Source organism: Rhizobium sp. RCC_161_2 (assembly GCF_041355235.1).
In the GTDB taxonomy this organism is placed as follows: domain Bacteria; phylum Pseudomonadota; class Alphaproteobacteria; order Rhizobiales; family Rhizobiaceae; genus Rhizobium.
In genome coordinates this window covers 1-53,789 of sequence record NZ_JBFUPL010000008.1, presented here as the reverse complement: position 1 = coordinate 53,789, position 53,789 = coordinate 1, and the positions used below count along the sequence as shown (strand labels likewise).

Below are 53,789 nucleotides of genomic sequence, written 5' to 3'. Positions count from 1 at the left end.
TCTCGGTCTGATCGCCATTCTCTGTATCGCCGTCGGCGCCGGTGCGTCCGGCGCGCTGAACATGTGGTACGACGCCGATATCGACGCGATCATGACCCGCACGGCGAAACGCCCGATCCCGGCTGGCCGCGTGGCGCCTTCCGAGGCGCTGGCTTTCGGCCTGGTATTGTCGGGCTTCTCGGTGACGATCCTCGGCCTTGCCGTCAACTGGCTGTCGGCCGCGATCCTCGCCTTCACCATTTTCTTCTATGCGGTCATCTATACGATGTGGCTGAAGCGCTCGACGCCGCAGAACATCGTCATTGGCGGTGCTGCCGGCGCTTTCCCGCCCGTCATCGGCTGGGCCTGTGTGACCGGCACCGTGCCGATCGAGAGCGTCGTGCTTTTCCTGATCATCTTCCTCTGGACGCCGGCGCATTTCTGGGCGCTGGCGCTGTTCAAGATGGGGGACTACGAGGCCGTCGGCGTGCCGATGCTGCCGAACGTGGCGGGCGTGCCCACCACGAAGAACCAGATCGTCGCCTATGCCGTGCTGACCGCGATCATCGGCGTCGTCCCGTCCTTCATGGGCTTTGCGAGCTTCGGCTACGGTATCGTTGCCGCCATTCTCGGTGCGATCTTCGTCCACTGTTCCATCTCTGTCTGGCGGATGCCCGATGGCGACGTGAAGATGGTGCCGGCGAAGAAGCTCTTCGCGTTTTCGATCTTCTATCTTTTCGCAATCTTTTCGGCGCTCTTGATCGACAGGCTCGTTGCCGTGCTGATGTCGGGCGGTGTGGGAGGATGGCTGTGATCGAACTCGTCAAGCTTACGGATAAGCAAAAGAAATCGCGGCGAGGGCGCAATATCGCGCTCGGCCTGGTGCTCGCCGGCCTGGTGATCCTGTTCTACGCGATCACCATCATCAAGGTCGGCACCGGACACGTTTGAGGAGGCGTGATGGAGGAGGGGACAACGAACAAGGCGAGAACGGCAGGCCGCAACAACGGCCTGGTGGTCGCCATGTGCCTGAGCTTCGTCGTCGGCATGAGCGCCATGTGCGCCGCCGCCGTGCCGCTCTACCGCATCTTCTGCGAGGTCACGGGCTTCAACGGCACGACGCAGCGCGTCGACCAGGCATCCAGCGTCATTCTCGACAGGCCGATCAAGGTTACCTTCGACGCCAATGTCGCTCCGGGTGTGCCCTGGGACTTCAAGCCGATGCAGAAGGAAGTCAATCCGAAGATCGGCGAGACGATCGAGATCAAGTTTGTGGCGGAGAACAAGTCCGACCAGCCGACGCGCGGACAGGCCATTTTCAACGTCTCGCCGGTGGAAGCAGGCGCCTATTTCAACAAGGTGCAGTGCTTCTGCTTCAACGAGACCGATCTGGCGCCGGGGGAAAGGCGCGAGATGCCGGTGGTCTTCTACGTCGATCCGGAGATTACCAAGGCGGAAGAGACGAAGACGATCACGGCGCTGACATTGTCCTACACCTTCTACCCACGCGATGGTGCAAAGCCGGTTGCGTCGAACGAGGGCGCGGCGACGCAGGCGGCGCAAAAGAAACTTTGATGGAGAGTGCTTTTCGGCTTGGCCGGGAGCAATATGGGAAAAAGTCATTCGGGGATTGCTGACATGGCAGAGGCGCATCAGAAGAAACACGACTACCACATCATCGACCCGAGCCCGTGGCCGCTACTGGCAGCCATCGGGGCCTTCATCATCACCTTCGGTGGCGTCGGCTTCATGCGCTATCTCAATGGCGGCTCGCTGCACCTGTTCGGCCTCGATTGGGCGCATCCCTGGCTGTTCTTCATCGGCCTGGCGCTGATCCTCTACGTCATGTACGGCTGGTGGTCGGACACGGTGAAGGAAGCGCATGAGGGCGCGCATACCCGCGTCGTCTCGCTGCATCTGCGCTACGGCATGATCATGTTCATCGCCTCCGAGGTGATGTTCTTCGTCGCCTGGTTCTGGGCCTATTTCGATGTCAGCCTCTTCCCGAACGAGGCGATCCAGGCATCGCGTACGGCCTTTCTCGGCGGGCAATTCCCGCCCAAGGGCGTCGAAGTCCTCGATCCCTGGCATCTGCCGATCTACAACACCATCATCCTGCTGCTGTCGGGCACGACGGTCACCTGGGCGCACCATGCGCTGCTGCACAACGACCGCAAGAGCATGATCCAGGGCCTGACGCTCACCGTTCTGCTCGGCGCATTGTTCTCCTGCGTGCAGGCCTATGAATATGCGCATGCACCCTTCGAGTTCAAAAACTCGATCTACGGCGCGACCTTCTTCATGGCGACCGGCTTCCATGGCTTCCATGTGTTGATCGGCACCATCTTCCTGCTGGTCTGCCTGATCCGCGCGATCAAGGGTGACTTCACGCCGAAGCAGCATTTCGGCTTCGAGGCGGCCGCCTGGTACTGGCACTTCGTCGACGTCGTCTGGCTGTTCCTGTTCTTCTGCATCTACATCTGGGGCAGCTGGGGCGCACCGATCGCCGCCGGTTAAGCGGCAGCCCGGCGTCTCGACGTTCAAAAGCGATGCAATGCTTGCCGCCGCAAAGTCTGGCCTAGTCCGGAACCTCTGCGGCGGCATTTTTTTGACCCGGCATCGCAACATCATGGTCGCCCTCCACCTCCAGGATCGCCTGTCCGCGCATAAGGGATCGCTCCGTTGCCCATTTGGATTTGCAGGACATGTGGCGCGCATACCGCGTTAAGCGCCGTCCCGCCTCCGAATTGTTCCATTTGTGAGGATGAACGACAGTTCGTCGCCGCAGGCGGCCAGGAGTGGATCGCCCGGGAAGCACTAATCTCCACCCATGCGAACGAATGGAGCGAGCTGGAACCGAACTTGGTTGCCATCGGTGTTTCTCCAGCCATCGGCATCGGCCAGCGTGCGCTTCTGGTGCTTACTCCGCATGGAAATGTGCTGTGGGATTGTACTCCCATTCTGGACGAGAAGACGCGGAGCCGCATTCTGGCGCTCGGCGGCATCAAGGCCATCTGCTTGTCTCACCCGCATTTTTATACCGGCATGGTGGAATGGAGCGAAGCGCTGGGCGGCGTGCCGATCCTGTTGCCCGAGGCCGATCTTGCTCATGTCACGCGTCCGAGCGAGCATATCCAGCCTTGGCGGGGAGACCATCGGGAGGTGCTGCCCGGCATAATTCTTCACCGGCTCGGCGGGCATTTCGAGGGAAGCAGCGTTCTGGAATGGCAGGCCGGCGCGGACGGAAATGGCGCGCTGCTCGTCGGCGACACCATGCAAGTGGTTCCGGCGAAGGGATGGGTTTCCTTCATGTATTCCTTCCCCAACCTGATACCTCTACCGGCGCGTGAAGTAAGGCGTATCGCAAGTCGCGTTGCGGACATACGCTTTGATCGCATCTACGGCGCCTGGAGCGACAAGTTCATCGCGAGCAAGGCAAAGGACGGTGTCGCCCGCTCAGCGGAACGGTATATTCGGCTGCTCGAATCATAGCCGTTGGGCGCGAAAGTCGCAGCCGAGGCGGCATGTCGCATTGCGACGCGGGGCTGAGCGCGCCATGTTAAAACATGAGCGATTTGCAGCTAGACGATATTTTGAAAGAGCTTTCAGCGCGCGAGCCTATCTTCGACAGTCGGGAGTTCGGAACATCGCGGGCCGATCTCGAACGCATGACCGATGAGGCGTTCTGGGAGATCGGCGCGAGCGGCAAGATCTATCAGCGCAGCTATGTGATCGAGACACTGCTAAAACGCTACGACAAGGCGCCAGAGCCTCATGGTTGGCCCTGCCGGGACTTCACGATAACGCCTTTGGCGGACAAGCTTTTTCTTCTCTCATATACTCTGGAAGAGCCGGGACGCATAACGCGTCGCTCGACCATCTGGCGCCGAACGGATGAAGGCTGGAAGATCGTCTTTCATCAAGGAACGCCACTCAGTTGATCCCTGTTTCTGTTTGCCGAACGGTCTGGCCTCCAACATCTGCCGCAAGCCGCTCAAATGCTGTCGGCCGCGAAACGCCCCGCTCTATGAGCCGCTTGATCTCCTCGGCGCAGGCCTCAGCGCTCCTGACCGAAGTATCGACCTCCAGATCGTAGATCCACGGTCGGTGCACCTCTTCCTGCCAGGCAAGCACCGGTGCCGGGATCGGCTCGTCGGCGGAAACACCGACATAGGTGCCGCGCCGTTCGGGGCCTTCCGCCAGACGCCGTTGCATGATGATCTCGATCGGGCAGCGCACACCGATGAAAAGGACGGGCAGGCCGGCCAGTTGCCGGGCGCAATCCGCGAGGATGCCCAGCGGACGCGAATGCGCGTCGTGATGGCCGAACTCCGCGACGACGTTCAGTCCCAGCCGGCTATGGGCGGCAATAGAGGCATAGAGCGCGGCATAAAAGCGCGGGACAAGCGGTTCGAGATCCGGTCGTTCGCCGCCGGGGCGCAGGCCGATGCCTGGCCGGTAGCGTTGCGGCGTGGCGTGCCTGACATAGGTGTCGACGCCGAGATTCATCCAGGGACCGTCGAAACCGGCCTGAATAGCCGCGGCAATACTGGATTTTCCGGATCGCGGCGCACCGTTCAGAATGATGATCTGGCCGGTGTCGTGCTCTCGATTGAGTTCCATGGGCCTCCTCCGTGGCGTTTCTATTATAGCATGCTCGCGTGTGCACTCAGCTTTTGGATTGGACGGGCAGCCGCATCGCGGTTACTGATGACGAAAGGGGCGAGAGGTGGAGCTCGTCCGGGATGATGGACCGATCGAGACCAGACCTTGAACTCAGAGCAAGACAAAACCCCGGATGGGGCAAGCAGCGACAGCGCCCTGTTTCCGCCTGTCGATCCCTTCAAGGTCGGCATTCAGGGATGTTGCCCGCGTTGCGGAAATGGCAAGCTCTTCGATGGGCTTTTGTCGCTGAAACCGCGCTGTGCCGCCTGCGATCTCGACTATGCCTTTGCCGATGCCGGCGACGGGCCGGCGGTCTTTGTCATCCTCATCGTCGGCTTTATCGTTATCGGTGCGGTCCTGTGGCTGCAGGCCAATTACGGACCACCGATCTGGGTGCATATCCTGCTGTTTGCGCCGCTGACCATCATCCTGTCGCTTCTGTCGCTGCGCTGGTGCAAGGGCATTTTGATTGCCCTGCAATATCGCAACAAAGCCAGCGAAGGGCGTCTTCATCGTGACTGAGGCCGCTATGCCCGCTCGCCGCGCTAACCCATTCTGGCAGGTCGGCAAGGTGCTGATCCTGCTTGTGGCGCTTGGCATCCTGCTGGCGCTCGGCACCTGGCAGGTCGAGCGGCTGCACTGGAAGGAAGGTTTGCTTGCCGATATCGCCGAGCGTCAATCGGCGCCTGCCGTGCCGCTGTCGGCGATCGAGACCATGGCCGCGTCCGGCGGCGATATCGAATATCGCGTCGTCACGGCGACGGGCCATTATCTCAACGATAAGGAACGGCATTTCTTCACGACCTATGAAGGCGATGCCGGTTATCATGTCTATACGCCCTTGCAGCTTGCCGACGGGCGCTACCTCTTCGTCAACCGGGGCTTCGTGCCCGATGTCGACAAGGCGCCGGAAAAGCGCATGCAGGGGCAGCTGACGGGCGAGCAGACCGTCACCGGCCTTGCCCGGGCCAAGCTCGCCGGCCAGCCCTCCGGCATCCCGGACAATGATCTCGCCAAGGATATCTTCTACTGGAAGGACCTCGACGCCATGGCGGCGAGCGACGGGCTGCCGAAAGACAAGGTGCTGCCCTTCTTCGTCGATGCCGGCAAGGCGCCGAACCCCGGCGGCCTGCCGATCGGCGGCGTCACCATCGTCGACCTGCCCAACAGCCATCTGCAATATGCCGTCACATGGTATGGCCTGGCGGCGGCGCTCACCGCCATCGTCGCGATCTCCTGGTGGCGCAAACATCATCCGGGCGCGCCTCAGCAATAGAGACATGCAATAGAATAGCTTCATTTCGATGGGATATTGGGCTAGAGCAAGCGGCAAGGCGAACCTATCTATTGCTTTGCCATCGTCCCGGATTTCGGAAGAGACATGAACATAGCAGTTTCCAAACCTGACCTGACCATCCGGCTCTGCGGCCCGCGCGGCTTCTGCGCCGGCGTCGACCGCGCCATCCAGATCGTCGTGCTGGCGCTGAAATCCTATGGCGCGCCGGTCTATGTCCGCCACGAGATCGTGCATAATCGCTATGTGGTCGAAGGGCTGGAAGCCAAGGGCGCCATCTTCGTCGAGGAGCTGGACGAGATCCCGGCGGAGCATCGTGCCCAGCCGGTGGTTTTTTCCGCCCATGGCGTGCCGAAGGCCGTGCCGGAAGATGCGGACGCCCGCAATCTCTTCTATCTCGACGCCACATGCCCGCTGGTTTCCAAGGTGCACAAGCAGGCCATGCGCCACAATCGCCTCGGCCGCCACGTCGTTCTCATCGGCCATGCCGGCCATCCGGAAGTGATCGGCACCATGGGCCAGCTTCCCGAAGGCACGGTGTCGCTGATCGAGACGGTCGAGGATGTCGATGTCTATGAGCCCGCCGATCCCGACAATCTCGGCTACGTCACACAGACGACGCTCTCGGTCGACGATACCGCCGGCGTCATCGCGCGGCTGCAGGAGCGTTTCCCGAACCTGACGGCTCCATCGGCCGATTCGATCTGTTACGCCACCACCAACCGCCAGGAAGTCGTGAAGCAGGCGGCTCCCGGCTGCGATCTCTTCATCGTTGTCGGCGCTCCGAATTCGTCCAATTCCAAGCGTCTGGTCGAAGTGGCGCTGCGGGCAGGGGCGACGAAGTCCGTGCTGGTGCAGCGCGCTTCCGAGATCGATTGGGACGACATCGGCGATATCAAGACCGTCGGCCTGTCCGCCGGTGCATCTGCGCCAGAGGTTATCGTCAACGAGATCATCGAAGCCTTCCGCGCCCGCTATAATGCGGTGGTGGAGCTGGCCGAGACGGTCAAGGAGACCGAGAATTTCCTCGTCAATCGCGAGCTGCGCAACATCGAACTGACGACGGCCGACATGGCTTTCGTCAACGGCGATTGAAGAATGGCCACCTCGTCCTTCGAGGCCTTGCCGCTTGCGCTGACGCTGCATCGGCAAGGCACCTCAGGATGAGTTGGAGAAAGTTTCGCCACCAGGCACCATAGATCAGCCCTCATGGTGAGGAGGCCCGTAGGGCCATCTGGAACCACGGGGCGGGTGGCTGCCGGTGGCCAGCGCGTATCTAACAGGGAATAATTCGTGGCCGTTTATACCGATATTACCGAAGACGATCTGAAGTGGTTCCTGACGGAATATGATGTCGGCACATTGCTCTCCTATAAGGGCATTGCCGAGGGCGTTGAAAACTCCAATTTCCTGCTGCACACCTCGCGCGATCCGCTGATCCTGACGCTCTATGAAAAGCGCGTGGAAAAGAACGACCTGCCGTTCTTCTTGGGCCTGATGCAGCATCTGTCGAGCCGTGGCCTTTCCTGCCCGCTGCCGCTGCCGCGCAGGGATGGCGAACTGCTCGGCCACCTCTCCGGCCGCCCGGCGGCGCTGATCTCCTTCCTCGAGGGCATGTGGCTGCGCAAGCCCGAGGCGAAGCATTGCCGCGAAGTCGGCAGGGCGCTGGCCGCCATGCATGTCGCCGGCGAAGGTTTCGATATCAAGCGGCCGAACGCGCTGTCGCTGGCCGGCTGGCAGGGGCTTTGGGAAAAGTCCGAGGCCCGCGCCGATGAGGTCGAGCCCGGCCTGCAGGACGAAATCCGCGGCGAGCTCGAATTTCTCGGCCGCCATTGGCCGAAGGACCTGCCGGATGGCGTCATCCACGCCGATCTCTTCCCGGACAACGTCTTCTTCCTCGGCGACGAGCTGTCCGGCCTGATCGACTTCTATTTCGCCTGCAACGATCAGCTCGCCTACGACGTCTCGATCTGCCTCAACGCCTGGTGCTTCGAGAAGGACGGCGCCTATAACATCACCAAGGGCATGGCGCTGCTGGAAGGCTACCAGAGCGTCCGTCCGCTGAGCGAGGCCGAAATCGCCGCCCTGCCGACGCTGTCGCGCGGCTCGGCGCTGCGCTTCTTCCTGACCCGCCTCTACGACTGGCTGACGACGCCCGCCGGCGCCATGGTCACCAAGAAGGACCCGCTCGAATATCTGCGCAAGCTGCGCTTCCACCGCCAGATCGCTTCATCAGCCGAATACGGGCTGAAGGCATGAAACAGGTCGATATTTTTACCGACGGCGCTTGCTCCGGCAATCCCGGCCCAGGCGGCTGGGGTGCTGTGCTGCGCTATGGCGATAAGGAAAAGGAATTGTTCGGCGGCGAGGCCGAGACGACCAACAACCGCATGGAGCTGATGGCGGCGATCTCGTCGCTGAACGCGCTGAAGAGCCCCTGCGAGGTCAACCTCTATACCGATTCCAAATATGTGATGGACGGCATCTCCAAGTGGATTTTCGGCTGGAAGAAAAACGGCTGGAAAACCGCCGACAAGAAGCCGGTGAAAAACGCCGAACTCTGGCAAGCGCTCGAAGAAGCCCGCAATCGGCATCAGGTGACGCTGCACTGGGTCAAGGGCCATGCCGGACATCCGGAGAACGAGCGGGCGGATGAGCTGGCGCGTAAGGGGATGGAGCCGTTTAAGCGGAAGTAGGGGTGGGTGTTGGTGGGCTACAACGCTTGATGGCCGCTTTGCGCCCTCATCTCGGTCATACAGGCCGTTTTCGCGCTTGCCTGAAAGCAGAAATCCGTGTTGGTGCCAGCATCAATACTACATCTGATTATAGCTGTCATATTCCTTCAACAACTCGGTCTGCTGCTTTGCAAGCTGTCGTATTTGCGCACGGTCCATGCGTTCTAAGTTCGCTCTTGGAGCAACAATGACTTGATCGGGCTTGGCGTCCACGTCCAACCACCAGCTCTCCTCATCATTTACAAGACCAGCTATGCTTTGGCTAAGCCCTGTCCCACGGTCGTTGGTACATGTGTGAGAAGCCTTCACGTATCGCATAGCGAAAAAGTCGCGGTAGTATGACACCGACAAGTCAGGAGAGGAAAAGTACTGGAACAGTTCCATGATGCTAGATTCTGCCCTAGAAAATTTGGTTGTCTGATCTCCAGTTGACCAAATAGCAGCGACAGTGAACGCCAGACGCAATCTTCGAGATTCCGCAGCGATCCTCCCAGCAAGCTCGGCCTGAAATATCGAGGGATCAATGTCCTCTCGGGCGGTAGCAATGATGGATGTTCCGTCGCCCTGTGCGGCATACGAATAGGCCTTGATCTTATTGGGATAGAAAAGCTCACATATGCTGCCAGCCTGCTGCACCAACTCTTGGAAGCTGCGATTTCGGTCTCCAGCAGTCAGTTGTTCTTTGACAAGTACCGTCTGCCACGCTGCAGTAGCAGCAGCAATAATAGATACCGCCAAGGCGGCAACCGCGATTATGTTCGAATATGCATTTGATTGCGCATTCTGATTAAGGGGCCGTACTCGAGCCTTACTTGGCTGTCGAAATTTATGCTTTCTGAATTTGTACATCTCAGTACTGGCCCGCCAACGAATCATGAAGAACAGATGAATATAAATTCAATGTACCGTCTGTCTCGGGGAAGAACATGTCGCAAGCCCTGAGTAATCTTATGAAGCAACTTTCGCTTGCCGATCAGTTAATAGAAATTCATGGAAATTGCAGAATGGACGTGGGAGGCGCCACGAGCAAGATGCGCTACATCGAGCGGGAGTAGTACTAACTATAGCGGCGTGGCAAGCCTACATCGAAAAGTTGGTCGGCGAGGCACTGGACATCATCGATGGGGAAATGCGCTCACCGCAATTAGACAGTCCACAGTGGGCGATCCACACATTCCAGCTTAGACGTACCGCTATCCTGAATGCAGTTAAGAAGTTTAATACCCCGGACGACGACAAGGTCAGAGACTTGCTTCTGGAGGCATTCGGTTTCAACCGGTGGGCTAGCTGGGAGTGGCGAGTGGGGCCAAGGCAAGGGACGGTAGCCGAGACACGGCGCCGGACAAATACGTGGGTCCTAGTTAGGCACTCAATAGCCCATGGGTTCAATCTTCCTAGCGACATCGATTGGCTTCAAGGAGGTAACGGGCAAGCGCGCCTTACGCTTGGGCTGCTTATGGAATGCCGAAAGCATTTCGTCTTCCTGGCAGCGAAGACAGATGCGGCATTTGCTGCCCATCTGACAGCCGCTCACAGTATAGCTAGCCCTTGGTAATCAATAGCGATTGAGGAACGCCCACATGTCGATTGAGTTTCCCTTGGCGATTTTGAAGTCTCTTTGGACCCGGCGAACGGATGGGGTCTGGGCAATATCCGACATGAAGGGACTAACGCTGCGATCGGAGTCTGGACACGATGATCGCTATTTTCTTTTGCGCGGTGACCTCGAATTGATGACCAATCGTCCAAATGGCAAGTTCGCGGACGTTCTATCTCTTTTCGGCGCCACCGACTATTTGATGCAGCAGAGCATCGTACCCGTCGTGGCTTGGCTTGAAGGGGAAACAGCGATCAGATGTATAGGTACCGCATCGATTATTAGTTGTACTGGTTATGTGATCACGGCAGGACACGTCCTGCTTGACCCGCTAGAATCCGGGTATGGCGCCACGCGTAACGGAGGAAAGGTCGAACATCGCGAGGACCTGAACTTCGGCCTTATGATTCCTTACATGGCACCAGCGGGCGGCATCTACTTCGCGAAGGCATTTCGGTTCTTTCCCTTCGAGAAAATGTGGGCGTGGGGCGAATGGAAACAAAGTCCACTGCTTCATGAAGATGATCGCTGGGAATATCTAACTGATGTAGCCGTTTGTAAAATTCCAGAAATGCCGAACGGGCAAGCACATCAACCATTGAACATGTCGCTCAATCCGTTCGTTCCGGGCGAAGAAGCATACTCGCTAGGTTATGCAGAAATGCCGGACATTCAAATCAACCCAGAGACAGGTGGTATCTCGGATAGTGCTTTTCGACTGAACACCTATGTTACTGCTGGAAACATCCTCAACACTTTTCCACAAAATCACGTTGCTAGAGAGGTTTCAACACCCGGCCCTTGTTTCGACTTCAATGCGCGTGTTCCTGGAAAAATGAGCGGCGCACCAGTCTTCGGAGCGCAGGGAGCCGTAATTCGAGGTGTCGTCAGCCGTAGCTTTTCGGGCGAAGAGCACGCTTTTGGTTCAATGCTCGGCCCAGCCATGGAACTTCCCCTACACGAACCAGAGCTTAGAGGGCGCTCGCTACGTACATTGCTTGAACACGGCAATGAGGGCATGACGCTGGTTCATGGAGTGGGCCTTTAATAAGCCAGCGTTCGCTTTTTTTGAAGGGTGTTCCAGATGCGACTTATGGCTGCAAAAACGACCAGCTTGACGCCTCAAATATCGAATTGTGGAGGGAAATTTCAATTTTCCTCCAGGCCAACCACTTTGTTGGCGACCTAATCTGGCGGTTGGCTCGCTCTCGTCCGGTTCTGACTTCGTAGAAATTGAAGCCGACCGTCGGTTCTCGGCCCCAAAGCAGTCATGATAGCGATTGCCTTTGAAAATCCCAAACACCACCCCACCCCATCTTGCCCCATCCTCCATTCCCTCTATGCTGCCCCCAACATCCAGGGAGGCTGTATCCATGATCCTGCATTGCGTTTTCTTGCGGCTGAAATCCGCCATGACACAGGATGAAAAGAAAGCGCTTTTCGAATCCGTGGCCGCCTTGCAGCAGGTCATTCCCGGCATCGTCGATATTAAATACGGACCGAATGTCTCGCCTGAGGGGCTGCATGGCGGTTTTGTCGATGGGTTTGCGGTGACGTTTGAAAGTGCCGAGGCGCGGGATGTCTATCTGGTGCATCCAGAGCATGTCGCCGTTGGCGAGCGCATCGTCTCGTCGACCGATGGCGGCCTTGCCGGGCTGCTGGTCTTCGATCTTAATCTCTGATTAGAACAGACCGCGGGGAGAGTGCCCGCGGCCATATGCAAGGCAATAGCATATGAACTGAAATCGTAGCCGCCTTCTTCTCCCCAACGGGGAGAAGGTGCCCGACAGGGTGGATGAGGGGGCGAGGAGCAAAGCGACGAGAGCCTTGAGCGGCAAGCGAAAGGCAATCCTTCCTATGCCGCGCCACCCCCTCATCCGACCCTTCGGGCCACCTTCTCCCCGCTGGGGAGAAGGAGTTTTCGGTGCTCATCCGCCCCATATGCGATGGCCCTACGGCCTTATCCGTCCGGCTGCCTCAGCTCGATTTCGCCATCGCGGCGGCGAGTTGGTCTACGTTATAACGGAACATTTTTTCATATGTCGGAGCCGGGCCATTGGCCTTGGAGAGGGATTCGACATAGAGCTCGCCGCCCGGCTCGGCGCCGGTGGCCTTGGCAACCTGCTTGACCAGGCGCGGATCGTTGGAGTTTTCGAAGAAATAGGTCTTCACATGCTCGGTCTTGATCTGCTCGATCAGCTTGGCGACGGCGGCGGCCGAGGCTTCGGTTTCCGTCGAGACGCCAAGCGGCGACAGGAAGCTGACATTGTATTCGCGGCCGAAATAGCCGAAGGCGTCGTGGCTGGTGAGCACCTTGCGGCGGTCGTCCGCGATCTTGTCGAACTTGCCGTGGGCATAGGCGTCCAGTTCGGTCAGTGTCTTGGTGTAGCGCTCGGCATTGGCCTTGAAATCTGCGGCGTCGGCCGGGTCGGCTGCGGACAGTGCCTTTTCGATGTTGGCGACCCAGATCTTCACATTGACCGGGCTGTTCCACACATGCGGATCGGTGATCGTCTTGCCGTCATCAACCATGGTGCGGGCGTTGATGCCTTCCGAAGCCACGACCGGCGTGCCCTTGTAGCCCGACGCGCTGATCAGCCTGTCCATCCAGCCTTCCAGGCCTTCGCCGCTGACGAAGGTGACCTTCGCGGCGTTGAGCTTCTTGGCGTCGGCCGGCGACGGCTCGAATTCATGGGGGTCGCCGTTCGGGCCGACGAGGCTCGACACCTTCACATGGTCGCCGCCGACCTGCTTGACGACGTCGGCAAGCACGGTGAAGGAGGCGACGACGTTCAGCGTTTCGGCGGAGGCCGGGGCCGCAACGCCGAAGGCGACGAAGGCAGCCGCCGCGGTGGAGAGAAGCAGTCTGTGTTTGCTCATGAATGTCTCCTTGATCAAGATTAGCCCCTGAGATGGGGACGGGGGATGAACCGGCGGGCGATGCCCGACGGTGCGAAGAGAATGGAAAAGCCGTAGATGATGCTCGCCGTGATGATGATGGTCGGGCCGGAGGCGAATTCGAGATGGTAGGAGGCGATGAGGCCGATATAGCCCGAGGCCGCCGCCGTTGCCGTTGCGATCGCCATCATCGCCGGCAGGCTGCGCGACCAGAGCTGCGCGATCGCCGCCGGCAGCATCATCAGCCCCACGGCCATCAGCGTGCCGAGCGCCTGGAAGCTGGCGACGAGATTGAGCACGACGAGCAGCAGGAAGAGGAAATGATAGACCGGCCCGCGCCCGCCGACGGCGCGCAGAAAACCGGGATCGAAGCACTCCATCACCAGCGGCCGATAGATGACCGCGAGCATCAGCAGCGTTACCGTGGTGATCGCGCCGATCTGATAGAGGGCAGGGGCGTCGATGGCGAGGATGGTGCCGAAAAGCACATGCAGCAGATCGATATTGGAGCCGCGCAGAGAGACGATGAGCACGCCGAGCGCCAGCGAGGTCAGATAGAAGCTGGCGAAACTCGCATCCTCCTGCAGCACCGTCATGCGGCTGACAAGCCCGGAGAGCAGCGCCACCGACAGGCCCGCCACCAGCCCGCCAAGCCCCATCGCCGTCAACGACAGCGACCCGGCGATCAGATAGCCGATGGCCGCCCCCGGCAGCACCGCATGGCTCATCGCATCGCCCATCAGGCTCATGCGCCGCAGCATCAGGAAGACGCCGATCGGGCCGGAGCCGAGGCCGAGGCACAGGCAGGCGATGAGCGCGCGCCGCATGAAGCCGTAATCGGCAAAGGGCGCCAGGAAAATATCATAGGCCGTCATTCGGCCGGCTCCCGCTTCGCCAGTTGGTGGCCGGCATGATCCGGCTCGGGCGAGCAGCTTTCGGCGTCTTCGTCCCAGCTTTCGGCCATGGCTCGCGCCCGGATGAGGTTGGCGGGGCTCATCACATCCTGGGTCCGACCCCAGCCGACCAGCTCGCGGGCGATCAGCAGCGTCTCGGGGAAATGCGCCCGCACCTGATCAAAATCATGCAGCACGGCAATGACCGTGCGCCCGTCGCCATGCCAGCGCAGCACGATATCGAGCAGATCACGCGTCGTGCGCTGGTCGATAGCGGTGAAGGGTTCGTCGAGCAGGATGACGCGGGCGTCCTGCAGCAGCAGCCGGGCGAAAAGCACCCGCTGGAACTGCCCGGCCGAGAGCGAACCGATATGCCGGCGCTCGAAGCCGGAAAGGCCAACGGCCGCCAGCGCATCACGCGCCCGCTCGGCGTCCTCGCGCGAGAAACGGCCAAAAGCGCCGGAATTCTTCCAGGCGCCGAGCATGATCGTATCGGCAACCGAGATCGGAAAGCGGCGGTTGATGTCGGCCGCCTGCGGCAGATAGCCGAAATCATTGCGCGTCAGCTGGCCACGATCGATCGAGCCCTCAGCGACTCGAAGCTCGCCGATGATCGCCTTCAAAAGCGTCGACTTGCCCGCCCCATTCGGCCCGGCAATCGCCGTCAGGCTGCCCGCCTGGAACGCGCCGGAGACATGATGCACGGCCGGATGGCGCTCATAGGTGACGGTGAGATTGTCAAGGCGGATCAGAGCACTCATGCCAGGGCCACCGCCCAGCCGATGACCGCCCAGAGAGCCGCAACGCCGACCGCGACAAAGACCAGGCGCGTCAAGACGGAGCGCCCGATCAGGGAGGCGGTGAAGGGATCGTTGCTGAAGGGCATGCGGCGTTCTCTTAATGTAATAACGTTACGTGTTGTAATGGGGAGAATGCGGCGGAAAAGAGGCGGGGTATGGATTGATGGGTGTTGAGCACTGGCAATTGGCGCCCTGTGCCAATAATGCTATAAATGGCGCATTATCTGTTATTGGTCGGGCTGACCAGGTCCAAAGGAGAGAAGCTCATGAATGTCTCTATCGGCGAACGCTGGGAAAAATTCGTAGAAAAGACGGTGGAAGAGGGACGTTACAGCTCGGCCAGCGAGGTCGTGCGCGAAGGTCTGCGGCTCGTGGAGGAGCGTGAAGCGAAAATTGCATCGCTGCGGCGGACTCTGGAGGCGTCGATTGCCCGGGGTGGCGATATATCAGACGAAGAACTTGGTGCCGCTTTGGAAGCTAAGGCTGCTGAACTGGCCAAGGAAGGCTATTGAGTGGCTCGGCTTCGTTATACAGCCGATGCTCAAAACGATATCCTCGATATTCTCGAATTTATAGCGCGCCAAAGTGGCAGTCAGAAAGTCGCTTTGAAATTCACTGGGCAGCTGCGTCGCAAGTGCGCGGATCTTGCGGCTTTGCCAGCTCAAATGGGCCGCATGCGACCGGAACTGAGAGACGATATGCGCAGCTTTGCATTTCGTGGCTACGTAATCTTCTTCCGCTATGTCGATGATGTTTTCGAGGTTTTGAATGTGCTCGAAGGACATCGCGATTTCGACACCCATTTTAACGAAGAGGAATGAAGCGGGACGCCTCTGAGGCGCCCCGCTTCTTCTATCTGGATAATCCTTAAAGCTGCTCGATCATCGCGGCCGCCGCCGAAACCGTGGCCTGGCCGGGGCTTTCCTCGATGTTGAGCGACTTGACCACGCCGTTTTCCACCAGCATGGAGTAGCGCTTGGAGCGCACGCCGAGGCCGCCGGCGGAGAGGTCGACGTCAAGGCCGACGGCCTTGGCGAAGGAGCCGTCCCAGTCGGCGAGGAAGTGGATCTTGCCCATTCCGCCGGAGGATTGCGCCCAGGCGCCCATGACGTGCCAGTCGTTGACGGAGATCACGGCGATATCGTCGACGCCCTTGGCGAGGATGGCGTCACGATTTTCCAGGTAGCCCGGCAGGTGGTTCAGCGAGCAAGTGGGCGTGAAGGCGCCGGGAACGGCGAAAAGCACGACGCGCTTGCCGGCAAAAAGCTGGTCCGTGGTGATCTCGACCGGGCCGTCGGCGGTCTTTTCCTTGAAGGTGGCGGCAGGCAGCTTGTCGCCGATAGCGATGGTCATGGCTCTCTCCTTGGGTCGCGATTGTGGGGCGGCGAGACTGCCGCTCCGAATTTGGATGTCGGGCCAAACTATAGATCCGGCCTATTCGAACGCAAGCGTGGTTTCCATGGCGCGTGCGCCGTCGATGACGAGAATGCCCCAGTTCTTGCCCTTGACGTCATAATTTTTCGGCAGTTTGCCGATGGCGATATCGGTCGCAAAGGTCTTGCCGTCGCGCTTGCCATTGGCCTGTTTGAAAAAGACGTAACCGGCCGGCCCGCTCACATAGATCAGCGGCGCCTCTCCGGTTGTCTCGGGCAATGTCAGACGCAGCGAAAGTGTCTTCGCATCGGCCGAAAGACCATGGTTTTCGACGGCAAAGTCCGGGCCGGTGGCCTGCGGCAGCGACGCGTCGGCCGCATCGAGCAAAGCCTGTTCATGCGGCGTGGACTGACCGGTGGGCGACAGGGGCAGTGAAAGCGCGGCCTGGAACGGAATGCAGATATCCTTGCAGAGGCCGATGAAGGCCGTGAGCTCAAGCTTTGCCGGTTGCTTGCCCTCGACACGGAAATCCAGTGGAAATGTCACCGGCGCATCATAGCCGATCTCCTGGATCGCGCCGACGCTGATCGGCTTCGGCACGGGAAACCCCATCTTCGTAAGCGTCACGCCACCGTCCGGTACCGGACTGACTTGCGGTGGAATTCCACTCTCGCCAGGCTCGCGCCAATAGGTGATCCAGCCGGGCGCCGGCTCGATCTGTAACGCGGCGCGAATATGACCTTGCGCGTCCGGCGCCAGCGCCACCAGTCGCATGCGGCCGCCCTGATTGTCGGCCCAGTCGCTCATGGCAGCATGGGCCGGGGAAGAGGCCAGTATCGCCGCCGCGAGCACGCCCATCGGCATTCCCAGCAGACAGGTTAAAGAGAGTTTTTTCGACATGAAGCAAGGGTTTACCGGATGGCGCTCCGCTGTGCCAGAACGGCGGAGAAAAGAAATGATCATTTTCAGTTGATTGATTTATGACATTGCCCCATCTTTCTTCTGAGGGGCGCAGTTGCGGGCTGCAGTCAGGAGGCGCGATGTCCCTATCGACGTTGAAGAATAGACGCGAAAGAGGTTTGCTCGACGGCCAGTTCCTGATTGCCATGCCCGGCATGGAAGATCGGAATTTCAACCGTACGGTGATCTATATCTGTGCTCATTCCGATGCCGGCGCCATGGGCTTCGTCATCAACCGTGCGCAGAACCTGACCTTTACCGACGTGCTGCTGCATCTGGATATGATCAAGGACGATGATGCCATTGTCCTGCCACCGGTCGCGCGGGATTTCCCGATCCAGACCGGCGGGCCGGTCGAAAGCGGCCGGGGCTTCGTCCTTCATTCCGACGACTATCTGAGCGACGGCAGCATCCCGGTCAGCGATGACATCAGCCTGACGGCGACGCTGGATATCGTGCGCGCCATTTCCAAGGGAAGCGGGCCGAAGCGGGCCACCATGCTGCTCGGCTATGCCGGCTGGGGGGCGGGCCAGTTGGAAGCGGAGATCGGCAGCAACGGCTGGCTGAATTGCCCGGCCAATGAAGAGTTGATTTTCGACCGCAGCCTTGACGATAAATATGAGCGCGCTCTGGCTCTGATGGGCATCAACGCCGCCATGTTGTCGCCGCATGCGGGGCACGCGTAATCTATTCACACGGAACGAAACACTGCCCGTGACGTTTCCTCCTGACAGCACCGGCAACTCCGCTGGTGCCGAATGAGGAGGTGCTCGACATGGGCAGCATGAGTGACAAGATTTCCGGCAAGGTCAATGAAGTCGCCGGCAAGGCCAAGCAGGCCGTCGGCAAGGCCACCGATGACAAGCGGATGCGCGCCGAAGGCGCAGCCCAGGAAACCAAGGGCAAGGTGCAATCGGCTGTCGGCAAGGCCAAGGATAAGGTCAAGGGCGCGGTCGACCGGATGTAATCCGTCTGGCGATTAAGCAACAGCTTATTAATCGCCGCGCTATTTGATAGACTGCTGCATAAGCGGCAAAGCAAGAGCCTGTCACGACATCGCGGCAGGCTCTTCTATGTCCGTCACGGCTTAATTACGGGGGCTTTCCATGCGGCTTTTTGCCTGCGACCATTGCGGCCAGCCGGTGCATTTCGATAACAGGCAATGCATACGCTGTGGCCATCAGCTCGGCTTTGTTCCCGAGCTTCTGGCGATCTATGCGCTGGAGGCCGGCGATGGAGAGAATTGGCGCGTGGTTGCCGAGCCGGATCGCATGGTGCGTTTCTGTGCCAATGCCGAGCTCGATATCTGCAACTGGCTTGTGGATGCGGCGGATCCGGAACCTTTCTGCCTGGCGTGTCGCCATAATCGGTTGGTACCGAACACCGATACGCAACAGGGTATCGATCGCTGGCGGCGGATCGGCCAGGCTGAGCGGCATCTGTTCTATTCGCTCTTGCGCTGGAACCTGCCGCATCCCGATCGCAAACAGGATCCGCAGGGCGGACTGGTCTTCGACTTCCTTGAGGATAAGGTGCAGGCCGGCTATGTCGTGCCGGCGAGGACCGGCCATGAGGAAGGGCTGATCGCCATCCGCGCCGCCGAGGCCGATGACGTGACGCGCGAGCAGGCGCGCACCTCGATGAACGAGCCTTACCGCACGCTGCTCGGCCACTTCCGCCACGAGACCGGCCATTTCATCTGGAACAAGCTGATCCGAGACCGCAATCAGTTCGACGCCTTCCGCGCCGTCTTCGGCGACGAGCGGGTGGATTACGGCGCGGCCCTGCAGCAGCATTATGACAGCGGCCCACCGCCGAACTGGCAGGACAATTTCATTAGCGCCTATGCCAGCGCTCATCCCTGGGAAGATTTCGCCGAATGTTTCGCGCACTATCTCCATATCGTCGACACGCTGGAGACCGCCCGCTCTTTCGGCCTGGCAGTTGATCCCTTCGGCTATCACGAGATGGCGGCCGAGGTAGATTTCAATCCCTATCGGGCCGAAAGCGCCGAACAACTGGTCAGCGCCTGGATCCCCTTGAGCGTCGCCATCAATGCCATCCAGCGCAGCATGGGCCAGCCGGATGCCTATCCCTTTATCCTGTCGTCGCCGGTGGTGACGAAGCTGGAATATATCCGGCAGGTGATTGGTTGGGCGTAAGTACAATATCCTGTTAGGATAGGAGGCGGCCGCAAATTCGGGGCCCTATCTCGCCCTTGGCGGGCGAGAAAGCAATTTCACTGGTTTAGGAATTGCGACACCGAGGTCTTAGCATATTTGAGACTAAGCGCAATTTCTAAGCCATTGAAATTGCCAGAGCGGGGGTCACGTTCTTGCTTAAATCATTCCAAGGATTAAGTGCGTCCCTACCTACCCCCGCCCTTGCAAAAATCTAGCACTTAGCCTTCCGGCTAAATGCTGATTTTGCTTTCCCGCCCGCAAGGGGCGGGATAGACCGGCCCCTAAGCCCGCTTCGTCAGCGGAAAGCGTTCCTTCAGCAACCGCAACACCGAGTCCGTGCCCATCGGCGGACCGAAGATGAAGCTCTGGCCGTAGGCGCAGCCCATCTTGGCGAGTTCGAGCGCATCCTCTTCCGATTCGATGCCTTCGGCGACGACACCCATGTTGAGTTCGCGCGCCATGGAGATGACGGAGCGCAGAAGTATGGCTTTCTTGTCGCTTTCGTCGCTGACCATCGTCTTGTCGAGCTTGATCGTGTCGAAGGGGAAGCGGGTGAGATAGGCGAGCGAGGAATAGCCGGTGCCAAAATCGTCGAGCGCCAGGCCGATACCGGCGTCACGCAGCTTGCCGAGCACCAGGCGGGCCTGTTCCGGGTTCTCCATCACCTGCGATTCCGTCAATTCGAGCTTGATGCGGTGCGGCTCGCAATGGGTCTTGGCGAGCAGGGCGCGGATATCGTCGTAGAGCTCGTTGTTGAGAAGCTGCACGCTGGAGAGGTTGATGGAGACGAACAGCGGCAGGTCGCCGGTCTGGCGCTGCCACGCCATCAGGTCGTTGGTCGCCTGTTCCAGCGCGAACATGCCGAGCGGGCCGATGATATCGGATGCCTCAGCGATCGGGATGAACTCCGATGGCGGAATATTGCCGCGCTTGGGATGTTCCCAGCGCATCAGCGCCTCGAAACCGGCGACTTCGGCGTCTTCCAGTCGAACGATCGGCTGGTAGACCAGCGACAGTTCCTTGCGCTCGACGGCGCGACGCAGGTCCGTTTCAAGCTGCAGGCGGTCGGTGCCAAAGCTGCGGAAGGCCGGTTGGAAAGGTTCGACGCGATTGCCGCCAGCGCGCTTGGCCCGATACATGGCAAGCTCCGCGTCGCTCAACAGGCCGGAGGCGTTTTCCTGCTGGTCGACCCAGGATGTCAGGCCAATCGATGCCGTCAGAATGATCTCGCGATTGGCGAAGTTGATCGGCACCATGATCGCCTTGCTGATCGCATCGGCGAAATCGGCAACCTTGGCCGGATCGCGCTCGGACACCAGGATAAGGCCGAACTGGTCGCCGGAGAGCCGTGCAAGCGTATCCTGCGGCTTCATCAGGCGGCGCAGGCGCCGGGTCAGGGCAATCAGGATATTATCGCCCGCCGCAACGCCGAGCGTATCGTTGACCAGCTTGTAGCGGTCGATGTCGATCACCATCACCGTCGGGCGAAGCTGATGGCCTTCCGGCGCCAAAGTGAGAACGGCCTGCAGGCGGTCGAGGAAGACCTGGCGGTTCGGCAGGCCGGTCAGATTGTCGTGCAGCGCGTCATGCAGCAGCCGCTCGATCGAATTCTTCTGCTCGGTGACGTCGACGATGGTGCCGACGCAGCGGATAATTTCGCCGTTCGAGCCGAGCACCGGCCGGGCGCGGATCGACAGCCAATGGAAATGCCCGTCTTCGGCGCGAATGCGGAATTCATGGTTCAGCCGACCGCGGCGATGTTCGAGAAGCACGTCGAGCGTTGCGCGAAAACGGTCGCGATCGTCTGGATGCAGTCGTGGCAGCCAGTTACGCGCCGCGCCATGCATGGTGCCAGGCGACAGGCCGAGCTTCGTCGAGATATCCGGGGTTGTTACGACGCGGTCGCGCGCGACGTCCCAGTCCCAGACGGTATCGCCGGAGCCGGTGAGCGCCAGCGATTGCCGCTCGAGATCCGAGAACAGGCCTTGCTGGAACGCGCCGCCGGCAAAGGCATGCTGCATCACCGTGAAGCCGATCAGGAGTACGATCAGCACGAGGCCGCCGCCGAGCGCTGGCTGGATGATGTCGTTGTCGAGCTTGCCGGTGATCGTCATCCAGCCGCCGAACAGCCAGACCAGGATCAGAGCCCAGGCGGGAACCAGCAGAATGGCGCGGTCGTAGCGGCTGAAACCGAGATAGATGATCAGCAACAGGCCCGCCGTCGCCGTCAGCGCCAGCGACAGGCGCGCGATGCCCGATGCGATCGACGGATCGTAGATCGCCACGCCGAAGAGCAAGGCGAGGCCGAGAATCCAGGCGAGCGTCACGTAGCCGAGATGGGCATGCCAGCGATTGAGGTTCAGATAGGTGAACAGGAAGATCACCAGACTCGATGCGAGCGCCACCTCCGCACAGGCGCGCCATATTCGCTGATCGCTGGAGGTAATGCTGATGAGTTTGCCGAGGAAGCCGAAGTCGACACAGATATAGCCGAGCACCGCCCACGCAAGTGCGGCCGTCGCCGGCAGCATTGAGGTGCCCTTGACGACGAAGAGAATGGTCAGGAACACTGCCAGCAGGCCGGCAATGCCGAGCACGATGCCGCGATAGAGCGTGAAGGCGTTGACCGTATCCTTGTAGGCGTTCGGCTCCCAGAGATAGAGCTGCGGCAGGTTCGGCGAGGAAAGCTCTGCAACGAAGGTGACGACAGCGCCCGGGTTCAGCGTGATGCGGAAGACATCGGCCTCGTCGCTCGGCTGCCTGTCCAGCGCAAAGCCTTCGCTCGGCGTGATCGCGACGATGCGTTGCGAGCCGAGGTCCGGCCAGAACATCTTCGAATTTACGAGGCGGAAGTGGGGGGCGACGATGACGCGCTCAAGCTGCTCTTCCGAGACATTGGCGAGCGCGAAGACGGCCCAGTCGCCCTGATGGTTGGGTGAAGAGGAGCGTACCTCGATTCGGCGACGAATACCGTCGGCGCCGGCGGCTGTGGAGACCTGAAAGGCCTCGCCCTGGTTGGTGTAGATCTCCGTCGTCGCGGTGAGGTCCAGCGCGGTGTCGTCGCGCGAAATCTTCACAGGCTCGGCAGCCTGCGCCATGCCGGCCAGGAAAAACAGAATAGTAGCCGCAAGGGCCGCGAGGATCGCGAACGGCCATTTCGTCACCGGCAGGGATGGCTTGAGCGCTGTGGTCATCGCTTGACGGAGTTTCCGTTCAAGTCGGTGTCGGACACCAACCGGGAAAACATCACGTGATCACGCCACTGACCGTTGATTTTGAGATAACCGCGCAAATGACCTTCCCGTTGGAAACCGGCCTTTTCCAAAAGCCGTATGCTACGCTCGTTATCCGGAATACAGGCTGCTTCAATACGGTGCAACTCGAGTCCGGAAAAGATATAGGGTATAACCAACCGAAGTGCGGCGAACATATGGCCCTGACCGGAATGACGTTCGCCCATCCAATATCCGATCATGCAGCTTTGCGCGGCACCCCGGCGAATATAACCGATCGTGATACCGCCAAGTAACGTACTGTTTTCCTTGAGGAAAACGAAAAGCGGAATGGCCTGGCCGGAGCTATATTCCTGTTTTCCCCGGATGACTCGGGCCCGATAAGCGCCCTCTGTGAGCTCATCGTGGCGCCAGGTCGGCTCCCAGGGCTCCAGAAAACGGCGGCTCTCGGCTCTCAGCCTGTGCCATTGGTTAAAATCGGAATAACGCGGCAGGCGCAGCACATAGGTCGCGTCTTCAAGTTCAACCGCGTCCGGATGACGTGACAGAAACCGAAAGACCGATTTTTGCATTCCGCCCAATACTCCCCCGAGAATTGACCCGATCGGCAAGCGAAGCGGGCCTTAGCCGCTCGCGCTTTTGGAGGCGGGGGTCGATGAAGACAGCGACGTGACGATGTCTTCCATCGGCGCCAACTGTTCCAACGGTCCAATTGCCGACAGCGTTGGTACAGTATCGAAGAACAGGCGCCCCGCAAGATCCGTAAGGCGGTCGATGGTAATGCCCTGCAAACGCTCGAGCATCTCCTGGTTCGGGATCGGCCTACCGTAAAGCATCATCTGCCGTGCGATCTGGCCGGCGCGCGCGGCCGGGCTTTCCTGCCCCATCAGCAACTGCGCGCGGATCTGGGCGCGGGCGCGCTCGATTTCCTGCTGCTCGATTTTATGAGAGGCTTTGTGCAGTTCGTCGACGATAACCGGTACCAGTTCAGGCAGGTTTTCGCCGCCGGTCGCGGCATGGATGCCAAAAATACCGGTGTCGGAAAAGCCCCAATGGAAAGCATAGACGGAATAGCAGAGGCCACGGAGCTCTCGCACTTCCTGGAACAGCCGCGAGGACATTCCGCCGCCGAGAACATTGGCAAGGATCTGCGAACAGTAGAAGTCGCGCGTGTGGTAGGCGCGGCCCTCGAAGCCGAGCAGGATCTGCGCGTCCATCAGGTCGCGCGTCTCACGGATGTTGCCGCCGATATAGCGGGCCGGCTCGATGATGGGCGTTGTCGACGGCTTGGTCGGCAGGCTGGAAAAACGCTCCTCGACCTGGCGCACGAAACTGTCGTGGTCCACGGCACCGGCGGCCACCACGAACATGCGGTCGGTCGTGTAGTTGCGGTCGAGATAGCCGCGAATCTGTGCGGGCGAGAAGGAAACGACGGTTTCCGGCGTGCCAAGGATGGCGCGTCCGAGCGTCTGGCCGCGATAGGCGACTTCGGAGAACTTGTCGAAGACCACGTCGTCGGGCGTGTCGTTCGCCGCGTTGATCTCCTGCAGAATGACCTGCTTTTCGCGGGCCAGTTCCTCTTCGTCGAAGGCGGACTCGGTCAGAATATCGGCAAGGATATCGACGGCGAGCGGCACATCATCCCGTAGCACGCGGGCATAATAGGAGGTCGTCTCGGTGGAGGTGGCGGCGTTGACTTCGCCGCCGACATTCTCGATTTCCTCGGCAATCTGCCGCGCTGAACGACGACCCGTGCCCTTGAACGCCATGTGTTCGAGCAGATGCGCGATGCCGTGCTCCGCCTCGGTTTCATTACGCGAACCCGATTTGATCCAAACGCCAAGCGCCACGCTTTCCAGATGTGGCATCGTTTGGGTCGCTACTGTCAACCCGGACGCAAGCCGGGTGCACTCCACTGTCATCGCTTGTCTTTCTGCGTCTGTCATTCCCCGGCCCGGGCATGCTTGCCGATGAAAGTTTCAACGGCCTTCAGTTCGGGATCGAGGATGTCGAAACGCTCCTCCCTGTTCATCAGTCCAGCAAGCCACGTCGGAAGCGCCGGGTCAATACCACATGCCGATTTTACTGCGGCGGGGAATTTTGCCGGATGCGCGGTGGCAAGCGTCACCATGGGACTCGTTGGTTTCTCATTCTTTTCCGCCACGAAGACGCCGACGGCGGTGTGCGGATCGATGAGATAGCCGGTGTCGTCGAGTGTTTTGCGGATCGTAGCGGCCACCTGCTTTTCGCTGGCGCGGCCGGCGCGGAAGTCTTTCTTGATGAACTTCAGCGCGTCTTCGCCGATCGAGAAACCGTTCGATTGTTTCAGGCTTTCCATTGCGGCGCGCACTTTGGATGCATCGCGGGCATATGCTTCGAACAGCAGCCGTTCGAAGTTGGAGGAGATCTGGATATCCATCGACGGCGCCGTGGTCGACTTGACCGCGCGCATCTCATAGCGCCCGGTCTTCAGCATGCGGGCGAGGATGTCGTTTTCATTGGTGGCGATCACCAGCCGGTCGATCGGCAGGCCCATGCGCTTGGCGACGTAGCCAGCGAAAATATCACCGAAATTACCCGTAGGCACGGTGAAGGAAATCTTCCGGTCCGGCCCGCCGAGCGCGACGGCGGTGGTGAAGTAATAGACCACCTGCGCCATGATGCGTGCCCAGTTGATCGAATTGACGCCGGACAGCCTGACGCCGTCGCGGAAGGCTGTGTCGTTGAACATGGCTTTGACCAGGTTCTGGCAATCGTCGAAATTGCCGTTGATCGCCAGCGCATGCACGTTGGCGGCCGTCGAAGTCGTCATCTGCCGCTGCTGCACCGGCGAGACCTTGCCGTTGGGGAAGAGGATGAAGATGTCAGTACGCTCGCGCCCGGCAAAAGCGTCGATGGCAGCGCCGCCCGTGTCACCCGAGGTCGCGCCGACGATGGTCGCCCTTTGCCCGCGCTTTTCCAGCGCATAGTCCATCAGCCGTGCGAGCAACTGCATGGCGACATCCTTGAAGGCGAGCGTCGTGCCGTGGAACAGCTCCATGACGAAGCTGTTCGGCCCGGTCTGCACCAGCGGCGCCACTGCCGGATGCCGGAAGGTGGCGTAGGCCTCGTCGATCATGCCGCGGAAGACATCATCGGGAATTTCACCGTTGGTGAAGGGCGACAGCACCGCGAAGGCCACTTCCTGATAGCTCTTGCCGCGGAAAGCGCGAATCTCTTTTTTCGTCAGGGTCGGCCATTGCCGTGGCACATAGAGCCCGCCATCCCGAGCAAGGCCAGCCAGAAGAGCATCGCAGAAGCCAAGGGCAGGGGCTTCCCCCCGTGTTGAGATATAGTCCACGGTCTAGAATTCCTTTGGTCGCAAAATTGCCGAAGTGGTGGGATGAGAGAGTAGAAGAACGAAGCGATGGCCGTCCGTCTTTTTGCGTCGGATCAGCCGCGTGGTTTTCGCGTTTGCGCAATGTCCGCCCGGCCGCTTCCGGCGGGCGGCGGTTTACGCCAATCTGTCGACGTCGAAAAGTGAGCCAAAACGGTGCCTACCCAATCGATTTTTCGCTGCGTCGCTGGTATAGACCATCGCCAAGTGTCATAAAAGGCCCGTCGAACAGGCTGCAGGCCGATAATGTAAATTATATGCAGAGGGTGGAATAATAGTGTTTGGCAGGGTTTCGCGTCGTCTTTTCTCCGCTTCGCTTCTGGCATTGCTGGCAGGTTGCAGTTCTCTTGGTTTTGGCGGCGGCGGTGATAAGCAGCCCGTTACGGACGTGACGGTGGCGCCGCAAGCGGGTGCCAGCAGCCCCGCTCAGCCGGTCACCGGCGGTCAGGCCTATATCGCCGGAAAATGCCCGCAAGTCGTGATCCGCGACGAGGCGTCCACCTATCGTACCTACGCCAAGGGCGCCAAGGACGATCCGAACCAGTTGACTTACCAGGCATCGCTCGCCCAGGCGACGCGCCAGTGCACGAGCGACGGCACCAGCCTCGGCATCAACATCGCCGCGCAGGGCCGTCTTGTTGCCGGCCCGCAGGGCGGCCCGGGCAAGGTGACCTTGCCGGTCCATGTCGCCGTCATGGATAACAACACGGCGCTCTACGACAAGACGATCAACTTCGTCGCCGAAATCCCGCCAGGCGAGACCACCACGCAGTTTCTCTTCACCGCGAACGACATTCAGGTTGTTGGCGGCTCCGGCGGCTTCACCATTGTCCAACTGAGCTTCGATCAGGGGCCGCAGAAGCCTGTGAAGGCCGAGAAGTCGGCACGCAGAAAGCACGCCGCCATTAACTGAGGATTTAGGTCGTGGGCAATAGGTTGAACCTATTGCCTATCGCCTTACAAAACGCCGTCCCATTCAGCCAAAGCCATCACCACGCCCGGAAGGTCAATCATCCGGGCGATGACCGTTTCGGCGCCCGCATCCGTCAGCTTGTCGGCATGCGAAGGGTAGGTGTGCGAAGCGCCGGTGAAGCCGATGACGCGCATGCCGGCGGCGCGCGCCGCCTGGACGCCGTGAACGGAATCTTCGACGACGATGGTGTTGGCCGGCGAGACATTCATTTGCTTGGCGCCGTACAGGAAAATATCCGGCTTCGGCTTGACGCGGTCGGCGCCGAGATCCTTGGCGGAATAGATGTGCGGCGCGAACAGCTCCTTGTAGCCGACCTTGGTGAGCATCATGTCAAGGCGGGCGGAGCTGGAGTTTGAGCAGATGCAGCGCGGCATCGGCAGGCGCGACAGGGCAAGCGGTACGCCCGGGATGGCTTTGACGTCATTGGCAAGCCTGACGTCCAGCAGCTTCTCGGACTTGTCGAGGAGGGATGCGGAGAGCGGTATGCTCGCCTCACGCTCGACCTGAAACAGAATGTTCTGCCAGGTCATGCCGGCGAAGCGCTCGCCCATTTCCTCGGTGCTGATCGGATAGCCGGCGTCCGTCAGCAGCTTGGATTCAACCTCCGCCGCGATGATTTCCGAATCGACCAGAACGCCGTCGCAGTCGAAGATGATGAGGTCGAAGCCATTGCTCATGAGGATATTCTGCCTTTGAAGAGGGCGCTGGATCGGGCATGACCTTGTCCGAAAACCGTCTCGCGGCCTTCAGGGCATGCTCTGAAATGGGATCGAGCGGCTTTACACGATACGCCGGCAAAGCTCAACCGTTTGGCGGGCATGGCTGGACTGCGCTGGCGGAAAGGGTCCTTGGGCGCTCGACAATCGGTAATCGCGCCTTTAAGGATCAGCCATGGCCAAAGAGCGCGACGACACGATTGCCAGCCGTATCAGCCGGGTGCTTGCCGACCGCATCATCCGCGGCGAGATCGCGCCCGATGCGCGGCTGCGGCAGGATCACATCGCCGAGGAGTTCGGCGCCAGCCATGTGCCGGTGCGTGAGGCGTTCCGGCGGCTGGAGGCGCAGGGGCTGGCGATCAGCGAGCCCCGCCGAGGCGTCCGCGTCGCCTCTTTCGATCTCAAGGAAGTCCGTGAAGTCGCCGAGATGCGGGCGGCGCTCGAAAGCCTGGCGCTGAAGCACGCGGCGCAGCATCTGACGCCCGCCATTCTCGATGCCGCCGAGGAGGCGACACGCGAAGGGGACGCTGCTGCCGATGTCCGCGCCTGGGAAGAGGCGAACCGCCGTTTCCACCGCCTGATCCTTGCCCCCTGCGGCATGGCGCGATTGCTCGCCTCGATCGATGATCTGCACGCCGCCAGCGCCCGTTTCCTCTTTTCCGCCTGGCAATCGGGATGGGAAAAACGCACCGACCATGACCATCGCGCCATCCTTTCCGCCCTGCGTCAGGGACGGACGGAAGAGGCTGCATCCATCCTGCAGAAGCATGTGCAGTGGATCGGCCGGGCGCCTGTGCGGACACCGTCCGGGGTAACGCGCGAAGCGTTTGCGATTGTCGGATAGCTCTCTCGCATAAATTATAGATAATTTCAGCGGTGCTCTTTCGTTTGCCTTTGTGGCGGAAGGGAGGATTGCGCCCAGCTGCCTCTTGCCTTGCGCCCCAATCTTCTCCATAAAAATAGATGAGACTCAAAAATTATCTATAATTTTAAAAGGAGAGCCATATGTCCCTGTTGCATCATCATGAAGAGACCACCTTCGATCCGCTGCGTCTCGGCAAGCGGTCGCTGGTCGTCAAGGCGATTTTTGTTCTCGCCGGCACGCTGGTGCTGACGCTTGCTTCGTGGATCTCGGTGCCGATGGTGCCGGTGCCGATCACCATGCAGACTTTTGCCGTCACCATGATCGGCGCACTCTATGGCTGGCGCCTTGGCGCGCTCACCATTCTTGCCTGGCTGGGCGAGGCGATGGTCGGTTTCCCGGTTCTGGCCGGCGGCGCGGGCGGCATAGCCCCCTTCGTGGGCCCGACGGCCGGCTATCTCGTCTCCTTCCCGATCATGGGCGTGCTGGTCGGCTGGCTTGCCGAGCGTGGTTGGAGCGGTGACCGCGTCGTGCGCAGCTTCGTAGCACATCTTGCCGCTAACGCCCTTGGTCTTGCGATCGGCGGCGCCTGGCTTGCCATGTTGATCGGGGCGGAAAAGGGCTGGCTCCTTGGTGTTGCCCCCTTCATCCTCGGCGCTGTCCTGAAGTCGGCGCTTGCCGCAGCCGTACTCAAGGGTGTGAAGATCTATGGCGGCAAGGCGCGTCTGAATTGACCATCCGGCTTCGTGCCCATCATCTGCTCTGCATGCTGACCTTTGTCGGTGAAGGCTATACGCCGGCCTTCACCGACAATTATCGCCGGATAGCCGAGCGTCTGACAGCCGGAGAGGAGATCGAGCTCGTCTCCGGTCCAGACGACATCTGCGCGCCGCTTCTCGACGAGAAGGAGCCGCACTGTTTCAAGGATTCCGTGCTCGAACGCGACGCCGCCGCCCTGGCGGATGTGGTCGCGCTGCTGGGCGAAGAACTCAGGCCCGGCTCGGTCGTCATCCCCGATGCCAGCCTTCTCGCCAAACTGCGCCGGAATTTTGCCAGCGGAGACATTCGCCATGCCTGCAGCGGCTGCGAATGGACAGGGCTTTGCAGCCGTATTGCCACGGGCAATTTCACGGGCGTGCTGGTGGGCCAGGCCTCACCGTGACGCCTCACATCATGGGTAGTGGGTCGCTTAGATTCAGGCTTCCGCGTGATCCCATGCTTTGTCTGTCCGGCTGTTCTCAAGGGGAAACAGCGCCAGGAAACGGCGCTCGCCTTCCGAGGTAAACAGGATCGAGCGGCTGTCTTCCATTCGTCGTGCCCAACCCTTGTCGAAGAAGCTGGATAGCAGCGCCTTGCCGAGGCTGCCGGCAAGATGCGCCCGCCGTTCGCTCCAATCGAGACAGAAACGGCAGGGCGGGCGGCGTGACAAGCGCAATCCCGTCACATCTATGCCGATCGAGGCGAGATGCGTTTCGCCGCGTTCCGTCAGCCTCAAGCTCTCATTGACCGCCGAGATCGCGCCGGCCGCAATCAGGCTGTCGAGCATGCGAACGCCGTAGTCGCCGGCCAGATGATCGTAGCATATGCGCGCCTTGCGCAGTGCCGGTTCCTTCGGGCCGGGGCGATGGCGCAGGTGCCCTCGCGTGGCGGCAAAGCCCATGATACTCTCGAGGAGCTTGCCGACGCTGTCGTCGGCAAGCGTGAAATAGCGGTGCCGCCCCTGTTTGCGCTGCGTCAACAGCCCGCCGGCTTCGAGCTTCGACAGATGTGTGCTCGCGGTCTGCACCGTAATACCGCCGGCCGCCGCCAGCTCCGTTGCCGTCAGCGCGCGGCCATCCATCAGCGCGGTGAGCATATTCGCCCGCACCGGATCGCCGATGAGTGCGCCGATCTGCGCTATGTCGGGACCTTCCTTCATACTTCGATCGTAACCGAAGCATCGACGTCAGGCAATGTGCGAAAACATCTCCGTCACCAAAGGGAGAAGATCATGATCACCTGTTTCATCCGCTACGAGATCGACCCGTTCAAAAAAGATGCCTTCGCCGAATATGCCCGGGCCTGGGGCCAGGTTATACCGCGCAACGGCGTCGATCTCATCGGCTATTTCGCCCCGCACGAGGGCTCGGCAACCACGGCTTACGGCGTCTACAATATCGAGAGCCTGGCCGACTATGAAGCCTATCGCGCCCGTCTTGCCGCCGACCCGCTCGGCCAGGCGAATTTCGATTTTGCTCGCCGCGAACGTCTCTTCGTCAAGGAAGACCGCATCTTCCTGAAGAACGTATCGCTGCCGCACGGTCCGAAGGTGACGCCATGATCGCCGTTATTTTCGAAGTCGTGCCTTATCTCGGCGAACGCGATCACTATCTCGATCTCGCCGGCAAGCTGCGTGCCGAACTGGAGACGATCGACGGTTTCATCTCCATCGAACGCTTCGAAAGCCTCACTTCGCGCGGCAAGATCCTGTCGCTTTCCTTCTGGCGCGATGAGGCGGCGGTGAAGGAGTGGCGCAATCGCGAGGCTCATCGCGCCGCGCAAAAGGCCGGGCGAGGGGGCGTGTTCGCCGACTACCGCCTGCGCATCGCGCATGTGCTGCGCGATTACGGGATGAACGAACGGGACGAGGCGCCGGCCGATAGCCGGGTGGTGCATGATGGACCCGGAGCGATGGAGCCGGGCGACGACTGAAGACAGACTTATTTCCGGGAAATTGTGAAATCTGAGACCCGCTTTAGCCTTTGGTAACCAAGTTAGGTAACCATAACACTCAGTTAAGCGTAACGATTCAGTGTAACAGCGAGTATCACATGGCGTCAGTTTTCCCGCTTGCCGACCTTAGAACTTCCGCAACGCCGGGCTCTTGGGTCGACACGATCATCAAGGGCGATTGCGTGGCGGCTCTTGAAGCACTGCCCACGCATTCCGTCGATGTTATCTTCGCCGACCCGCCCTACAATCTCCAGCTTGGCGGCACATTGCACCGCCCCGACCAATCGCTGGTCGACGCTGTCGATGACGAATGGGATCAGTTCGCTTCCTTCGAAGCCTATGATGCCTTCACCCGCGCCTGGCTGCTCGCCTGCCGCCGCGTCCTGAAGCCGACGGGCACCATCTGGGTCATCGGCTCCTATCACAACATCTTCCGCGTCGGCGCGACGATGCAGGATCTGAACTTCTGGATCCTCAACGATATCGTTTGGCGCAAGACCAACCCGATGCCGAATTTCAAGGGCCGTCGCTTCCAGAACGCCCATGAGACGATGATCTGGGCGAGCCCGAACGCCAAGACCAAGGGCTATACCTTCAACTACGACGCCATGAAGGCCGCCAATGACGATGTGCAGATGCGCTCGGACTGGCTGTTCCCGATCTGCAATGGCGGCGAGCGCCTGAAGGGTGACGACGGCAAGAAGGTGCATCCGACGCAGAAGCCGGAAGCCCTGCTGGCGCGTGTCATCATGGCCTCGTCCAAGCCCGGCGACATTATTCTCGATCCCTTCTTCGGATCGGGCACCACCGGCGCTGTCGCCAAGCGTCTCGGCCGTCACTTCGTCGGGATCGAGCGCGAGCAGGATTACATCGATGCGGCCAGCGCCCGTATTGCCTCCGTCGAACCGCTCGGTAAGGCAGAGCTGACAGTGATGACCGGCAAGAAGGCCGAGGCGCGTGTTGCCTTCAACGTGCTTGTCGAAAGCGGCCTCATCAAGCCCGGCCAGGTGCTGACGGATGCACGGCGGCGCCATAGCGCCATCGTTCGCGCCGACGGCACGGTCGCGGCCGGCGGCGAGGCCGGCTCCATTCATCGCCTTGGCGCGAAAGTCCAGGGCCTTGATGCATGCAACGGATGGACATTCTGGCACTTCGACGACGGGCATTCCCTGCGCCCGATCGACGATCTCCGGGCGATCATCCGCAGTGATATGGCGAAGGTGGAATAGCTCCAGTCATTCGAGGCATGATCCCGCTTCAAAACCGCCCCACGGTTCTAGGGATCGTACTGCTGCCCATTCCACACACTCGCCTTTCTCTGTCTTGTACCTCCAGTTAGGGAGGAAGGCGAAACGCCCAGGGCCAAAACCCTGGGCGTCATCTTTTGGGCTTCGTGGCCTAGAATTCCTGATAGTCGGTCACATCGACCCGGACGACACGGCCATCCTCGTCGAAGGTGATCGTCTCCTCGCCCTCGCGAATAAGCGGCTTGCCGGTCTTGCTGTTCGTCGCCCGCACGGACCAGACGGAGCGGCCGGACAGCGGCGTCAGCGTTTCCACCAAGGAATTGGAGGCCGTCTGATCGGGATAGGTGTCGAAATAGCTGCGGAAGGCCTCCATGATCGCGTCGCGGCCGGCAAGGCTGCCGACGCCGTTCGAGACATAGGTGGCGTTCTCCGCGAAGAAATTCTCGATCGTCTCGTAGTCGAGCCTGTTGATGGCGTCGTGAAACAGGGTGATGCGTTCTGCCGGGTCGAAAATCATGGGTTCAAACCTTAATGCCGTAGGCGGCGAGATCGCTGCGCAGCTTCTCGGCGCCAGTGAAATGAACTGCATGCCAGCCGGCCGCTTTTGCGCCTTCGACGTTCGGAAGCGAATCGTCGATGAAGATCGTCGAGGCCGGATCGAGGCCGAAGCTTTTCGCATGGGTATCGTAGATCGCGATGTCGGGTTTGATCAGCCCGATATCGCCGGATACGGTGACACCGCGCGGCTTGTTGAGGAAATCAAAGCGCGCCTGCGCCTCGCGAAACGTGTCGGAAGCGAAATTGGTCAGCATGGTGACATCACGTCCCTCCGCAATCAATCCTTCGAAGATCGCTACGCTGTCGTCATAGGCATGGGGCACCATCTCGTTCCAGTTCTTGCGGAAGGCACGAATCTGTTCCGCCCGCTCCGGATGTTCGGCGATCAGCAGGTCTTCCGCTTCTTCCCAGGTACGGCCGCGATCCTGCTCGATATTCCATTCATGGGTGCATACGTTTGCCATGAACCATTCACGCTCGGCATCATCAGGGATGACGCGGCTGTAGGGAAGGGTGGGGTCGTAATGCAGGAGAACCTTGCCGATATCGAAAACGATGTGCCGTATTTCCGTCGTCATGAATTAGTCCCTGATGTTTAGGCGCTGGCTTTGATGAATGCCCCAGCTTTTGTGAAGGCATTTGGAATAGCCTGGGCGATCGCTTTTTTCATGACGGTCGGCAGGGCCTGGGCTTCAAGATTTGTAACCGGTTCCCACCATCCGTCATTGCGGCTGGTGCCTGATGTCACCTGAGCGCGGTAGATCGACAGCCGCAATTCGAAGTGGGTGAAGACATGCGTCACGGTCCCCGCTGCCTGCCAATCGGCCGGGAAGGGGGCGGCATCGGTGCCGGTTTCGCCGTCGATCCGCGCCGTCCATCCGGTGGTCGGAACCTCGGTCATGCCGCCGAGCAAGCCACTTGCAATGCGCCGGCGCAGATAGATTTCGCCGTCGCCATTGACCGCCACGAAAGCAGCTCCCTGCCGCACCGGCTTGTCCTTTTTCGCCGCCTTCACCGGAAAATGCTCTGGATCATGCGAGGCCAGCGCCTCGCAGCCACTATTGAAAGGACAGAGCGCACAGGCCGGCCGCTTCGGCGTGCAGATCGTCGCACCCAGATCCATCATCGCCTGCGCGAAGTCGCCGGGGCGATCGGCAGGCGTCAGCAAGGCCACCTTCTGCTTCATCAGGGGCTTTCCGGCAGGCAACGGCGTCGAGATGGCATAGAGCCTGGAGATGACCCGCTCGACATTGCCGTCCATGACGGCCGCCTGGCGGTTGAAAGCGATGGCCGCGACTGCTGCGGCTGTGTAATCGCCGATCCCCGGCAAGGCCCGCAGCCCATCCTCCGTGTCGGGAAACCGCCCGCCATGCTCCGCCGCCACGGCTTCAGCACATTTTTTCAGGTTGCGGGCGCGGGCGTAATAACCAAGGCCGGCCCAGGCGGCCATGACGTCATCGGTTGGTGCCGCGGCGAGATCGCCGACCGTCGGCCAGCGCTCAAGGAATTTGGCGAAATAGGCTTTGACCGCCGGCACCGTGGTCTGCTGCAGCATCACCTCCGAAAGCCAGATATGATAGGGATCGGGCCTAATCCCCCGCGCCGCCATCGGCGGCGAGATCCGCCAGGGCAGGTCGCGGTGATGGCGGTCGTACCAGGCAAGCAGGGATGCGGCCGTCGGGAATTGAGATGTCATCGTCATGATTTGCCGCATCGAGGGGAAGTGCTCTATACTTGACCAAGCTGCGTCGGACGATCAAGGTCCCGGGCGCGCAAACGAGGTTCCGGACCGCTATTCAGATGAGTTATCCCCGAAAAGGCGAGAAGCAGATTTCCGAGCTGACCAACGGCATCATCGATCCGGTGCTGGCAAAGCGTGCCGGAATCAATACGGCGCTGCTCGGATCCTGGGATGAGATCGCCGGCGAGGATTTCGCCGAATGTACGCGGCCTGAAAAGATTGCCTGGGCCAAGCGTGTAGGCTCGGGCGAGGAGGGCCGCTATCAGCCCGGCGTGCTGACCATCGCCTGCGAAGGTGCCCGCGCCCTGTTCCTGACCCATGCCCAGGGTGAACTCATCCAGCGCATCAACGGCTTCTTTGGCTTCCACGCCGTCAGCCAGATCCGTATCGTCCAGAAGCCGGTCTCGGTCGCCTCGAGGCGCTCCCGCACCCCGCCGCCGCTGAAAGGCGAGGCAGCCCGCAAGCTCGAGGGCATGATGGACGGCATCGAGAACGACAAGTTGCGGGCTGCGATCCAGAGGCTGGGCACGGCGATGGTTTGGAAGCGGGGAAGATAAACCGCTCCAACCGCTCATCCCCATGCAATTCTGACGGTAATTTAACCTCTCCGTCTTCTCCAGGTCACAATTCTTTGAAGAAAGTTGGTCAACCGTGCCTTGTTAGCGGCAACCAGCCGTTATATCGCAATGGACCATTCACAGATCTCTTAAACGACGGGTGACTCTATGCCGATGTCCGACATGCTCCTGACCAAACGCCACCTACTGGGCGGCACCGCCGCTGCGGCCCTCTCCGTGGCGTTCGCTGCCTTTGCGGACACTGCATCCGCCGCCAATGCCACGACGGCCGCTGGCGCGCAGGAGACCACCGCCGCCGCCTCCTCGCCGGAAGACGCAATTCCGCCGGCTGATGGCAGCGTCGATATGAACGAAGTGCTGAAGCCCGGTTCCCTGCCGGAAATCGCGCTCGGCAAGGAAGATGCTCCGGTCAAGATCGTCGAATACATGTCGCTGACCTGCCCGCACTGCGCGCATTTCGCCGTCACGACCTTCGACGCTATCAAGCAGAAATACGTCGATACCGGCAAGGTTCGCTTCATCATCCGCGAATTCCCATTCGATCCGCGCGCTGCCGCCGCCTTCATGCTGGCCCGTTGCGCGCCGCAGGAACAGTACATGCCGATGGTCGAAATGTTGTTCAAGCAGCAGATCGCCTGGGCCTCGCCTGACGTCGATGGCCGTGCCGCACTGCTGCAAATGTCGAAACTTGCAGGTTTTACTGAGGATAGCTTTACGAAGTGCTTGACGAACCAGAAGCTTCTGGATGATGTCAACTCAGTTAGGGAACGTGCAGCCAAGGATTTCGGCGTCAATGCGACACCGACCTTCCTGATCAACGGCAAGCGTTACGCAGGAGACATGTCGGTTGGTGCCATGTCGAAGCTTATCGACAGCCTTCTCTGATCCGCGCATTTTGCAAATGGCGGGCGGCGGGGAAACCCGTGCGCCCGCTTTTTATTGCCTCCCCCTTGGGGAGGGTGATCTCTGTGGTCCACACATGATCACCCCGCCCCGGACCTTCGGTCCGACCCTCCTCCTCAAGGGGAGGGTGGAGATCGGCCCATGAAGTTCAACAGGCTTCGTCTCGTCGGCTTCAAATCCTTCGTGGAACCAGCGGAATTCGTCATCGAGCGCGGTTTGACCGGCGTCGTCGGCCCGAACGGCTGCGGCAAGTCGAACCTTGTCGAGGCGCTGCGCTGGGTGATGGGCGAGAATTCCTACAAGAACATGCGCGCCTCCGGCATGGACGACGTGATCTTCTCGGGCTCGGGCAACCGCCCGGCGCGCAATACCGCGGAAGTCGGCCTTTATCTCGACAATAGCGACCGCACGGCACCCGCTGCTTTCAACGACAGTGACGAAATCCAGGTCACTCGCCGCATCGAACGCGAACAGGGCTCGCTCTATCGCATCAACGGCAAGGAAGCCCGCGCCAAGGATGTGCAGCTGCTGTTTGCCGATGCGTCGACCGGGGCGCGCTCGCCGTCCATGGTCGGCCAGGGGCGTATCGGCGAGCTGATCCAGGCGAAGCCACAGGCCCGCCGCCAGCTTCTCGAAGAAGCGGCCGGCATTTCCGGCCTGCATTCGCGCCGCCACGAGGCGGAGCTGCGCCTGCGCGCCGCCGAAGGCAATCTCGAGCGCCTGGATGATGTGACCTCGCAGCTCGAAAGCCAGATCGAGAGTTTGAAGCGTCAGGCCCGTCAGGCCAACCGTTTCAAGACACTGTCCGCCGATATCCGCGCCCGCGAGGCCATTCTGCTGCATATCCATTGGGTACAGGCCAAGGAGGCGGAAGCGGAAGCCGACAGCGGCCTCAACCAGGCAACCGTCCTGGTCGCCGAAAAGGCGCAGCTGCAGATGGAGGCGGCGAAGGCGCAGGCCATTGCCAGCTTCAAGCTGCCGGAGCTGCGTGACGACGAGGCAAAGGCCGCCGCCGCGTTGCAACGGCTGCAGTTCGCTCGCAATCAATTGGAAGAAGATGCCAATCGCATCCTGCGCCGTCGCGACGAGCTGACCCGGCGGCTGGCGCAACTGGGCGAGGATATCCGTCGCGAAGAGCGTCTTGTTGCCGATAATGCCGCGATCCTGGCCAAGCTCGAGGCAGAAGAAGCCGATATTGCCGATATTCTCGCCGACTCCGGCCGGCTTGCCGAGGAGACGCGCGAGGCTTTCGAGGAGGCCGCGTCCAAGCTTGCAGATAGCGAACGCATCTTCACCGCGCTGACGGCTGAACGCGCCGAGGCCGCCGCCGCGCGCAACCAGCTTGAGCGTGCCATTCGCGATCTTGCCGATCGCAAGATGCGCCTGGAACGTCAGATGGACGAGGCGAATCGCGAGCTGTCCGCCATCGATGAGAAGATGGCCATGCTGCCGGACCCCGGCGGAAAGCGCGATATGGTCGAAACCGCCGAAGGCGTCGTTGCTGATGCAGAGGCGGCAATCCAGCGTGTCGAAACCGCTCTTGCCAAGGCCCGTGAGACCGAAGCTCTATCGCGGGCGCCGGCCGATCAGGCCCGTTCCCGGCTGAATGCGCTGGAAACCGAATCGCGCACGATCTCGAAGATGCTGGCAGCGGGCGCCGCCTCCGGCACCTTCGCGCCGGTTGCCGAAGAGCTGCGTGTCGATCGCGGCTTCGAGACCGCGATTGGCGCGGCGCTCGGTGACGATCTGGAATCGCCGCTCGATCCGCAGGCACCCGCGTACTGGTCGGACAATGGCAGCGGCCCCGCCGATCCCGCCTTGCCGGAAGGCGTGACGCCGCTGATTTCGCATGTCGGCGCACCGGCTGCCCTGACGCGTCGTTTGCGCCAGATCGGCCTTGTCGCGGCCGGGGATGCCCTGCGTCTCATGCCGGCGTTGAAGCCGGGACAGCGGCTCGTGACTAGGGAAGGCGCGGTCTATCGCTGGGACGGCCATGTGACTGGCGCGGATGCGCCGAGCGCCGCCGCCTTGCGGCTGGCGCAGAAGAACCGTCTTGCCGAGCTTGAGGCCGAAGTCGAACTCGCACGCGATATCCTACTCGAGGCGGAAGAGCGTCTGGCCGCGGCCGGCGAGGCGATTCGGTCAGAGGAAGGCCGCCTGGCCGTCGCCCGCGATGCCAGCCGTCTCGCCGCCCGCCATCTCGCGGAAGCCCGTGAAGCCCTGGTTGCGGCCGAACGCGCCTCCGGCGATCTGATCCGCCGTAGGGATATCATCACCGAGGCTGTCAGCCAGCTGCAGGCGCAGATGGAAGAAGTGACGGTGCAGGATGAAAATGCCCGCATCGAACTGGAAGACGCGCCCGATCTGACGGCGATCGACATCAAGCTGCGCGACCAGCAGGCAGAGGTTGCGACCGATCGTGGCGTGCTGGCCGAGGCCCGCGCCCGTCATGAGGGATTGAACCGGGAAAATGAGGCCCGGCAGCGCCGCATCCTGGCGATCCAGCAGGAGCGTGACGGCTGGAACCAGCGTGCCGCCAGTGCCGAGGAGCATATCCAGACCCTGCGCGACCGCGAGGAAGAGGCGCGCGAGGAAGCCGCCGAGCTTGACCTCGCTCCGGACGAATTCGACGACAAGCGCCGTGCGCTGATGAATGAGCTGCAAAAGGCCGAGGAGGCCCGTCGAGTCGCGGCCGACCGCCTGGCCGAAGCGGAAATCGTGCAGCGCGACGCCGACCGGCAAGCCACGACCGCCTTGTCCGAACTGGCGGAAAGCCGTGAAAAGCGCGGGCGCGTCGAGGAGCGGCTGGTGTCGGCTCGCGAGCGCCGGCAGGAGAGCGAGCTGCGTATCCGCCAGGCGCTCAATGTCGAGCCGCACGAGGCGCTGCGGCTCGCCGGGCTGGCGGTCATGCAGGATATTCCCGATCCTCGCGAGGTCGAGCGCGAGCTGGAGCGGTTGAGGATCGAGCGCGAGCGCCTGGGCGCCGTCAATCTGCGCGCTGAGGAGGAAAGCAAGGAGCTGACCGAGCGGCTGCAGGCCCTGATCAAGGAGCGCGACGACGTCATCGACGCCATCCGTAAGCTGCGCGGCGCGATCCAGAGCCTCAACCGCGAAGGCCGTGAACGGCTGATCGCCGCCTTCGACGTCGTCAACGCACAATTCCAGCGGCTGTTCACCCATCTCTTCGGGGGCGGCACGGCCGAACTGCAACTGATCGAATCCGACGATCCATTGGAAGCGGGCCTCGAAATTCTCGCACGCCCGCCGGGCAAGAAGCCGCAGACGATGACGCTGCTCTCCGGCGGCGAGCAGGCGCTGACAGCGATGGCACTGATCTTTGCCGTCTTCCTCACCAATCCGGCACCGATCTGCGTGCTGGACGAAGTGGACGCGCCGCTCGACGACCACAATGTCGAGCGCTATTGCAATCTGATGGATGAGATGTCCGCCTCGACCGAGACACGGTTTGTGGTCATCACCCATAATCCCATCACCATGGCGCGCATGGATCGCCTTTTCGGCGTCACCATGGCCGAGCAGGGCGTTTCCCAGCTCGTCTCCGTCGACCTGCAGACCGCCGAGCGGCTGCGGGAAATAGCTTGAGCGCGTGTCTCCCCGACTGGAAAGAGAGAAAACTGTTTCCATATCGACAAGAAATTGCCGCTTCGGCTGCCGTACAGCTACAAAGCGTGATAGTTTTGTTTTCGATCAATAATACGTGGCGCTGAACCGCCCGGAAGGGAAGCATGTCTGGGTCTGATGGCAGTATTTTCGATATCCTCGGAATACTCGCTGTATTGTTTCTTGTGGTAGCCAATGGATTCTTTGTCGCCGCCGAGTTTTCTCTCGTTTCCGTGCGACGCAGCCGCGTGACCGAGCTTGTCGCCGAAGGGCGGATGAACTCCAAGGCGCTGCAAAAGGCGGTCGATAATCTCGACGCCAATCTTGCCGCCACGCAGCTTGGCATCACCATCTCCTCGCTTGCGCTTGGTTGGGTCGGTGAGCCGGCACTCGCCCATCTCCTCGAGCCGCTTCTCGCTTTTCTGCCCGGCTCCTGGGCCGCTGCCGGATCGCATGCCGTCGCGGTTGCGATTTCCTTCATCATCATCACCGCCCTGCATATCGTGCTTGGCGAACTCGCGCCGAAGAGCCTGGCATTGCAGCGCAGCGAAGGCACTGCTCTAGGGGTCGTGCGGCCGCTCGGTCTCTTCCTCTTCCTGCTTCGCCCGGCGATCACGGTGCTGAACGGTCTCGGCAATCTGGTCCTGCGGCTTTTCGGGCTGCGGCCGGGCACCGGCGAAGGCTCGTTGCATTCGCCGGCGGAAATCAAGCTGCTGGTCGCCCAAAGCCAGGAAGCCGGTCTTTTGGAGCAGGCGCAGCAGGATCTGGTCGAGCGCGTTTTCAACATCGGCGACCGGGACGTTTCCGATATCATGACGCCCCGGCTGGAAATCGATTGGATCGACGCCGATGACACGCCCGAGGAGATACAGAAAACCATCCGGGAAAGCCGTTTCGAACAGCTTCTCGTCAGCCGCGGATCGATAGACGAGCCGATCGGCATGGTGTTGAAGAAGGATCTTCTCGATCAGCTTCTGAACGGCAAGCCACTCGACCCGATGGCGGTCATTCGCCAGCCGCTGATCGTCCACGAAGCCACAGCGGTCTTCAAGGTGCTGGAAAGCTTCAAGCGCGCACCCGTACGCCTAGCCATGGTCATCGATGAATATGGCAGCCTGGAGGGGATCGTCACCCAGACGGACCTCTTGGAAGCCATTGCCGGCGACCTGCCCGACATGGAAAACGAGAGCCCGGATGTTGTCGAGCGCGCCGATGGTTCGCTGCTGATGGAAGGCATGATGCCGGCCTACGACGCTTTCGAGCGGCTCGGCCTGCGTGATCGCTCGGAAGACAGCAACTTCCACACGCTCGCCGGCTTTGCGCTCTATCATCTGGGCCATCTGCCGGATGTCGGCGAAAGCTTCACATTTGACGGCTGGCACTTCGAAATCATCGATCTCGACGGTATGCGGATCGACAAGATATTGGCGCGGCGGGAGCCGGGGGCTTAGTTATTTGTTTAGGATCATTTAGGTTGCGTTGACGGCAGACCGTTGAGCTTCGGTTGGAATGGCGTGACCTCGATTTCTCCCTCTCGCTTGCGAGTTTGAGCAATGTCGTAGCTATTCTGCATTCGCATCAGCGTATCCATGGACACGCCGAATGCTTTTTCGATCCTGAGAGCCATCTCCGGCGAAAGATGCGCTCGTTCGTTGAGAAGCGCGGAAAGGGTCGGGCGCGTGACGCCGAGGGCCTTGGCGGCATCGGTGACGGAAAGCTCAAGAGCCTCGACGATCTCGCTTTTGACAAAACCGCCCGGATGGGCGGGGTTTTTCATGCGGATGCCCTGTATAGCGTTCATTACCACCTCCTAGTGATAGTCTTCATAATCGAGGTCGATGATCTCAATTTCCGTCCGGTCTATTCGAAACGTCAATCGCCAGTTTTTCGTAACAAACAGGCTCCAGGTGCCCTTGCGGTCGCCCGTCAGTTGATGGGCTTTCCAACTCGGAACCGTCCGCAATTCCTCTTCCTGCTCCATATCCTGAAGGAAAGAGATAATTCGCCGTAGCTTCGGCACGAAGGCAGATTGCAGGCCAGAGGCATCATCTTCCTCGATGAAGCGGCGTAACGCTTTATGGATCACGTTTCTGATCTTCATGGCTTTAGATAGTAAATACGCCGTAGTGCGTCAAGTTACGCTTTACGAATTTGCTGCAGCAGGCATGGTTTTAAGGGCCATGATCCCATATTTATTGTGCAGCGCAACAATTTGCCGCATTTGTCGATTTTCATTTCCGTCTCAATGAATTAAGTTCTGCTTGAGGAGTTGGATGGGGGAAAATGACGAAGTGGGTTTATACATTCGGCGATGGTAAGGCCGAGGGTCGCGCTAAGGATTATGAGCGGCTCGGGGGGAAGGGTGCCAATCTTGCCGAAATGTGCAGCTTGGGCCTGCCGGTGCCGCCCGGCCTGACGATCGTCAGCGAGGCTTGCGCTTTCTACTACAAGAACGGCCGCAGCGTTCCCGATGAGCTGAAACCGCAGGTCATGCGGGGGCTCAAGCAGATGGAAGCGATCACCGGACGCAAGTTTGGTGATACCGCGCAGCCGCTGCTGGTCTCCGTGCGCTCCGGCGGACGCGCGTCCATGCCCGGCATGATGGATACCGTCCTCAATCTCGGCCTCAACGATGCCACGGTGCAGGCGCTCGGACACGATGCCGGTGATGCCCGCTTTGCCTGGGACAGCTATCGCCGCTTCATTCAGATGTATGCCGATGTCGTCATGGGTCTCGACAACGAGGTTTTCGAGGAGATCCTGGAGGACGAGAAGGCACGCCTCGGCCATGAATTCGATACCGATCTGTCCGCCGTCGAATGGCAGCATGTGGTCTCGCTCTACAAGACCGTCATCGAAGAGGAACTCGGCGAGGCCTTCCCGCAGGAGCCGGAAGTGCAGCTTTGGGGCGCGGTCAGCGCCGTCTTTTCCAGCTGGATGAACCCGCGCGCCGTCACCTATCGCCATCTGCACAATATTCCCGAAGCCTGGGGCACTGCGGTCAATATCCAGGCCATGGTCTTCGGAAATCTCGGCAATTCGTCGGCCACCGGCGTCGCCTTCACCCGCAATCCTTCGACTGGCGAGAAGGAGCTCTACGGCGAATTCCTCGTCAATGCGCAGGGTGAGGATGTCGTCGCCGGCATCCGCACGCCGCAGAGTATCACCGAGGTTGCCCGTATCGCTTCCGGCTATGAGCGGCCGTCGATGGAAAAGCTGATGCCGGAAGCCTTTGCCGAATTCCGCCGTATCTGTACCCAACTCGAAACGCATTACCGCGACATGCAGGATCTGGAGTTCACCATCGAGCGCGGCAAGCTCTGGATGCTGCAGACCCGCGCCGGCAAGCGCACCACCAAGGCGGCGATGAAGGTGGCGGTCGATATGGTCGACGAGGGCGTGATCACCGAAGACGAAGCCGTCTCGCGTATCGAGCCCTCGACGCTTGACCAGCTCCTGCACCCGACCATCGACCCGCGCGTTCATCGTGAGGTCATCGGCTCCGGCCTTCCGGCTTCGCCGGGGGCGGCCACGGGCGAAATCGTCTTTACCGCCGAGGAGGCGATCGCTGCCGAGGAGGAGGGCCGTAAGGTCATCCTCGTGCGTATCGAGACCAGCCCGGAGGATATTCATGGCATGCATGCCGCCGAGGGAATCCTCACCACGCGCGGCGGCATGACCAGCCATGCGGCGGTCGTCGCCCGCGGCATGGGCCTGCCCTGCGTCGTCGGTGCCGGCACCATGCGCCTCGACATGCGCAACGAGAAACTGATCGGCATCGGCATTACCCTGAAGAAGGGCGATATCATCACCATCGACGGTTCTGCCGGCCAGGTACTGAAGGGAGAGGTGCCGATGATCCAGCCGGAACTCTCCGGCGATTTCGGCCGCATCATGGCCTGGGCCGACCGCTCGCGCCGCATGACGGTGCGGACCAATGCCGATACGCCGGCGGATGCTCGCGCCGCCCGTGCCTTCGGCGCCGAGGGCATCGGCCTTTGTCGCACTGAGCATATGTTCTTCGAAGGCGACCGCATCCATGTGATGCGCGAGATGATCCTTGCGGAAGGCGAGGAGGGGCGCCGCGCAGCCCTCGACAAGCTCCTGCCGATGCAGCGGCTCGATTTCACCGGCCTGTTCACAATCATGCACGGCCTGCCGGTGACTATCCGCCTGCTCGACCCACCGCTACACGAATTCCTGCCGAAGACGGACGAGGAGATCGCCGAGGTCGCCGGCATCATGGGCATGGAGCCGGCCATCCTGCGCCAGCGCGTCGATGCGTTGCACGAGTTCAACCCCATGCTCGGTCATCGCGGCTGCCGCCTGGCTATTTCCTATCCCGAAATCGTCGAGATGCAGGCTCGCGCCATCTTCGAGGCGGCTGTTGCCGCCGCAAAAGAGACAGGGGCGGCGGTGGTTCCCGAAATCATGGTGCCGCTGGTCGGCCTGCGCTCCGAGCTCGATTACGTCAAGGCGCGCATCGATGAGGTAGCCGGCGCCGTCATGACCGAAGCCAGGATGAAGATCGACTATCTCGTCGGTACGATGATCGAGCTGCCGCGCGCAGCACTTCGCGCCCATATCATCGCCGAGGCGGCCGAATTCTTCTCCTTCGGCACCAACGATTTGACGCAGACCACCTTCGGCATGTCGCGTGACGATGCCGCCGCCTTCATCCCGACCTATCAACGCAAGGGCATCATCGAGCATGATCCCTTCATCTCGCTGGATTTCGATGGGGTGGGGGAGTTGATCCGCATCGCCACCGAACGTGGCCGCCGCACCCGCAACGACATGAAGCTTGGCATCTGCGGCGAGCATGGCGGGGATCCGGCCTCGATCCATTTCTGCGAGGAGATCGGGCTGGACTACGTCTCCTGCTCGCCCTTCCGCGTGCCGATCGCGAGACTCGCGGCGGCGCAGGCAGCCATCAAGGCCAGGATCTGACGTTCACGCGACGGGCGGCGCGATGATCAGTGCCGCCAGTAGCCGCGATGATAGTAATAGCGCGGTCCGATGACATAGGGCGGTCCCCAGAAGAAATCGTCATTGCTTTCCATGAAGGCGCGCTGGTCGGCGCGGCGGCTCAGATCCTGGTTCATCATGCAATTCGCGAAATTCTGTGTGCCGGGCCTGAAGCCGTAACCGCTGCATCTCGACTGGTCCGCCGCTCGGATCTCCTCCGCCGTCTGGCAGCCGGATAGGAGCAAGCCTGTGGCGATGAGGAGGAGTGCCGGAGAAATACGCATTGCCTGATGTCCTGGATTGAGATGTGCAGGTTGGGATCATAATCCCGCTCGGCAGGGTGCGAAAGGCCTGTCGCACGGCGAAAGCAATTCCAGGGAAAGTGCGTTGCGGCTTTCCGTCCGAAAGTGCGTAAAAACAAAGAGATAGAACCTTTAAGCCGCGTCATCCAGCCTTTGCGGCAGGCGTTGCAGCACATCGACAAAGGCATCGGTGAAACTGAGCAGATGCGCGGTTTCCTCATCGGGCTCCAGCACGCGAATCTCCGTCCCGTCCAGGTCGAGCGCCGCGAAGATGATGCGCATCTTCTCTCCGCCCTCCGGTATCCACAGAACGGCCAGCCGGCGGTATTCCGATATCAATCCGGTGGCCGGAAGATCGAACAGGAGTTCGCCGCCCACAGCTCTGGCTGCGGTTCGCACCGCTTCGCAAAATCCTGCTTCGCCGCCGGAAAAACCATCGAGCGACAGCTCCAGTTCCAGCAGTTCGAGCGGCAGGGCAGGCTCAATGGCATCGGCGGCAGTGCTGGTTGTTGCAGGCAACGGCTTGGCGGCGATGTCGGGCGATTTCTTCGTTCCCATCTCCTCAAGTCCTTTCATAGCCACGGTAAGACACGAAAATCATGGCCTTTTTTCGGAATTTAAGCAAGTACTCACACTTTTGTGCTCGTCGGCGCCAAATCGTCCTGCAGTCGAAGCTTGTTTATTCGCGCCGCGACATCCGATTTATTTTCGCCGTTTCTTGCTCTAAACATGGGATCAGCCCTTCGGGATTCGGTGCACCCGCTTTCCGATCCGACGCGCCGACGAGCCCTTGATGACCATTCGCTTCGACCGTCCCGTTTCGCATGCCGCACTCGCCGCGCGCCTGATTGCTTCCTTTGCGCTGGTGCTGTGCGGGGTGATCTTGATCGGCCATCGGTTCGGGCCGCTGGAAACACCCTATTTCGTTCTGTTGCTGCTGATTTCGGCGGGCTTTGCCGCGCTTGCCGTACTGCTTGCGGTCGTTGGCCTCACGCAGCTCTGGCGGATGGCGGCGCTCGGTGGTGTTTCGGCCGTCAAGGCGTTGATCTATGCTGCGTTGCCGCTGGCGATCGTCGGCATCGGCGTCGAGCGCTACTGGACGCGGCCGGCAATCTACGACGTATCAACAGACCTCGCCGACGCTCCGGAATGGCTGGCGACGCCGGAGGCGAAACAGCTCTGGCTGCCGGCAAGGCGGCTTGTGACATCAGGGGATCGCGAGGCGCAGAATATCGCCTATCCCGCGCTCACCAGCCGCCGTTATGAGGGGGCCTCCGACCGTGTGCTGGAAGCCGTGCGCAAGGTCGCCGGTGACAATCACATCACCATCGTCAAGGTTGTAGGCACCGATTTGGTCGATCCGAACGGCGATCAAAAACCGCGCCGCCGCACGCCCCGGCAGCGCCCGAGCCCGACGGCGGATGATAGCGCCGTCACCGACATGCCCGATATTATCCCGGTGCCGACACCGCGGCCCTATCGCGACGGCGTGGCGGACCTCATTCGTCAGAACACAGATGTCATCCTGCAGGGCGAGACCCGCACCCGCATTTTCGGTCTGCACTTCGACGTACTGATCCGCCTGCGCGAGGAGGCGGAAACGACATTGGTCGATGTCCGCGTCGCATCGCGCTACGGTCAGGACGATCTCGGCATCAGCGCCGATATCGCCGAAAGCTATTTGAAGGCGCTGGACGCCGAGCTCCTGGGCATTGCCGGAAGCTGACCTGGTTTAGGCGGGCCTGTAAGCCCCGAGCAGCGCCGGCGGTCCGTCCGTCAGCACCTGGCCCTTTTCCACCAGATCCTCCAGATGCGCCAGCACGGACAGGGCTGCCGCGCCATGCAGGCGTGGGTCCGTGTCGCGGTAGATGGCCTTGACCATATCGGGGATCAGCCGGTCGCCGGCCTTGATGCGCTCCAGCACGGCGCGCTCGCGCATGCGCCGGTGGGTCCTGAGCCCGCGCATGAAGGAGGCGGGCTCCTTTACCGGGCCGCCATGGCCGGGGAAAAACAGGCGGTCGTCACGGGCAAGCAGCCGCTCCAGCGAGGCCATATAATCGGCCATGGAGCCATCCGGCGGCGCGACGATCGTCGTTGCCCAGGCCATGACATGGTCGGCGGAAAAGACGATGCCGCTGCCCTCGAGCGCGAAACAGGCGTGGTTGGCCGTGTGGCCGGGCGTCAGAAGCGCGGTCAGTTGCCAACCGTCCCCCGAGACGCTTTCGCCGTCACCAAGCGTGATATCCGGCCAGAAATCCATGTCCGAGCTCTCGGCGAAAGGATTGACCTCGCCCTCGTGCAGCGGCCGCGCGGCACGGTGCGGCCCCTGGCCGACCGTCAACGCCCCCGTCGCCTCCTTCAGCCGCCTGGCGAGCGGCGAGTGGTCGCGATGGGTGTGGCTGACGAAGATATGCGTGACCTCGCGTCCCTCCAGCGCCGCCAACAGGGCGGCGAAATGCTCTTCATTCTCCGGCCCGGGATCGATGACCGCGACCGACGAGCCGCCGACGATATAGCTGTTGGTGCCGTGGAAGGTGAAGGCGCTGGGATTGTTGACCGTCATCCGCTCGATGCCGGGCGCAACCGGCACGGCGCGGCCATAGGCGGCCTCGAAGGCAAGGTCGAAGTCTGGATTGCTCATGATCGCTTGTATTCGACCTCTATGAAGGACATCGGCTCGGAGCCGGCATTGACGACATTATGCTCGACCCCGGCTTCCCGCCGATAGGCAGCGCCCTTGGCAATGTCGACACGCCTCTCTCCGTTCGGCTCCTCGAGCAGGAACTGGCAATCGGTCATCGGCACCACGACGTAGCCGAGGCCATGGACATGATGGCCGGTATCGGCGCCCGGCTCGAAATCCCAGCGGGTAATCCGCACGACATCATCATCGACAAGCACGGTGGGGACAGCGGGCGGGCGGGCACGATACTGGCTCATCGGATCTCCTGATGGGATTTGGGGATGACAAGACCTAGCATAGCCGCTTGGGAAGCGTATAAAAATATGCGCTCACCTATAACTTAATGATTGTGAGCGGATGCGACCTTTGCTAATCAGGCGGTGATTTGGCGCGGATCGTCGCCATGTCACTCTGGTGGGGCGTAGCCAAGCGGTAAGGCAGTGGTTTTTGGTACCGCCATCCCTGGTTCGAATCCAGGCGCCCCAGCCATTGGTTGAACGTCGTAACCACAACTATTCCCACCCACCCTTAAACCTTGTTTGACCTTTCTCCTGCAATCTGGCCGCCACCACCATTCCGATGCAGGCAGCCATGAACAGCAACTCCCCACCACTCCTTTCCATCGTCGCCCCCTGCCACAACGAGGAAGAGGGGCTTCGCGAGTTTTGCCGGCGTGCCGTCGCAACCGCACGCAGTATTGCCGGGGATGCCTTCGAGGTCGTTCTGGTGGATGACGGTTCCACGGATGGGACCTGGGAGATCATTGCCGCGCTGGGCCGCGAGATGCCGCAGGTGCTCGGCGTCCGGTTGATGCGCAATCATGGTCATCAGTTGGCCGCCACCGCCGGGCTTGCCGCTACGCGGGGCGAGCGCGTGCTGCTGATCGATGCCGATCTGCAGGATCCGCCGGAGCTGTTATTGATGATGATGCCGATCATGGATCGGGGTGCGGATGTCGTCTATGGGCAGCGGGTGCGGCGGGAAGGGGAGAGCTGGTTCAAGCTTGCCTCCGCCTCGCTGTTCTACCGGCTCCTGTCGCGGCTCGCCTCGGTGGCGATCCCGCGCGATGTCGGGGATTTTCGCCTGATGCGCCGGCGTGTGGTCGATATCCTGCTGTCGATGCCGGAGCGTGATCGCTTCATTCGCGGCATGGTCAGCTGGATCGGCGGGCGGCAGGTGGCGCTGCCCTATGAGCGCGACGCCCGCTTTGCCGGCACGACCAAATATCCGCTGCGCAAGATGGTCAATTTCGCCATCGACGCCATCACCAGTTTCTCCACCGTGCCGCTGCGCATCAGCACATGGCTCGGCATGGTCTCTGCCGCCTGCGCCATCCTGCTCCTGATCTATACGGTGGTGCGCTGGATCGAGGGCGAGACGATCATCGGCTGGTCCAGCATCATGGCCGCGATCACCGCCTTCAGCGCCATCCAGCTGATCTGCATCGGCATCATCGGCGAATATATCGGCCGGCTGGTTCAGGAAAACAAACGGCGGCCGATGTTCATGATCGAGAGCCTGGCGCAGGCCGGCCGATCCATCGAAATCACCGGCGATTTCGCCGAGCTGAACGCCGCCGGCAAGCGCCGCGAGCTTGAACGTCTCCTCACGGATCAAGGAGAGGCGGAAGAGGATAGCAGTCGGGCGAGGGCGGTCCGCTGATGCCGCATTCAACCGCAAACCTGTCTCCGGTCGAGCCGGCTATCCCGGTCGAAATTGCAGCCGTTCCGGATAGTGCGATCGTCAGGCAACGTCCGGGCTTCGCCATCGCCGCTTTCGTCATCCTCGTCGCCATCTTCGTCGCCGCTTTCCAGTTTCCGCCGATCCTGGATTATCCGAACCACTATGCGCGCATGTGGCTGCTGGCCGGCGGCATAGCGGAGCCGCCGTTCGACCGGATCTATGCGCTCGATTGGAACCGGACCTTCACCAATGTCGGCATCGATCTTGCGGCCTATTGGTTGGGGCCGTTGGTCGGCGTGCCTGTGCTGGCGCGCAGCCTGCTGTTCCTTGCGATCGTGCTGCCGCCGCTCGGCGCCATCGCCCTGCATCGCCGCCTGTTCGGCGGCTCCTATTATTGGCAGATCGCCATCCTTTATTTCGCCTGGTGCGCGACGCTGATCGGGGGCTTCATCAATTTCCAGATCGGCCTGGGCATGGCGCTGTTCTTCGCGACGGTCGATCATGCTTTGCAGCCGAAGAGCCGGACAGCGCTGTTTGTCTGGCGCGCCGTCGCCGGCCTGTTGCTGACCGTCATGCACATCTTCTCGCTCGGCTTCTATATGGCGCTCGTCTGCGGCCTCGAGTTTTCGCCGACAGCGGCGGCCCTAAAGTCTCCGCGCGCTTTCGTCGGCCTGTGCCTCAGGCTGGTCGTGGCGATGCTCGCCTGTACGCTGCCGGCAATCTGCCTGTTTCTCTATGCGCCGGTGCTGCCTGATGGCAACGATACCGGTCTGGGAGCGGCGTGGAACGATACGCCGGGCCTGATACTGGCGAACCTGATGTCGGCGATCTGGACCTATACGGCGCTGGCCGACATGCTGCTGCTGATCCCGCTGGTGCTGGTCTGCACCAATGCGGTGCGCACAGGCCGATTGAGATTGCATGCCGGGCTTGCCGTTACCGCTATCGGCCTGCTGGTCCTTGCCTGCATCTCCCCGCGCCATGTCCTGGGCACCGGCTGGATCAGCTGGCGTTTCCCGATCATGGCGGCGCTGGTGGCGATGGCCATGATCTGCCCGCTACCTCGGCTGCCGCGCCGGCAGGCCCTCACGCTGGCCGTGGTGCTTGCATGTGTGGCACTTGGCAGGACGGCCTGGATTGGGGTTAACTGGTGGCATGGGCAGGCTGACGCCGCCGCTGTCCGCTCCGTCCTTGCCGCTGTTCCGGAGGGCTCGGCCATCCTGCCGGTGACCCATAAGCCGAAAGGCATGCCGGTCGGCATCGATCAGAGGCACTACGCCTGGAACGAGGATACGTTCCGGCATCTGCCGACGCTTGCCGTCCCTTACGCCCATGCCTTCGTGCCGACGATCTTTACCGCCGCGGGCAAGCAGCCGCTGACGGTTCTATCGCCGTGGAGGGATATCGCCGTACCGGAGGGCAACCTCTTTTCCATCGGCCTGTTGAATTGCCCGGCCGAACTGAAGGCGTTCAGCGCCATCGCGCCCTATCTCGCCAATTGGCGGCAGCGCTTCGACTTCGTGCTTGTGGTCAACGCGGATATGCCCGACCAATATGGCGGCGATACCATTCCGCCCGGCTTGCGGCTCGCCGCCGATACGCCCTTTGCCAAGCTCTATGCCATCGACAAGGCTTTCGTGCCCGCAGCAGATACCGGGCCGGCGAAAGCCTGTCCCGATCCATGGACATCGGAAGGCTGAGCCTGTCCCGATAACAAAACAGGCGGCCCCTTCGAGCCGCCTGTTGAATGCGTGTCCCCGATGGTTTGCGAGACTCAGCTTGCCTTTTCAGGCGCCGGTGCCAGCAGTTCGGCGCAGTAGGAGGAGCCGCTGGTGCCGGGCTGGTCGCCGAGGATGCGGACCGAGCGGATGACGTAGCTCTGGTTGGTGACGATATCGGCCTTGCAGCTGAGATAGCGCTTGCCGCCCTTCTTCCCGTCCTTGGTGGCGATAGTGATGGTCTTGTAGCCGCCCCGCCAGGTGTAGACGCGGTTGCCGCTTTCGTCGCGGTCGGAAAGCGGTGGGCCGTAGGAGGCGAAGAAGCGCCCGGCCGACTGGCCTTCCCAGCGGTCCTGAACCGGGTTGCTTGCAAGCGCCGGGAGAATTGGTGTCGTGGTGGTGCTGGCGCAGCCGGCCAGCGCCAGCAACAGTCCCGCCGCGGTGATCATGCGGATATTCATCGTATCGTCCTTGAGCTTCTGTCTCGCATTCGGTTGCGGAAGCGCCGCTGTCCCACGACATTTCCGCCTGTCCCGCTAAGGGCTTTAGCGCCAAAGCCGGCAAAAGAAAATTCCCATCCGCGTGTACAAGTAGGATTTTGCCGAAAGTGTTGCGTCTTATGCACTTTGCTCTATCCGCTGCCTGTTTTTTCTGCCGATTTTCCAGGCAATTGCCTCTGTAATCTTTTCGTCAAGAAACAAATGGTTTTTTTGAATTTGGTGCTTGTGCATCAAAAATGGCTGGTCTATAGAAGCGCCGCTGGTCACGGAGTGTAGCGCAGTCTGGTAGCGCACCACGTTCGGGACGTGGGGGTCGAGTGTTCGAATCACTCCACTCCGACCAGCCGTAAGCTATTGTTTTCCCGAAACAAAATCAAATTCCCTGATATGAAATATCATTTTGCCGCCACCGATATCGCCACCGATACGATGCGTTATAGAACTCGTCGCAATCATTCTTGGTTTGATTGATCGTCCGCCACGCGAATGATGTTACCGCTTCCAAGGCCGATGCTTCGGTCTGCGCCCGGCGGGGAGACCTCAACTAGCCTATCCGGCAAGCTGCCCACCTTCTTAAAATTCATGCGCCCGATCCGATAAGTCTGGATCGATTGAAATTCAGGTTTTGAACGAGTGGGATCAATGGGGTCTTCGAAAAGAACCTCGCACACAAATCGTGGTTTCAGATAATACGCATGCACCCGGATATCATTATGGTAGTTTGATCGCGTTTTGGTTGAAGATTCGTAGAGAAAATCCAATTATCCGATGTTAGACGAGACAGATCAGCAGATATCACACTCGATTAAGAAGTTCCGTATTGGCTGGTGGAACACGCATATGACACCGCCCAAGGGCAATGCGCTACCCGGAGGGGAGCATGCCCTTGTGTTGGAGGTCATCGTCCTCCTCCTGACGGAATGTCATGTTGTCTGCCTCGGGGAGGTGTCGTCTGCCGATCTCGATTGGCTTGCGGACCGATTCTCAGGAACCCCGTTCGCCGTACAAGACATGACGCAAGGAGGGAGGGCCAGCAAATTCAATCTAGGTGTTATTTACAATGAAGAGGTCGCAACATTTATCGGAAATGAATTCAACATACCTAATATAGGTGGCGATAATTATAAAATCTCGTGCAGGATGGATTTTGTAATATACGGCGAGGATTACTTTTCGTTTCTTGTGTCCCACTGGCCGAGCCGACTGCTGAAGCGCGACGACGCTGAAATCCGTGGACACTATGGTGCAGCCTTGAGGAAGGAAGTCGAGGATTTACAAAGCGACGGGGTGAAGTATCTAGTAGTCCTGGGGGATTTCAACGACGAGCCTTTCAATCACTCAATGACAACATTCCTGCGGGGGTGTCGTGACGCGAGCTTTGTAAATTCGAATCCTGACTTACTCTACAATCCATTCTGGAAGCAGATTGTGTCCCCCAGGGGATATATCAAATCACCTGGGCCAAGTGATCCGACTGGAACGTATTTCTATAGAAGCGACAATCTTCACAGGTGGCGCGTGTTCGATCAGATGTTATTCTGCTCCGCATTCGTTGGCGGCAGCGAGTGGCATTTGAATGAGAAAGAGACAGGTGTTTTCCGATATGAACGCCTGGTCGAGGCGGTCGAAAGTTCGAGATCGAAGCTTGATCATTTGCCGATAATAGCCGAACTAAACAAGGACGCCACGAATGGTTGATTTCAAAGCACAATTGGCAAAGGGGTTCACTGCACACCAAAAGGCTTCCGCAGCCAAGGAGGAAGTGAATTCAATACTGCAGAACCTGACGGCCCAAGTAGAGGATTACACTGGCGGCAGGGTTGGCATCACATTAAAGCGGGAGATCGCATCGTTCACCGCTGAAATGCTTAGTAATGTTGCGAGCCTCACCAGCGGGGTGCCTGCAACGCCGCCATTGAAGACACAGTACAATCTCGTGGCGTACGATAAGAGTCGAGGATGTTGATTTCCACTGAGAGCTGACCCGGCACAGCCTGATATTTCCATTGAGAATTGACCCATGTTTCAACCGTCCCT

At 60.6% G+C, this 53,789-nt stretch carries 60 protein-coding genes and 2 tRNA genes (1 of these 62 running past the window's edge); 38 read left to right on the top strand and 24 right to left on the bottom strand.

The genetic code is table 11. The annotated features are described in order from the left end of the window. The 6 genes from AB6803_RS20380 to AB6803_RS20355 all read left to right on the top strand — a co-directional run. Nucleotides 1-793, top strand: the 3' portion of a protein-coding gene (locus tag AB6803_RS20380; RefSeq protein ID WP_371110597.1) for a heme o synthase. Its footprint begins 167 nt before the window's first position; 793 of the gene's 960 nt are visible here — the last part of the coding sequence; its start codon lies off the left edge, out of view; it ends in the stop codon at nt 791-793. Next, nucleotides 790-930, top strand: a complete 141-nt coding sequence (locus tag AB6803_RS20375) for a hypothetical protein (RefSeq protein ID WP_007693934.1) — start codon at nt 790-792, stop codon at nt 928-930. The genes AB6803_RS20380 and AB6803_RS20375 overlap by 4 nt, the downstream gene beginning before the upstream one ends. A gap of 9 nt (nt 931-939) precedes the next feature. Next, nucleotides 940-1,554, top strand: a complete 615-nt coding sequence (locus tag AB6803_RS20370) for a cytochrome c oxidase assembly protein (protein ID WP_371110596.1) — start codon at nt 940-942, stop codon at nt 1,552-1,554. 63 nt (nt 1,555-1,617) lie between these two features. Beyond that, nucleotides 1,618-2,496, top strand: coding sequence for a cytochrome c oxidase subunit 3 (locus AB6803_RS20365; RefSeq protein WP_371110595.1), 879 nt, complete (start codon nt 1,618-1,620; stop codon nt 2,494-2,496). Between the two features lie 345 nt (nt 2,497-2,841). Further along, nucleotides 2,842-3,471, top strand: a complete 630-nt coding sequence (locus AB6803_RS20360; protein ID WP_371110594.1) for a hypothetical protein — start codon at nt 2,842-2,844, stop codon at nt 3,469-3,471. Nucleotides 3,472-3,545: 74 nt separating this feature from the next. After that, nucleotides 3,546-3,920, top strand: a complete 375-nt coding sequence (locus AB6803_RS20355; RefSeq protein WP_371110593.1) for a DUF4440 domain-containing protein — start codon at nt 3,546-3,548, stop codon at nt 3,918-3,920. On the opposite strand, the gene AB6803_RS20350 is transcribed toward AB6803_RS20355, so the two are convergent. Beyond that, nucleotides 3,913-4,602: a chloramphenicol phosphotransferase CPT family protein gene (locus AB6803_RS20350; RefSeq protein ID WP_371110592.1), complete on the bottom strand. Its 690-nt coding sequence runs from the start codon at nt 4,600-4,602 to the stop codon at nt 3,913-3,915. The genes AB6803_RS20355 and AB6803_RS20350 overlap by 8 nt on opposite strands. Before the next feature lie 147 nt (nt 4,603-4,749). Here AB6803_RS20350 and AB6803_RS20345 point away from each other — a divergent pair, with 147 nt between their 5' ends. The 5 genes from AB6803_RS20345 to rnhA all read left to right on the top strand — a co-directional run bounded on the left by AB6803_RS20345 (nt 4,750) and on the right by rnhA (nt 8,634). Further along, nucleotides 4,750-5,166 (top strand): DUF983 domain-containing protein, encoded by a 417-nt coding sequence (locus AB6803_RS20345; RefSeq protein ID WP_371110591.1) that lies wholly within the window; start codon nt 4,750-4,752, stop codon nt 5,164-5,166. Between the two features lie 7 nt (nt 5,167-5,173). Beyond that, entirely contained in the window at nt 5,174-5,920 is a 747-nt protein-coding gene (locus tag AB6803_RS20340; RefSeq protein ID WP_371110841.1) for an SURF1 family protein, read from the top strand. 105 nt (nt 5,921-6,025) lie between these two features. Then, nucleotides 6,026-7,033: a 4-hydroxy-3-methylbut-2-enyl diphosphate reductase gene (gene ispH / locus AB6803_RS20335; protein ID WP_371110590.1), complete on the top strand. Its 1,008-nt coding sequence runs from the start codon at nt 6,026-6,028 to the stop codon at nt 7,031-7,033. A gap of 198 nt (nt 7,034-7,231) precedes the next feature. Then, entirely contained in the window at nt 7,232-8,197 is a 966-nt protein-coding gene (locus AB6803_RS20330) for a homoserine kinase (RefSeq protein ID WP_371110589.1), read from the top strand. Then, a complete protein-coding gene (gene rnhA / locus AB6803_RS20325) occupies nt 8,194-8,634 on the top strand; it encodes a ribonuclease HI (RefSeq protein ID WP_007693897.1) in 441 nt (146 codons plus the stop codon). Before AB6803_RS20330 ends, rnhA begins: the two co-directional genes overlap by 4 nt. 117 nt (nt 8,635-8,751) lie before the next feature. Here the strand turns inward: rnhA and AB6803_RS20320 are convergent, their stop codons facing one another. Continuing rightward, nucleotides 8,752-9,411 (bottom strand): hypothetical protein, encoded by a 660-nt coding sequence (locus AB6803_RS20320; RefSeq protein ID WP_371110588.1) that lies wholly within the window; start codon nt 9,409-9,411, stop codon nt 8,752-8,754. A gap of 259 nt (nt 9,412-9,670) precedes the next feature. On the opposite strand from AB6803_RS20320, the gene AB6803_RS20315 reads away from it, so the two are divergent. The 3 genes from AB6803_RS20315 to AB6803_RS20305 all read left to right on the top strand — a co-directional run bounded on the left by AB6803_RS20315 (nt 9,671) and on the right by AB6803_RS20305 (nt 11,952). Continuing rightward, the gene (locus AB6803_RS20315) at nt 9,671-10,228 is read left to right on the top strand and encodes a HEPN domain-containing protein (protein ID WP_371110587.1); all 558 of its coding nucleotides are present in this window, start codon (nt 9,671-9,673) and stop codon (nt 10,226-10,228) included. 25 nt (nt 10,229-10,253) lie between these two features. Next, nucleotides 10,254-11,318 (top strand): trypsin-like peptidase domain-containing protein, encoded by a 1,065-nt coding sequence (locus AB6803_RS20310; RefSeq protein ID WP_371110586.1) that lies wholly within the window; start codon nt 10,254-10,256, stop codon nt 11,316-11,318. Between the two features lie 325 nt (nt 11,319-11,643). After that, nucleotides 11,644-11,952 (top strand): Dabb family protein, encoded by a 309-nt coding sequence (locus AB6803_RS20305; RefSeq protein ID WP_371110585.1) that lies wholly within the window; start codon nt 11,644-11,646, stop codon nt 11,950-11,952. A 295-nt stretch (nt 11,953-12,247) separates the two neighbouring features. On the opposite strand, the gene AB6803_RS20300 is transcribed toward AB6803_RS20305, so the two are convergent. The 4 genes from AB6803_RS20300 to AB6803_RS20285 are packed head-to-tail and all read right to left on the bottom strand — an operon-like array spanning nt 12,248 to nt 14,947. Then, nucleotides 12,248-13,150 carry a metal ABC transporter solute-binding protein, Zn/Mn family gene (locus AB6803_RS20300; RefSeq protein WP_371110584.1) on the bottom strand — a complete coding sequence of 301 codons (903 nt, stop codon included), beginning with the start codon at nt 13,148-13,150 and terminating at the stop codon, nt 12,248-12,250. 20 nt (nt 13,151-13,170) lie between these two features. Next, a complete protein-coding gene (locus tag AB6803_RS20295; protein WP_113136992.1) occupies nt 13,171-14,043 on the bottom strand; it encodes a metal ABC transporter permease in 873 nt (290 codons plus the stop codon). Further along, nucleotides 14,040-14,822, bottom strand: coding sequence for a metal ABC transporter ATP-binding protein (locus tag AB6803_RS20290; RefSeq protein WP_371110583.1), 783 nt, complete (start codon nt 14,820-14,822; stop codon nt 14,040-14,042). Before AB6803_RS20290 ends, AB6803_RS20295 begins: the two co-directional genes overlap by 4 nt. Further along, nucleotides 14,819-14,947 (bottom strand): hypothetical protein, encoded by a 129-nt coding sequence (locus tag AB6803_RS20285; RefSeq protein WP_371110582.1) that lies wholly within the window; start codon nt 14,945-14,947, stop codon nt 14,819-14,821. The genes AB6803_RS20290 and AB6803_RS20285 overlap by 4 nt, the downstream gene beginning before the upstream one ends. Nucleotides 14,948-15,127: 180 nt before the next feature. Here AB6803_RS20285 and AB6803_RS20280 point away from each other — a divergent pair, with 180 nt between their 5' ends. Further along, nucleotides 15,128-15,373: a type II toxin-antitoxin system ParD family antitoxin gene (locus AB6803_RS20280; RefSeq protein ID WP_371110581.1), complete on the top strand. Its 246-nt coding sequence runs from the start codon at nt 15,128-15,130 to the stop codon at nt 15,371-15,373. Then, a complete protein-coding gene (locus tag AB6803_RS20275) occupies nt 15,374-15,682 on the top strand; it encodes a type II toxin-antitoxin system RelE/ParE family toxin (protein WP_371110580.1) in 309 nt (102 codons plus the stop codon). Between the two features lie 46 nt (nt 15,683-15,728). On the opposite strand, the gene AB6803_RS20270 is transcribed toward AB6803_RS20275, so the two are convergent. Together AB6803_RS20270 and AB6803_RS20265 are read right to left on the bottom strand one after the other, a co-directional pair. Then, the gene (locus AB6803_RS20270) at nt 15,729-16,214 is read right to left on the bottom strand and encodes a peroxiredoxin (protein WP_371110579.1); all 486 of its coding nucleotides are present in this window, start codon (nt 16,212-16,214) and stop codon (nt 15,729-15,731) included. Between the two features lie 81 nt (nt 16,215-16,295). Next, entirely contained in the window at nt 16,296-17,093 is a 798-nt protein-coding gene (locus AB6803_RS20265) for a protein-disulfide reductase DsbD domain-containing protein (protein ID WP_371110578.1), read from the bottom strand. A gap of 182 nt (nt 17,094-17,275) precedes the next feature. On the opposite strand from AB6803_RS20265, the gene AB6803_RS20260 reads away from it, so the two are divergent. The 3 genes from AB6803_RS20260 to AB6803_RS20250 all read left to right on the top strand — a co-directional run bounded on the left by AB6803_RS20260 (nt 17,276) and on the right by AB6803_RS20250 (nt 19,357). After that, the gene (locus AB6803_RS20260; protein ID WP_371110577.1) at nt 17,276-17,881 is read left to right on the top strand and encodes a YqgE/AlgH family protein; all 606 of its coding nucleotides are present in this window, start codon (nt 17,276-17,278) and stop codon (nt 17,879-17,881) included. Between the two features lie 89 nt (nt 17,882-17,970). Beyond that, entirely contained in the window at nt 17,971-18,162 is a 192-nt protein-coding gene (locus AB6803_RS20255) for a CsbD family protein (RefSeq protein WP_007693878.1), read from the top strand. A 139-nt stretch (nt 18,163-18,301) separates the two neighbouring features. Next, nucleotides 18,302-19,357: a putative zinc-binding metallopeptidase gene (locus AB6803_RS20250; RefSeq protein WP_371110576.1), complete on the top strand. Its 1,056-nt coding sequence runs from the start codon at nt 18,302-18,304 to the stop codon at nt 19,355-19,357. A 302-nt stretch (nt 19,358-19,659) separates the two neighbouring features. Here the strand turns inward: AB6803_RS20250 and AB6803_RS20245 are convergent, their stop codons facing one another. From AB6803_RS20245 to thrC, 4 genes are read right to left on the bottom strand one after another with little or no spacing between them, the layout of a single operon-like run. Beyond that, a complete protein-coding gene (locus tag AB6803_RS20245) occupies nt 19,660-22,572 on the bottom strand; it encodes an EAL domain-containing protein (protein WP_371110575.1) in 2,913 nt (970 codons plus the stop codon). After that, a complete protein-coding gene (locus AB6803_RS20240) occupies nt 22,569-23,183 on the bottom strand; it encodes a GNAT family N-acetyltransferase (RefSeq protein ID WP_007693874.1) in 615 nt (204 codons plus the stop codon). Before AB6803_RS20240 ends, AB6803_RS20245 begins: the two co-directional genes overlap by 4 nt. 51 nt (nt 23,184-23,234) lie before the next feature. Beyond that, nucleotides 23,235-24,533, bottom strand: coding sequence for a M16 family metallopeptidase (locus AB6803_RS20235; RefSeq protein ID WP_371110574.1), 1,299 nt, complete (start codon nt 24,531-24,533; stop codon nt 23,235-23,237). A 20-nt stretch (nt 24,534-24,553) separates the two neighbouring features. Further along, entirely contained in the window at nt 24,554-25,951 is a 1,398-nt protein-coding gene (thrC, locus tag AB6803_RS20230) for a threonine synthase (RefSeq protein ID WP_371110573.1), read from the bottom strand. A 313-nt stretch (nt 25,952-26,264) separates the two neighbouring features. Between thrC and AB6803_RS20225 the strand changes: the two genes are divergently transcribed. Then, nucleotides 26,265-26,900: a hypothetical protein gene (locus AB6803_RS20225; protein WP_371110572.1), complete on the top strand. Its 636-nt coding sequence runs from the start codon at nt 26,265-26,267 to the stop codon at nt 26,898-26,900. A gap of 44 nt (nt 26,901-26,944) precedes the next feature. On the opposite strand, the gene AB6803_RS20220 is transcribed toward AB6803_RS20225, so the two are convergent. Further along, nucleotides 26,945-27,637 carry an HAD-IA family hydrolase gene (locus AB6803_RS20220; RefSeq protein ID WP_371110571.1) on the bottom strand — a complete coding sequence of 231 codons (693 nt, stop codon included), beginning with the start codon at nt 27,635-27,637 and terminating at the stop codon, nt 26,945-26,947. A 214-nt stretch (nt 27,638-27,851) separates the two neighbouring features. Between AB6803_RS20220 and AB6803_RS20215 the strand changes: the two genes are divergently transcribed. From AB6803_RS20215 to AB6803_RS20205, 3 genes are all read left to right on the top strand, one after another. Further along, on the top strand, nt 27,852-28,520 hold the full coding sequence (locus AB6803_RS20215; protein ID WP_371110570.1) for a GntR family transcriptional regulator: 669 nt from the start codon (nt 27,852-27,854) through the stop codon (nt 28,518-28,520). 161 nt (nt 28,521-28,681) lie between these two features. Next, a complete protein-coding gene (locus AB6803_RS20210) occupies nt 28,682-29,272 on the top strand; it encodes a biotin transporter BioY (RefSeq protein ID WP_371110569.1) in 591 nt (196 codons plus the stop codon). After that, the gene (locus AB6803_RS20205; protein WP_371110568.1) at nt 29,269-29,700 is read left to right on the top strand and encodes a DUF1284 domain-containing protein; all 432 of its coding nucleotides are present in this window, start codon (nt 29,269-29,271) and stop codon (nt 29,698-29,700) included. The genes AB6803_RS20210 and AB6803_RS20205 overlap by 4 nt, the downstream gene beginning before the upstream one ends. A 33-nt stretch (nt 29,701-29,733) precedes the next feature. Here AB6803_RS20205 and AB6803_RS20200 read toward each other — a convergent pair whose 3' ends face one another. After that, nucleotides 29,734-30,456, bottom strand: a complete 723-nt coding sequence (locus AB6803_RS20200) for an ArsR/SmtB family transcription factor (protein ID WP_371110567.1) — start codon at nt 30,454-30,456, stop codon at nt 29,734-29,736. Nucleotides 30,457-30,528: 72 nt separating this feature from the next. Between AB6803_RS20200 and AB6803_RS20195 the strand changes: the two genes are divergently transcribed. The 3 genes from AB6803_RS20195 (at nt 30,529) to AB6803_RS20185 (ending at nt 32,479) form a co-directional block, all read left to right on the top strand. Further along, on the top strand, nt 30,529-30,858 hold the full coding sequence (locus AB6803_RS20195) for an NIPSNAP family protein (RefSeq protein ID WP_371110566.1): 330 nt from the start codon (nt 30,529-30,531) through the stop codon (nt 30,856-30,858). After that, nucleotides 30,855-31,229 (top strand): antibiotic biosynthesis monooxygenase, encoded by a 375-nt coding sequence (locus tag AB6803_RS20190; protein ID WP_371110565.1) that lies wholly within the window; start codon nt 30,855-30,857, stop codon nt 31,227-31,229. Before AB6803_RS20195 ends, AB6803_RS20190 begins: the two co-directional genes overlap by 4 nt. 119 nt (nt 31,230-31,348) lie before the next feature. Continuing rightward, nucleotides 31,349-32,479 carry a site-specific DNA-methyltransferase gene (locus tag AB6803_RS20185; RefSeq protein ID WP_371110564.1) on the top strand — a complete coding sequence of 377 codons (1,131 nt, stop codon included), beginning with the start codon at nt 31,349-31,351 and terminating at the stop codon, nt 32,477-32,479. Nucleotides 32,480-32,648: 169 nt separating this feature from the next. Here AB6803_RS20185 and AB6803_RS20180 read toward each other — a convergent pair whose 3' ends face one another. The 3 genes from AB6803_RS20180 to mutY are packed head-to-tail and all read right to left on the bottom strand — an operon-like array spanning nt 32,649 to nt 34,757. Then, nucleotides 32,649-33,014, bottom strand: coding sequence for a nuclear transport factor 2 family protein (locus AB6803_RS20180; RefSeq protein ID WP_371110563.1), 366 nt, complete (start codon nt 33,012-33,014; stop codon nt 32,649-32,651). A 4-nt stretch (nt 33,015-33,018) separates the two neighbouring features. Then, a complete protein-coding gene (locus AB6803_RS20175) occupies nt 33,019-33,633 on the bottom strand; it encodes an HAD family hydrolase (RefSeq protein ID WP_371110562.1) in 615 nt (204 codons plus the stop codon). Between the two features lie 17 nt (nt 33,634-33,650). Then, complete coding sequence (mutY, locus tag AB6803_RS20170) at nt 33,651-34,757, bottom strand: A/G-specific adenine glycosylase (protein WP_371110561.1); 1,107 nt, start codon at nt 34,755-34,757, stop codon at nt 33,651-33,653. A gap of 98 nt (nt 34,758-34,855) precedes the next feature. On the opposite strand from mutY, the gene AB6803_RS20165 reads away from it, so the two are divergent. From AB6803_RS20165 to AB6803_RS20150, 4 genes are all read left to right on the top strand, one after another. Further along, complete coding sequence (locus AB6803_RS20165; protein WP_371110560.1) at nt 34,856-35,353, top strand: DUF721 domain-containing protein; 498 nt, start codon at nt 34,856-34,858, stop codon at nt 35,351-35,353. A 168-nt stretch (nt 35,354-35,521) separates the two neighbouring features. Next, nucleotides 35,522-36,259, top strand: a complete 738-nt coding sequence (locus tag AB6803_RS20160; RefSeq protein ID WP_371110559.1) for a DsbA family protein — start codon at nt 35,522-35,524, stop codon at nt 36,257-36,259. 159 nt (nt 36,260-36,418) lie between these two features. Continuing rightward, the gene (locus tag AB6803_RS20155) at nt 36,419-39,880 is read left to right on the top strand and encodes a chromosome segregation SMC family protein (protein WP_371110558.1); all 3,462 of its coding nucleotides are present in this window, start codon (nt 36,419-36,421) and stop codon (nt 39,878-39,880) included. 143 nt (nt 39,881-40,023) lie between these two features. Next, nucleotides 40,024-41,349 (top strand): hemolysin family protein, encoded by a 1,326-nt coding sequence (locus tag AB6803_RS20150; RefSeq protein ID WP_371110557.1) that lies wholly within the window; start codon nt 40,024-40,026, stop codon nt 41,347-41,349. 14 nt (nt 41,350-41,363) lie between these two features. Here AB6803_RS20150 and AB6803_RS20145 read toward each other — a convergent pair whose 3' ends face one another. Both AB6803_RS20145 and AB6803_RS20140 read right to left on the bottom strand, forming a co-directional pair. Next, complete coding sequence (locus tag AB6803_RS20145; RefSeq protein ID WP_007693835.1) at nt 41,364-41,699, bottom strand: HigA family addiction module antitoxin; 336 nt, start codon at nt 41,697-41,699, stop codon at nt 41,364-41,366. Between the two features lie 9 nt (nt 41,700-41,708). Beyond that, nucleotides 41,709-41,984: a type II toxin-antitoxin system RelE/ParE family toxin gene (locus AB6803_RS20140; RefSeq protein ID WP_371110556.1), complete on the bottom strand. Its 276-nt coding sequence runs from the start codon at nt 41,982-41,984 to the stop codon at nt 41,709-41,711. Nucleotides 41,985-42,181: 197 nt separating this feature from the next. On the opposite strand from AB6803_RS20140, the gene ppdK reads away from it, so the two are divergent. Continuing rightward, entirely contained in the window at nt 42,182-44,848 is a 2,667-nt protein-coding gene (ppdK, locus tag AB6803_RS20135) for a pyruvate, phosphate dikinase (RefSeq protein WP_371110555.1), read from the top strand. 26 nt (nt 44,849-44,874) lie between these two features. Here ppdK and AB6803_RS20130 read toward each other — a convergent pair whose 3' ends face one another. Both AB6803_RS20130 and AB6803_RS20125 read right to left on the bottom strand, forming a co-directional pair. Further along, nucleotides 44,875-45,150 (bottom strand): hypothetical protein, encoded by a 276-nt coding sequence (locus AB6803_RS20130; RefSeq protein ID WP_371110554.1) that lies wholly within the window; start codon nt 45,148-45,150, stop codon nt 44,875-44,877. Nucleotides 45,151-45,300: 150 nt separating this feature from the next. After that, nucleotides 45,301-45,726 (bottom strand): hypothetical protein, encoded by a 426-nt coding sequence (locus AB6803_RS20125; RefSeq protein ID WP_371110553.1) that lies wholly within the window; start codon nt 45,724-45,726, stop codon nt 45,301-45,303. A gap of 235 nt (nt 45,727-45,961) precedes the next feature. Here AB6803_RS20125 and AB6803_RS20120 point away from each other — a divergent pair, with 235 nt between their 5' ends. Next, on the top strand, nt 45,962-46,894 hold the full coding sequence (locus AB6803_RS20120; RefSeq protein WP_371110552.1) for a DUF1499 domain-containing protein: 933 nt from the start codon (nt 45,962-45,964) through the stop codon (nt 46,892-46,894). Between the two features lie 6 nt (nt 46,895-46,900). Here AB6803_RS20120 and AB6803_RS20115 read toward each other — a convergent pair whose 3' ends face one another. Further along, nucleotides 46,901-47,809 carry an MBL fold metallo-hydrolase gene (locus AB6803_RS20115; protein ID WP_371110551.1) on the bottom strand — a complete coding sequence of 303 codons (909 nt, stop codon included), beginning with the start codon at nt 47,807-47,809 and terminating at the stop codon, nt 46,901-46,903. Next, entirely contained in the window at nt 47,806-48,108 is a 303-nt protein-coding gene (locus AB6803_RS20110) for a cupin domain-containing protein (RefSeq protein WP_371110550.1), read from the bottom strand. Before AB6803_RS20110 ends, AB6803_RS20115 begins: the two co-directional genes overlap by 4 nt. Nucleotides 48,109-48,266: 158 nt before the next feature. Between AB6803_RS20110 and AB6803_RS20105 the strand changes: the two genes are divergently transcribed. The 3 genes from AB6803_RS20105 to AB6803_RS20095 all read left to right on the top strand — a co-directional run bounded on the left by AB6803_RS20105 (nt 48,267) and on the right by AB6803_RS20095 (nt 51,234). Continuing rightward, nucleotides 48,267-48,340 (top strand) — tRNA-Gln (locus tag AB6803_RS20105). Between the two features lie 102 nt (nt 48,341-48,442). After that, on the top strand, nt 48,443-49,513 hold the full coding sequence (locus AB6803_RS20100; protein ID WP_371110549.1) for a glycosyltransferase family 2 protein: 1,071 nt from the start codon (nt 48,443-48,445) through the stop codon (nt 49,511-49,513). Further along, on the top strand, nt 49,513-51,234 hold the full coding sequence (locus AB6803_RS20095) for a hypothetical protein (RefSeq protein ID WP_371110548.1): 1,722 nt from the start codon (nt 49,513-49,515) through the stop codon (nt 51,232-51,234). Before AB6803_RS20100 ends, AB6803_RS20095 begins: the two co-directional genes overlap by 1 nt. Before the next feature lie 74 nt (nt 51,235-51,308). Here AB6803_RS20095 and AB6803_RS20090 read toward each other — a convergent pair whose 3' ends face one another. Further along, nucleotides 51,309-51,713: a hypothetical protein gene (locus tag AB6803_RS20090; RefSeq protein ID WP_371110547.1), complete on the bottom strand. Its 405-nt coding sequence runs from the start codon at nt 51,711-51,713 to the stop codon at nt 51,309-51,311. A 305-nt stretch (nt 51,714-52,018) separates the two neighbouring features. Between AB6803_RS20090 and AB6803_RS20085 the strand changes: the two genes are divergently transcribed. The 3 genes from AB6803_RS20085 (at nt 52,019) to AB6803_RS20075 (ending at nt 53,718) form a co-directional block, all read left to right on the top strand. After that, nucleotides 52,019-52,095, top strand: a tRNA-Pro gene (locus tag AB6803_RS20085). Nucleotides 52,096-52,592: 497 nt separating this feature from the next. Then, nucleotides 52,593-53,450 (top strand): hypothetical protein, encoded by an 858-nt coding sequence (locus tag AB6803_RS20080; RefSeq protein ID WP_371110546.1) that lies wholly within the window; start codon nt 52,593-52,595, stop codon nt 53,448-53,450. Next, nucleotides 53,443-53,718 (top strand): hypothetical protein, encoded by a 276-nt coding sequence (locus AB6803_RS20075; RefSeq protein WP_371110545.1) that lies wholly within the window; start codon nt 53,443-53,445, stop codon nt 53,716-53,718. Before AB6803_RS20080 ends, AB6803_RS20075 begins: the two co-directional genes overlap by 8 nt. Nucleotides 53,719-53,789 lie beyond the last annotated feature (71 nt).

Excerpts from the sequence above, each read along its gene's own strand:
- AB6803_RS20370 (WP_371110596.1), top strand. The coding sequence starts at position 940 with ATGGAGGAGGGGACAACGAACAAGGCGAGAACGGCAGGCCGCAACAAC.
- AB6803_RS20365 (WP_371110595.1), top strand. The coding sequence starts at position 1,618 with ATGGCAGAGGCGCATCAGAAGAAACACGACTACCACATCATCGACCCG.
- AB6803_RS20355 (WP_371110593.1), top strand. The coding sequence starts at position 3,546 with ATGAGCGATTTGCAGCTAGACGATATTTTGAAAGAGCTTTCAGCGCGC.
- AB6803_RS20350 (WP_371110592.1), bottom strand. The coding sequence starts at position 4,602 with ATGGAACTCAATCGAGAGCACGACACCGGCCAGATCATCATTCTGAAC.
- AB6803_RS20340 (WP_371110841.1), top strand. The coding sequence starts at position 5,174 with ATGCCCGCTCGCCGCGCTAACCCATTCTGGCAGGTCGGCAAGGTGCTG.
- ispH (WP_371110590.1), top strand. The coding sequence starts at position 6,026 with ATGAACATAGCAGTTTCCAAACCTGACCTGACCATCCGGCTCTGCGGC.
- rnhA (WP_007693897.1), top strand. The coding sequence starts at position 8,194 with ATGAAACAGGTCGATATTTTTACCGACGGCGCTTGCTCCGGCAATCCC.
- AB6803_RS20310 (WP_371110586.1), top strand. The coding sequence starts at position 10,254 with ATGTCGATTGAGTTTCCCTTGGCGATTTTGAAGTCTCTTTGGACCCGG.
- AB6803_RS20305 (WP_371110585.1), top strand. The coding sequence starts at position 11,644 with ATGATCCTGCATTGCGTTTTCTTGCGGCTGAAATCCGCCATGACACAG.
- AB6803_RS20300 (WP_371110584.1), bottom strand. The coding sequence starts at position 13,150 with ATGAGCAAACACAGACTGCTTCTCTCCACCGCGGCGGCTGCCTTCGTC.
- AB6803_RS20295 (WP_113136992.1), bottom strand. The coding sequence starts at position 14,043 with ATGACGGCCTATGATATTTTCCTGGCGCCCTTTGCCGATTACGGCTTC.
- AB6803_RS20290 (WP_371110583.1), bottom strand. The coding sequence starts at position 14,822 with ATGAGTGCTCTGATCCGCCTTGACAATCTCACCGTCACCTATGAGCGC.
- AB6803_RS20285 (WP_371110582.1), bottom strand. The coding sequence starts at position 14,947 with ATGCCCTTCAGCAACGATCCCTTCACCGCCTCCCTGATCGGGCGCTCC.
- AB6803_RS20280 (WP_371110581.1), top strand. The coding sequence starts at position 15,128 with ATGAATGTCTCTATCGGCGAACGCTGGGAAAAATTCGTAGAAAAGACG.
- AB6803_RS20270 (WP_371110579.1), bottom strand. The coding sequence starts at position 16,214 with ATGACCATCGCTATCGGCGACAAGCTGCCTGCCGCCACCTTCAAGGAA.
- AB6803_RS20265 (WP_371110578.1), bottom strand. The coding sequence starts at position 17,093 with ATGGGCGTGCTCGCGGCGGCGATACTGGCCTCTTCCCCGGCCCATGCT.
- AB6803_RS20260 (WP_371110577.1), top strand. The coding sequence starts at position 17,276 with ATGTCCCTATCGACGTTGAAGAATAGACGCGAAAGAGGTTTGCTCGAC.
- AB6803_RS20255 (WP_007693878.1), top strand. The coding sequence starts at position 17,971 with ATGGGCAGCATGAGTGACAAGATTTCCGGCAAGGTCAATGAAGTCGCC.
- AB6803_RS20250 (WP_371110576.1), top strand. The coding sequence starts at position 18,302 with ATGCGGCTTTTTGCCTGCGACCATTGCGGCCAGCCGGTGCATTTCGAT.
- AB6803_RS20245 (WP_371110575.1), bottom strand. The coding sequence starts at position 22,572 with ATGACCACAGCGCTCAAGCCATCCCTGCCGGTGACGAAATGGCCGTTC.
- AB6803_RS20240 (WP_007693874.1), bottom strand. The coding sequence starts at position 23,183 with ATGCAAAAATCGGTCTTTCGGTTTCTGTCACGTCATCCGGACGCGGTT.
- AB6803_RS20235 (WP_371110574.1), bottom strand. The coding sequence starts at position 24,533 with ATGACAGTGGAGTGCACCCGGCTTGCGTCCGGGTTGACAGTAGCGACC.
- AB6803_RS20220 (WP_371110571.1), bottom strand. The coding sequence starts at position 27,637 with ATGAGCAATGGCTTCGACCTCATCATCTTCGACTGCGACGGCGTTCTG.
- AB6803_RS20215 (WP_371110570.1), top strand. The coding sequence starts at position 27,852 with ATGGCCAAAGAGCGCGACGACACGATTGCCAGCCGTATCAGCCGGGTG.
- AB6803_RS20210 (WP_371110569.1), top strand. The coding sequence starts at position 28,682 with ATGTCCCTGTTGCATCATCATGAAGAGACCACCTTCGATCCGCTGCGT.
- AB6803_RS20200 (WP_371110567.1), bottom strand. The coding sequence starts at position 30,456 with ATGAAGGAAGGTCCCGACATAGCGCAGATCGGCGCACTCATCGGCGAT.
- AB6803_RS20195 (WP_371110566.1), top strand. The coding sequence starts at position 30,529 with ATGATCACCTGTTTCATCCGCTACGAGATCGACCCGTTCAAAAAAGAT.
- AB6803_RS20190 (WP_371110565.1), top strand. The coding sequence starts at position 30,855 with ATGATCGCCGTTATTTTCGAAGTCGTGCCTTATCTCGGCGAACGCGAT.
- AB6803_RS20185 (WP_371110564.1), top strand. The coding sequence starts at position 31,349 with ATGGCGTCAGTTTTCCCGCTTGCCGACCTTAGAACTTCCGCAACGCCG.
- AB6803_RS20180 (WP_371110563.1), bottom strand. The coding sequence starts at position 33,014 with ATGATTTTCGACCCGGCAGAACGCATCACCCTGTTTCACGACGCCATC.
- AB6803_RS20175 (WP_371110562.1), bottom strand. The coding sequence starts at position 33,633 with ATGACGACGGAAATACGGCACATCGTTTTCGATATCGGCAAGGTTCTC.
- mutY (WP_371110561.1), bottom strand. The coding sequence starts at position 34,757 with ATGACGATGACATCTCAATTCCCGACGGCCGCATCCCTGCTTGCCTGG.
- AB6803_RS20165 (WP_371110560.1), top strand. The coding sequence starts at position 34,856 with ATGAGTTATCCCCGAAAAGGCGAGAAGCAGATTTCCGAGCTGACCAAC.
- AB6803_RS20160 (WP_371110559.1), top strand. The coding sequence starts at position 35,522 with ATGCCGATGTCCGACATGCTCCTGACCAAACGCCACCTACTGGGCGGC.
- AB6803_RS20155 (WP_371110558.1), top strand. The coding sequence starts at position 36,419 with ATGAAGTTCAACAGGCTTCGTCTCGTCGGCTTCAAATCCTTCGTGGAA.
- AB6803_RS20150 (WP_371110557.1), top strand. The coding sequence starts at position 40,024 with ATGTCTGGGTCTGATGGCAGTATTTTCGATATCCTCGGAATACTCGCT.
- AB6803_RS20145 (WP_007693835.1), bottom strand. The coding sequence starts at position 41,699 with ATGAACGCTATACAGGGCATCCGCATGAAAAACCCCGCCCATCCGGGC.
- ppdK (WP_371110555.1), top strand. The coding sequence starts at position 42,182 with ATGACGAAGTGGGTTTATACATTCGGCGATGGTAAGGCCGAGGGTCGC.
- AB6803_RS20130 (WP_371110554.1), bottom strand. The coding sequence starts at position 45,150 with ATGCGTATTTCTCCGGCACTCCTCCTCATCGCCACAGGCTTGCTCCTA.
- AB6803_RS20125 (WP_371110553.1), bottom strand. The coding sequence starts at position 45,726 with ATGGGAACGAAGAAATCGCCCGACATCGCCGCCAAGCCGTTGCCTGCA.
- AB6803_RS20120 (WP_371110552.1), top strand. The coding sequence starts at position 45,962 with ATGACCATTCGCTTCGACCGTCCCGTTTCGCATGCCGCACTCGCCGCG.
- AB6803_RS20115 (WP_371110551.1), bottom strand. The coding sequence starts at position 47,809 with ATGAGCAATCCAGACTTCGACCTTGCCTTCGAGGCCGCCTATGGCCGC.
- AB6803_RS20110 (WP_371110550.1), bottom strand. The coding sequence starts at position 48,108 with ATGAGCCAGTATCGTGCCCGCCCGCCCGCTGTCCCCACCGTGCTTGTC.
- AB6803_RS20100 (WP_371110549.1), top strand. The coding sequence starts at position 48,443 with ATGAACAGCAACTCCCCACCACTCCTTTCCATCGTCGCCCCCTGCCAC.
- AB6803_RS20095 (WP_371110548.1), top strand. The coding sequence starts at position 49,513 with ATGCCGCATTCAACCGCAAACCTGTCTCCGGTCGAGCCGGCTATCCCG.
- AB6803_RS20090 (WP_371110547.1), bottom strand. The coding sequence starts at position 51,713 with ATGAATATCCGCATGATCACCGCGGCGGGACTGTTGCTGGCGCTGGCC.
- AB6803_RS20080 (WP_371110546.1), top strand. The coding sequence starts at position 52,593 with ATGACACCGCCCAAGGGCAATGCGCTACCCGGAGGGGAGCATGCCCTT.
- AB6803_RS20075 (WP_371110545.1), top strand. The coding sequence starts at position 53,443 with ATGGTTGATTTCAAAGCACAATTGGCAAAGGGGTTCACTGCACACCAA.